This window comes from Pseudonocardia sp. Ae505_Ps2 (assembly GCF_001932425.1).
Classification (GTDB): domain Bacteria; phylum Actinomycetota; class Actinomycetes; order Mycobacteriales; family Pseudonocardiaceae; genus Pseudonocardia.
Genome location: NZ_MCIP01000001.1, coordinates 5,884,208 through 5,938,739 on the forward strand (window position 1 = coordinate 5,884,208; position 54,532 = coordinate 5,938,739).

The following is a 54,532-nucleotide window of genomic DNA, read 5'->3' on the forward strand; positions in this document are numbered from 1 at the left end:
CGTGGTCGGACTGCTGATCTTCGCCGTCGCCGCGGTGCCGCTGTTCGACGCGGGCAACCTCGTCGACATCCCGCCGACCGACGCCGCCGGCGCCTCGGCGTTCCTGCCGTTCGGCTGGCTGGGGATCTGGTCGGCGGTGCCGTTCGCGATCTGGTTCTTCCTCGCCCTGGAGGGCGTCCCGCTCGCGGCGGAGGAGGCCCGCGACCCGGAGCGCAACGTCCCCCGCGGGATCGTCGCGGCGATGCTCGTCCTGCTCGTCACCGGCGCGCTGGTGCTGGTGCTGGCGACCGGGGCGCTCGGCGCGCAGGCGCTCTCGGAGTCGGGCAACCCGCTGGTGGAGGCGCTCGGCGGGTCCACGGCGGGCGTCGTCGTCAACTACGTCGGTCTCGCCGGGCTCGTCGCCAGCTTCTTCTCGATCATCTACGCCTACTCCCGGCAGACCTTCGCGCTGTCGCGGGCCGGGTACCTGCCCCGGGCCCTGTCGGTGACCAACGGTCGCAAGGCCCCCACGCTCGCGCTCGTCGTGCCCGGCGTGATCGGGTTCCTGCTGTCGCTGACAGGGCAGGGCGCGGTGCTGCTCAACATGGCGGTGTTCGGGGCGGCACTGTCGTACGTGCTGATGATGGTCAGCCACATCGTGCTGCGCCGGAGCGCGCCGGAGATGCCCCGCCCGTACCGCACCCCGGGCGGGGTCGCGACGACCGGGTTCGCCCTGGTCGTCGCGGTGCTGGCGGTCGTCGCGACCTTCCTGGTCGACCCGGTCGCCGCCGGCGCGACCCTCGGCGCCTTCGCCCTGTTCATGCTGTACTTCGCGCTCTACTCACGACACCACCTGGTCGCCGCGGCACCCGACGAGGAGTTCGCCGCGCTGGCCCGCGCGGAGGAGGAGCTCACGTGACGGTCCGCCGGACCACGCTCGGGGGCCACACCCACGAGTTCGCCGACCTGCGCGCACTGCTGGCCGCGGCCACGCCACAACGGTCCGGGGACGTGCTTGCCGGGGTCGCTGCCCGCTCGGAACAGGAACGGGTCGCCGCCCAGACGGTGCTGGCCGACCTGCCGCTCGCCACCTTCCTCGACGAGCAGGTCGTCCCCTACGAGGACGACGAGGTGACCCGCCTGATCGTCGACTCGCACGACGCCGACGCGTTCGCCCCGGTCGCGTCGATGACCGTCGGCGAGTTCCGCGAGCACCTGCTCGACCCGGCCACCGACACCACCGCGCTCGCCCCCGGACTGACCCCGGAGATGGTCGCGGCGACCTCCAAGCTCATGCGACTGCAGGACCTGATCGCCGTCGGGCGGCGCACCCCGGTCGTCACCGCGTTCCGCTCGACGGTCGGGCTGCCCGGCACGATGGCGACCCGGCTGCAGCCCAACCACCCCACCGACGACCCCGCCGGGGTGACCGCCTCGATCGTCGACGGGCTGCTGCTCGGCTGCGGCGACGCCGTCATCGGCATCAACCCGGCGACGGACTCGCCGCAGCGCACCACCGACCTGCTGCACCTGATCGACGAGGTCCGCACCCGCTACGACATCCCCACCCAGTCCTGCGTGCTCGCCCACGTCACGACCTCGATCGAGATCATGGAACGCGGCGCCCCGGTCGACCTGGTGTTCCAGTCGATCGCCGGGACCGAGGCCGCGAACACCGGGTTCGGGGTGACCCTGGCGATGCTGCGGGAGGCGCACTCCGCCGCGCTGTCGCTGGACCGCGGCACCGTCGGCACGCAGTGCATGTACTTCGAGACCGGCCAGGGGTCCGCGCTGTCCGCCGACGCCCACCACGGCGTCGACCAGCAGACGCTGGAGGTCCGCGCCTACGCCGTGGCGCGGGCGTTCGACCCGCTGCTGGTCAACACCGTCGTCGGGTTCATCGGGCCGGAGTACCTGCTCGACGGCAAGCAGATCACCCGCGCCGGGCTGGAGGACCACATGTGCGGGAAGCTGCTCGGCGTCCCGATGGGTGTCGACGTCTGCTACACCAACCACGCCGAGGCCGACGCCGACGACACCGACGCGCTGCTCACCCTGCTCGGCGCGGCGGGCTGCTCGTTCGTCATCTGCGTGCCCGGCGGCGACGACGTGATGCTGCACTACCAGTCGCTGTCCTTCCACGACGCGCTCTACGCCCGCCAGGTGCTCGGGCTGCGTCCCGCGCCGGAGTTCGAGGCGTGGCTGACCACGATGGACATGCTCGACGGCGACGGGCGGCTGCGGGACCTGCCCGCGGGCGCCGTCCGGACCCTGACCGCGGGTGTCCGGTGAGCGACCCGCTCGACGTGCTGCGCGCCTCCACCCGGGCCCGGGTGGCGCTCGGCCGCGCCGGGGACGCCCTGCCGACCGCGCGGCTGCTGGAGCTGCGCGCCGCGCACGCCGCCGCCCGCGACGCCGTGCACACCCCGCTCGACGTCGACGCGCTCGCCGAGCGGATCACCGGGCTGGGGGTGTCCACGCTGCACGCCGCGGGCGCGCCCGCCGACCGCACCGAGTACCTGACCCGGCCCGACCTGGGCCGCCGCCTCGCCGCGGGCACCGAGCTGCCCCGCGGCGACCACGACGTGGCGCTCGTCGTCGCCGACGGGCTCTCGCCGCGGGCGGTCGCCGAGCACGCCCCGGGGATGCTCGCCGAGATCCTGGAACGGCTCGACGGCTGGCGGGTGGCCCCGGTCGTGATCGCCACCCAGGCCCGGGTCGCGCTCGGCGACGAGATCGCTTCCGCCCTCGGCGCCCGGCACGTCGTCGTGCTCGTCGGGGAGCGGCCGGGGATGAGCTCGGTGGACTCGCTGGGGCTGTACTTCACCTACGACGCCCACCGCGGGCGCCGCGACTCCGAGCGCAACTGCATCTCCAACGTCCGCCCGCCGCACGGCACCGGCTACGCCGCCGCGGCGACCACCCTGGCGCTGCTGATGAGCGAGGCGCGGCGGCTGAAGCTGTCCGGGGTCGCGCTCAAGGCCGATCCGGCGCTGCCGCCGGGCTGAGCGGCCCGCAGCGGGCGCCCCCGCGGCCGGCCGGGGTGGCCCCGGTCGTACCCGGTCCGGCCGCGACCGGCGGTGCGCCGGCCAGCTCCGCCAGCCCGCGCAGGACCGGACGCAGCTCGGCCAGGGTCAGCCGGGCGGGCTGGACGTGGCAGAGCAGGTCGGTGGCGTAGGGCAGGCAGGGATCCGCCTCCAGTGCGGCGCGCACCTCGGGGCCGGTGCCGGCGTGGACGTTCCCGGCAGCGAACCAGGCCGCCGGATCGTGTCCGCGCCGGGCGACGTGCGGCGCGAGCAGCGCGTGCACGGCCGCGCGCGAGGAGCCGGGAAGCACCGGCCGGGACAGCCCGACCCGGGCACCCCCGGCGGCGCGGAACCGGGCCAGCAGCCCGGCGGAGCGTCGGTCGTCGGGTCCGGCCGGGCCGGAGCGACGCCCCGACAGCAGCCCCAGGCCGTGGCGCGCGGCGGTGTCGACGCCCTCGGGGGACGAGGTCGCCAGCCACAGCCGCTCCCGCAGACCCGGTGCCCGCGGGGTGACGGCCGGCCCGGTGCCGGTGAGCGCGTCCAGGGCGGCGCCCAGACGGGCGTACCGCTGCGCCGGGGCGGCGCCGAACGCCTCGGCGACGCCCGGGTCGGACCCGGCGCCCAGTCCCAGCTCGAGCCGGCCACCGCTGAGCACGTCGACGGTGGCCGCGTCCTCGGCGAGGCGCAGCGGGTGCTCCAGCGACGCCACGACGACGGCGGTGCCCAGCCGGATCCGCGAGGTGGCTGCGGCGACCGCGGCCAGGACCACCAGCGGTGAGGACGCGTGCCCCTGCTGGGCGCCGAGATGGTGCTGGGCCAGCCAGAACGACGCGAACCCCAGCTCCTCGGCGAGCACCGCGAGGCCGACGGTGTCGGCCAGCTCGGACGCCGCGTCGCGCGGGCCGGCCGCGTGGGTGAGCACGCCCCATCTCACACCGGACACTATGGACATCTGACGAGGTTTTCATACATTGAGGTGTTCTCAGTAGCGGGTTGATCATGTCGTGCGGTCGTACTCGGTGTGGAGTAGTACGAGCGCAGCTGCGGTGATCGCGCCGGTGCGCCAGGGACATAGCGTGACTCGCCGCAACGCGGCGAAGGTGGTCTTGAGCAGGGCGTTTCCGCGTTCGGCCAGAGCACGAAGGGCTGAGTGCAGGGTGTTGACGGTGCGCTGGTTGACCGTCTGCCCGCGGCCGGGGGCGAGTTTGATGGGCACGGTGAGCCGGTCGGCTTCGCCTTCGTAGCCCAGATCGCCCAGCGCGGCGTGGGTGTCGTCGGTGAACGCGGCCAGGCCCTCGAGCAGCCCGGGGTGGGTACGGGCGCAGCGGGTGTCGTGCTCGCGGCCCGGCCGCACGTCGCTGGTCCATAGCGGCCATCCATCAGGTGCGGTGAGGACCTGGATGTTCCCGCCGTGGCGGCGGTGCTTGCCCGACCACCACAGGTCGACCCCGGGGGTGAGGCCGAGCGCGCGGCACCGGTCGGTGGCGATCAGGGTGCCGTCGAGATTCACGTGGGTGTGCCCGGCTGTGCGGGCGGCGAGCAGGGCTCCGTGCAGGCCGGGTGCGGCCGCGGCGAGGACGTCGATGCCTTCGTGCAGGTAACGGCAGGCCGTTGCAGTGCTGATCGCGTTGTCACCGGCCGAACATCGGACCCGGGTAGCATCACAGAACCAGCGGATCACCAGCACTGCCTGGGCGAACGGGGTCAACGCCCGCCGCCGGGTGCCACGTCGACGGCGTTGAAGGACCAGGAGCCGCGCCAGATAGGCCACGGTGCGCTCCCCGATCGGGAGGACAGCGGTGTAGGTGACAGGATCAGACATGCAGGACCTCGGTGACGGTGTCGATCTGTGCTCGACCGAACCGATCTACCGGGGTCCTGCCCCGTTCCCGCTCATCTCACCACCCTCGGCGTGTCGCCACGACCTGCCACCCCGCTACTGAGAACACCTCATTGGGTCGGTGCCCCCACCCCGTCTGCGCGTCGTCGGCGCCGCCCTGTCCCTGCTGCTGCTCGCCGGGTGCGGCGCCGCCGTCACCGACGCCCCGGCCGGTGGGGCGCCGGCCGCGGGGTTCCCGGTCGTCGACGACAACTGCGGCGTGACCACGACCTACACCGCGCCGCCCACCCGGGCGGTCACCCTGACCTCGAACGCCACCGAGCTGCTGCTGGAGCTCGGGGTGGAGCGGTCGATGGTCGGGACGGCGTACCTGAGGAACCGGCAGATCGGCGAGCGCTACGCCGCGGCGTACGCGACGGTGCCGGTGCTCGCGCCGGGCCAGCCGTCGCTGGAGCAGCTGCTCGCCGCCGAGCCCGACTTCGTCTACTCCGGCTACCCCGACGGATTCTCCGAGTCCAGCGGACACACCCGTGCGCGGCTCGCCGAGCTGGGCATCGACAGCCACCTCAACCCCGAGTCGTGCCGGGAGGGGCGTTCGGGCTTCGAGGACCTGTTCGGCGAGACGACCCGGATCGGCGCGATCTTCGGGGTGCCGGAGCGGGCCGAGCGCAGCGTCGAGGGCATGCGGGCCCGGCTCGACGCCGTCGCGGCGCAGCTCGGGACCGTCGATCCGGTGCCGGTGTTCGTCTACAACAGCGGCACCGACGCGCCCCGCACCGCGGGCGGCCGGGCGCTGCTCACCGACATGATCGAGCGTGCCGGGGGGCGCAACGTGTTCGCCGACCTCGACCAGCGCTGGGGCGAGGTGTCCTGGGAGCAGGTCGTACGCCGCGCCCCCGCCGTCGTCCTCATCTACGACTACCTCGACCCGAGCGTCGAGTCGAAGATCGCGACGCTGCGCGCGACGCCGGCACTCGCCGGACTGCCCGCTCTGGCCGGTCCGTTCCCGACGGTCCCGCTGTCGGAGGCCCAGCCCGGGCCGCGCTCGGTCGACGCCGTCGAGCGGCTGGCCCGCGAGCTGCACCCCGACCGGTTCCGGTGACCGGGCGCGCGCGGCTCCTCGCGGTGCTGCGCCCGGACGGGCCGCTCCCCGATCCCGCGCCGGCCCGCGGCGCCGGTCGTGGCGCGGGCCGCGACGGCGGGCGCGGCCGGGTGCCGACGGCGACGGCGGTCGCCGTCCTGGCGGTGCTGCTGGTGCTCGCCGCCGGTCTCGCGCTCACCACGGGCTCGGTGCACGTGCCCTGGTCGGTGACCTGGCGGATCCTCGCCCACCGGGTCGGCGGCACCGCCTGGGTGCCCGACCCGGACTGGTCGCGGGCCGACGACCTGATCATCGCCGACACCCGGTTGCCCCGGGTGCTGCTCGCCGGGCTGGTCGGCGCGGCGCTGACGGTGGCCGGGATGGTGCTGCAGGCCGTGGTGCGCAACCCGCTGGCCGGGCCGGGCGTCATCGGCGTCTCCGCGGGCGCGGCGACGGGCGCGGTGGTCGTGATGCGGTTCGGGCTGCTCGGCGCGGGCGCGCTCACCCTCAACGTGGCCGCGTTCGCCGGGGCGCTGCTGACCCTCGCCGTGGTGCTGGTGATCGCCCGCTCCGGCGGGCGGATCACCGTCCTGCGGCTGATCCTCGGCGGTGTCGCGGTCGGGTCGGTGCTGTCGGCGCTGACCGGCCTGCTGGTGCTGACCGCGCCCAGCCCCACGCTGGCGTCGCAGGTGCTGTTCTGGACCCTCGGCGGGTTCGGCGCCGCCCGCTGGGACGTGCTGGTGGTGCCGGCGGTCGTCCTCGGCGCCGGGGTCGTGGTGCTCGTGTCGCGGGCGCGTGACCTGGACCTGCTGCTGGCCGGCGACGAGAGCGCGGGCGCCCTCGGACTGGACGTGCACCGGTTCCGGCAGGCGATGTTCGTCGTCGTCGCCGTGCTGGTCGCGGTGACGGTCGCGGTGAGCGGGGTGATCGGCTTCGTGGGGCTGATGCTGCCGCACGTCGTCCGGTTCCTCGTCGGGTCCGGTCACCGGCGGGGCCTGCCGGTCGCGGTGCTGGTCGGCGCACTGTTCACGGTGCTGGCGGACCTGGTCGCGCGGACCGTCGTCATCCCCGAGGAGCTGCCGGTCGGGATCGTCACGGCGCTGGTCGGCGGCCCGTTCTTCGTGTGGTTGCTGCGCCGCGACGGGCGCCGGGAGGGTGCGCGGTGACCCCGCTGGAGATCGACGACGTGCACGTCGTCGCCGGGGCGGCCACGCTGGTCGCCGGGGTCTCGCTGACCGTCGGCGCGGGCGAGGTCGTCGGGCTGCTCGGCCCGAACGGCAGCGGCAAGTCCTCGCTGCTGCGCACCGTCTACCGCGTCGGGGTGCCGTCGTCGGGGACGGTCCTGGTCGAGGGGACCGACGTGCGGCGGGCCCCGGCGCGGTGGGTGGCCCAGCGGGTCGGCGTGGTCCTGCAGGACATGCCCTCGGACTTCCCGCTGACCGTGCGCGAGGTCGTCGCGATGGGGCGCTCGCCGCACAAGCGCCCGCTCGCCGCCGACGACCCGGTCGACGACGCCCTGGTCACCGCCGCCCTGGAGCTGCTGGAGCTCTCCCGCCTCGCCGGACGCCGCTTCGCCACGTTGTCCGGCGGTGAGCGGCAGCGCGCACTGGTCGCGCGGGCACTGGTCGGGCGCCCGGCGCTGCTGGTGATGGACGAGCCGACCAACCACCTCGACGTCCGCCACCAGCTGGAGCTGCTGGCGCTGGTGCGCGAGCTGGGCCTGCCCACGCTGGTGGCCCTGCACGACCTGAACCTGGCCGCGCGCTACTGCGACCGGCTGTGCCTGCTCGACGCCGGCCGGGCCGTGGCCACGGGGACACCCGCGCAGGTGCTGACCCCGGAGCGGATCGCCGCGGTCTACGGCGTCACCGCGACGGTGCTGGCGCACCCGTCGGCGGACTGTCCGCTGATCGTGCTGTCCCCCTGAGTACGGTCCGCCCGCGTCGGGTGGGTCCCACCCGGCGCGGGCGCCACGACGTCGGGCCGGGAACGGCCCGCCTCAGCCCCGCACCCGCGGCTGCACGTCGGTGGGCCAGTCGTCGCCGCCCGCTCCCGCCCGCGCCTCCTGCCGGGTGCTGCCGTCCCGCGACGGCCCGGCGAGCTGCGCGGTCGCGTCGACATCGGCGTACTGCTCCCGGATCGCCTCCTGCGCCGACGGCGGCAGCTCGTGCAACATCTCCATCACCCGCTCCCGGCGACGGTGCACCGCCTTCCGGTCCGGCATCCCCGTCGAGGCCACCAACTGCGGCTTCATCGGCGGACGACCCTCCAGCTCACCCGCCTCCTCCATCTCCCGGGCAGCCTGCGCAGCGTCCTTCTCCTCCGACATCCCGATCGGACCCTCACGACGACCGTTCAGGAACTGCGCCACCACCGGCTCGTCCGAGGTCAACAACACCTCCCGCGGACCGAACATCGCCAGATGCTTGCGATACAGCAGACCGATGTTGTCCGGCACCGTCGGCGCCGAGTTGATGTCATGGGTCACGATCAGGAACGTCGAATCCGTCATCGCGTTCAGATCGATGATCAACTGGTTCAGATACGCCGTACGCACCGGATCCAGACCCGAGTCCGGCTCATCGAACAAAATGATCTTCGGATCCAGCACCAACGCCCGCGCCAACCCCGCACGCTTGCGCATACCACCCGAGATCTCCCCCGGCAACTTCCCCTCCGCACCCACCAGACCGACCATGTCGATCTTCTCCATGACGATGTCCCGGATCGCCGACTCCGACTTACGCGTGTGCTCCCGCAACGGGAACGCGATGTTGTCGAACAAGTTCATCGACCCGAACAACGCACCGTCCTGGAACAACACCCCGAACAGCTTCCGGATCTCGTACAGCTCCGACTCCGAGCACTTGCACAGATCCACACCCTCGATGACGATCGATCCCCGCTCAGGCTTCAGCAGCCCGATCAGCGACTTCAGGAACACCGACTTGCCGGTACCCGACGGCCCGAGCAACACCGACACCTCGCCCGCGGGCAGGGTCAGGCTCACGTCCGACCAGATGTTGACCCGACCGAAGGACTTCGTCAGCCCCTCGACCTTCACTTCGACGCCCGTCATCTCGTGGCCTCTCGACTCGCAGTTCGCGTACTAGAAGTTTCGCAGGTCCGACACCAACCAGCGCCCGTCGACGAACTCGACGATCACCTCGGCACGGCCGACGGTGGTCCGCTTGTCGTCGGACCCGCGGCTGGCGTCCTGGGTCAGGTAGAGCAGGGTGGTGACCCGGTCGGGCCGGGCGTCGACGACACCGGCCCGGGTCACCGTCGTACGGGTACCGACCCCGCGGTCCAGCGCCGGGCCCACGACCGAGTCGAGGACGGTGCCGAACTGGCGGCCGAAGTCGCCGGTGACGAGCCCGCGGGCCCGTGCGAGGTCGGCGTCCCGGGACGCGGGCTGGTAGCTGAGGACCTGCTCGGTGAGGGTCCGGGCGGCGGCGAGCCCGTCGGTCCTGGCCTGCTCGATCTGCTGGGCCGGGCGGACGACGACCAGGTGGACCACGACCGCCGCCACGGCGACCACCACGGCGAGCACGCCTGCCGTCGTCGTCACGGCGCGCCGGCCGGGGAGCGGGACCCTCACGGTGCGACCTCCACGGTCGAGACCTTCCACGAGCCCTCCTGGTGGGCGAGCGTCAGCAGCATCCGGAAGTCCCGCTTGGCACCGTCGGGGACCTCGGAGTTGCGGACGGTGGTGCTCGCGCTGACCAGCACGACGGCGGTGTCGTCGTCGGCCCGCTCGATCCCGACGGCGTCGATGCGTCCCTCGGTCGACACCTTCCCCTCCACCAGGATCTTCCCGAACACCTCGGAGAAGCGGCCGAGCTCGGTGCGGAACGGCTCCGCGGCGACGGCGAGCAGGTCCTCGCTGCGCTGGCGGGCGTTGTCGCCGCCGATGCTGATGAAGTCGTTCACGACGCGGGTCGACACGTCGGTGATCTCCCGCCGGTCGGCCTCGGCGCGGCTGGTGGACACCCAGCCCAGTCCGACGAGGACCGCACCGGTGAGGGCCAGCAGGAGCAGCAGGACGGCTGCCGCCGGGAGCAGGAGGCCCCGCCGCCCCGTGTCGGACGCCGTGGAGGCGGCGTCGGCGGGTGCGGCCTCACCGGGCGGTGCCGGTACAGGCTCATCGTCGGTCGGTTCCGCGGCGGATCCCGGCGCGACGTCGGGTCCCGTCTCCGTCGTCGTCTCCGGGCCACCCTCGGTGGCGGGGTCCGTGTCGGGCCCCCCGGCGGACCCGGTGGCCGCCTCGGTGCGATCCGTCCGCTCGCCCGCCGTCACGCCTGGTCCAGACCGGCGATCAGCCATCGGCCGTCGACCTCGCGCATCGTCACGGTCGCCGCCACGGTGTCCACCCGCTCCCCCTGGTCGGTCGTCGTGCTCTGGTTGACGAAGGCGAGCACCTTCGCGTCGCCGCTCTCGGAACCGATCCACGCGGCCCCGACCACGCGGGCCAGCGTGCGTGCCTTCAGCCGCTCCGCGTTCGGACGGACCGACTCGTCGAAGAGCCGCTCGTAGTCGTCGTGGAAGCTACCGGTCGTAGCCTCGTCGACGACCCTGACGGCCGCGTCGAGCTTGGTGCCGTCGTAGGACAGCAGGGTCTGCAGCTGCGTCGTGGTCGCGGCCAGCACGTCGGCCCGGGTCCGCTCCTCGGCGCCGCCCGAGGCGAGCATCGCCCCGAGCACCCCCGCGGCGACGGCCAGCACCGCCGCCACGGCGGTCGACCCGATGACCAGCATGCGCCGCCGGGATCGAGCCGGGCGGGCGGCGCCGGTCGTGCCCCGGTCCTCGGTGTCCCCGGTGCCCACGCCGGTCCGGTCGTCGATCCGGTGGGGCCCGCCGTCGTCGCCGACCGGCCTCACGGCACGAACTCCAGTCGGGAGACCAGCCATCGTCCGTCCTCCTCCTGCACGGTCAGTCGCATCCGGTACTGGCGGGGTTCACCCTGGGGGACCTGGGTGTTGCGCACCGTCGAGTTCGCGGACACGAGCACCACCGCCCGCCCCGGCCCGTGCTCGGCGACACCGGCCGCGACGACCGATCCGGTCGAGGTGACCTCGGCGTCCCGGATCGCGCCGACGAAGCCGGCGGACCGGCCCGCGAGCTGGCTCGCGAACTCCCCCGTCGACCCGGCGGTGAGTCGCGCGAGGGTGTCCTGCGCGGTCGCCGGGTCGATGGTGAGCAGGTCGGTCACCGTCTGGCGGGCGGCCACCAGGGCCGGCTCGTCGTCCCCCGCCGCCGGTGCCAGCCGGACGGCCAGCACGGTGACCAGCACCGCCAGCAGCGCCACGACCACGACCAGTCCGGCCGGCAGCAGCGCTCCCGCGGGCAGGCGTCGCCGCCGGGACGCAGTCGAGTCCTCCTCGACCACGCCGACCGTGTCGACCGCGGCGTCCTCGGCCGGGGCGCTCATCCGCCCGCTCCGGCCGGAGCGGTGGCGCCGAGCGGGTCCAGCACGATGCCCTGCCACCCGGTGTTCGACGACGGGACCTGGTTCCCGTCGACGATCGGGGTGGTGCTGCCCGGCGGCAGGAAGATCCCGTCCAGCGCGACGGCGTCGGAGGGCAGGTAGCCCTGCTCCCCCGGGGCGTAGGGCTGGTTCTCCTCCGGGTCGGTGTTCGGCCCGCTGCTGGGCAGCCTGTCCGAGCGCAGCAGGTTGTCCGCGGTGCTCGTGGTCTGCGTGCCGGCCACCTCCATCTGGGTGTCGATCGCCGCCCGGCGGGCGGCCTCGGCCTCCTCCGGGCTCTGGAAGTTCAGGCCGCAGGACCGGGCGTCCGGGCCCCGACCGCCGGGGACCGGGGCTCCGGGCGGGCAGGCGTAGGCCTTGCCGCCGCGGGCCGCCTTGAGCGGGTCGGCGTCCTTGCAGCGCACGTCGCTCGGCGGCCGGGCCGGCGAGCTGTCGTTCGGCGGACGCCGGTCGACGACGAAGCCCTCGGTGCACGGCGCGGGATCGTTGACCTGCGTCTGCAGGTTGATCTTGATCGTGCCCGGGACCGGCGAGCTGCTCAGCGTCCCGATCGACGCCTGCAGCATCGACGGCAGGATCGTCAGCGTCTGCTGCAGGTGCGGGACGTAGACCCGGGTCACCTCACCGACCGAGGTCAGGTTCCCGAGCAGCTGCGGGAGCGGGTCCCCGACCTGCTTCACGAAGCTCGCGACCTCGTCGAGGGCCGGCGGGAACACGCCGAGGGTCGACCGGAGCGAGCCGTCGGCCTCCGCGAGCCGGCCGGTGAACGACGCCAGGTTCGCCAGGTAGGTCCGGATGTCACCGGAGGTGGCGTTCTGGGTGTCCAGCACCGGTGCGGCGTCCTCGATCAGCCGGACCGTCGGGTCCAGGTTGGCCTGGGCCTCGGTGGTGAGCAGGTCGAGCGAGTCGATCAGCCGCTGCAGGTCGTCGCCACTGCCGGCGAACGCCTTCCCGAGGTCGTCGACGGTGGCGTTGAGCTTCTGCCCCGGCACCGACGCGGCGAGTGCGTTGGCCTTCTCCAGCAGCTCGCCGGTCGTCGTCGGCAGCACCACCCGGTCGGCGGGGACGACCGCGCCGTCCTCGATGAAGGGGCCGGCGGTCGTGCGCGGCTCGAAGTTGACGTACTGCTCACCGACCGCGGAGACGCTGCGGACCTCCACCGCGGAGTCGACCGGGATCGGGTGGTCGTCGAGCACCTGGATGTCGGCCTCGACCCCGGTCGGAGTGAGCCGGACCTCGTCGACCTGGCCGATGGTGACGCCGCGCAGGGTCACCACGCCGTTGGTGTAGAGACCGGCGCCGGCCGGGAGCTCCAGGGTGACGGCGTTGCGCCCGATCCCGAGCATGCGGGGCACGTTCAGGTAGGTCACCGCTCCCCACCCGACGGCGATCGCGGCGATCACCGCGAACGCGACGAGCTTGCGGCCCGTGGTGGCGTTGATGCGTAGCGACGAGAGCCTCATCGGCCACCTCCGAACAGTCCGCCGAGGAGCCCGCCCTGGCCGTCCTCGGTCCCGTCGCCGGCCGGTGCCGGAGCCGGAGCCGCGCCCGGCAGGGGCAGTGCCCCCAGCGGCTGCTGCAGGGCCTCCCCGAACGGCTCCAGCGGTGCGGTCAGCGCGGGCGGAGCACCCAGCGGCGGCACCGCCAGCACGCCGGGGCTGCCCGGCGCGGGGAGCTGGAACCCGTCGACGAGGTTGTGGCGCAGGGTCTCCGGTGTGAGGTCCAGTACCAGGAACAGGTTGCCGTAGTCACCCCGGAAGATCCCGGGGAACGCCGTCGACGCTGGGAACGGGTAGGTCGCCAGCAGCTCCACGCCGCGGGTCAGGTCGCTGCCCGCGTCGGCGAGGCGCTTCACGGCGGGGCGCACCTGGCGCAGGTTCGCCAGGAGGTCCTCCTGGGAGCGGTCGACCAGGGTGCCGGTGGCACGGTCGAGCCGCTGGACGTCCTCGAGCGTGCGCACCAGCTGGGCACGGTCGTCGTTGAGCACCTTCAGCGCGCCCGGCAGGGTGTCCAGCGCCGCGGCGATGGTCTGGTTGTCCGCGTTCAGCGTCGCGCTGAGCCGGTCGAGCGACTCCAGCGCGCGGACGATGTCGTCGCGCTGCGCGTCGAGCCCGCCGACGAACCTCTCCAGGTTCCCCACCAGGCCGCGCAGGTCCTGCTGGCGGCCGTCGAAGACCTTGTTCAGCTCGGTGGTGATCGTCCGGACCTGCTGCAGCCCGCTGCCGTTCAGCACCACCGACAGCGCGCCGAGCAGCTCCTCGGTCTCCGGGTAGCGGCCGGTGTTCGCCAGCGGGATGACCGCCCCGTCGCCGAGGCTCCCCTCCGGAGCCGCGTTCGCGGGCGGGGCCAGCTCCAGGTACTCCGCGCCGAGCAGGGACTTCTGGGCGACCCGGGCCGTCGCGTTCGCCGGGAGCCGCACGTCGCGGTCCAGGCTCACGGTCAACCGGGCCTTCCAGTCGTCGACCTCGGTCCGGACGACGGAGCCGACCGGCACGTCGGCGACCATCACCTCGGCGTTGGGCACCAGGTTCGCGACCTGGGCCAGCTCCACCTGGACCTGGTAGGAACCGTCGCCGGTCCCGGGGCGCAGCGGCACCGGGAGCTCGCCGATGCTGGAGATCCCGCAGCCCGCCGCGCCCAGGGCGGCGACGAGCAGGACCGCGCTCAGCCGGGCGGTACGCGGCGTCCGGCCGGTCATCGGTTCCCTCCGATCGGGAGCGGGGGCGTGGGCAGCACGGGCGCCGAGGGATCGCCGTACTGGATCGGGTTGACCGCGACCGGCGGCGCGTCGATCCGCGCCAGGTCCAGCAGGGGGCCGAGGCCCGCGCGGCAGGCGTAGGCGGCGGCCGGGTCGTCGGCACCGGCCGGGGCGACGGCGGCGGCGCTGTCACACACCACCGCGGCCGGGCTGCGCAGGTTGGTCACCGCGACGTTCGCGGTCACCGCTCCGGTCTTCTCGTCGATGAAGTTCGCGAAGTTCGACACCGCGAACGGCGCCTTCTGCAGCAGGTCGCCGAGCGCCTGCCGGTTCTGCGAGATGTTCGCGACGACGTCGTCGAGTTTGCGCAGGTCGGTGGTGAAGGCGTCCCGGTGGTCGGAGACGAACCGCTGCACCAGTGGCGCCGTGCGTTCGAGCCCTTGCAGCACCTGGGCCAGCGCCTCCCGGTTGTCGGCGAGGATCCCCGAGGTGTCGGCGAGCTGGCTCTGAAACCGCGCGACCTGGGCGTCGGCGTCCTTCAGCGCGGTGACGAAGGTCTGCAGGTTGCGCACCGTCGCGAACAGGTCGCCGCGGCTGTCGGACAGCGTGCTCGACGCCTCGGACAACGTGCGGATCGTGTCGCGGATCAGCGGGCCCTGCCCCTGCAGGTTCGCCGAGGTCGTGTCGAGGAGCCGGTTGAGGGCGCCCTCGGTCTCGGCGGACTTCGGGGCGAGCGCCTGCGCGAGGCCGGCGACCTCGGTCTTGACCCGGTCGAACTCGACCGGGGAGACGGTGCGCTCACGCGGGATCTCGGCCCCGTCGGCGAGCTCGGGACCGCTCTCGTAGGGCGGGCCGACCTGCACGTAGCGGACACCGACCAGGGTGGGCGAGATGATCGCGGCGGTCGCGTCGGCGGGGAGTGTCACGTCGTCGTCGTAGCTCATGACGACCTTCACCGAGTCCGGGCCGGGCTCGACCGACTCGATCGAACCGACCTTGACCCCCAGCACGCGGACCTCGTCGCGCGGGTAGAGGTTCACGGTCTGGTCGAAGTACGCCGTGACGGTGCGGGTGCCGGAGCCGACCAGCGCCCACGTCGCGGCGGCCGCGACGACGAGCACCAGCACGACGACCAGCACCCGGGAGCGGGAGAGGACCGTCATCGGTCGCCACCGCCTTCCGGGGCGGCCGGGGTGCCACCGGGCAGGGCCGGGGACACCGGGGAGGCCTGGTCGAGCACCGACGGAAGGGTCTGGCGCGCCAGGTTGGTGGGGGGCAGGTTGGGCACCAGCGCGAAGAACCAGGGACCGCTGGAGATGGCTTCACCGAGGCTGCCCGCGTAGGTGTCGAGACCGGTGATCGCGGCCGCGAGGTTGCGGTCGTTGCGACGCAGCAGGTCGAGCACCTTCTCCAGCTCGGCCAGCGCAGGTCCGAGCTGGCGCTCGTTGTCGTGCACCAGCCCGTCGAGCTGGTGCAGCACGCCGGTGATGTTCAGCAGCAGCGACCGGATCACCTCGCGCCGGGCGCGCAGCTCCTCCAGCAGCATGTTCCCGTCGGTCACGAGCGTGGTGATGTTGCCGCTGCGCTCGGCGAGGACCGCCGACACCGACGCGGTGTGGTCGAGCAGCTGGCGCAGCTCGGCGTCGCGGGAGGAGATCGTCTGCGACAGCCGGCCGAGCCCCTCCATCGCCGAGCGGAGCTCGGGGGGTGTGTCGGCGAAGGTGTCGGCCACCGTGGTGAGCGACTCCGCGACCCGGTTCACGTCGAGGTCGGCCGTCTTGCGGGTGACGGTGTCCAGCAGCTCCTGGACGTCGTACGGCGACGACGTCCGGTCCAGCGGGATCACCGAGCCCTCGGCCAGCCGGCCGGTGCCGGCCGGGCGGACCTCCAGGAACTTGGCGCCGAGCACGGTCGCGGTCTTGATCGACGCACCGGTGGCGTCACCGAGGGTGCTGCCGTCGAACACGGTGAAGTCGGCCCGGACGGCACGGCCGGCCAGCTCGACGTCGTCGACCTTGCCGACGACGACGCCCGCGAGTCGGACCTCGTCGCCGGACTTCAGACCGGCGGCCTCGCTGAACAGCGCCGAGTAGGACCCGGACGTCAGCTGGCGGGACAGGTAGCCGGAGTTCAGTGCCGTCACGGTCGCGAGCAGCGCGACCACCACGGCGACTGCTCCGACCTTCAGGAGGTTCAGCTCCTGGAAGCGGCGGTTCAGAACTGGCATCGAGCCTCCTGGCTCGCGATGGTGTCGGTCATGATCGGCGGGCCGACTCCGGGGTCGAGCCGGATCTGCACGCCGCAGAGGTAGAACTGGAAGCCCTGCTGGTAGATGCCGGCGCGACCGAGGATCTGATAGTAGCCGGGGATCTGGGAGAACAGGTAGTTGAGGCGCTCGCCGTCGGAGTTGACCACCCGGGAGAGCCGGTCGACCTCGTGCACCACCCCGGCGACGTCCGGACGGGCCTCGCGGAGCAGGCCCTCGACGTCCCCGGCGAGGTTGCTCGCCCGCTCCAGCGACTGCCCGATCGAGGTCCGGTCCTGCGACAGCCCGCTGATCAGCTGCTGGAGCTGGACCACGGTGTCGGAGAGGCGGTCACGGCGCTGGTCGACGGTGCCGAGGACCCCGTTGAGGTTGGTGACGACCTGACCGATGACCTGGTCGCGGTCGGCCAGCGCACCGGTGAGGCTGCCGATCTGGCCCAGCAAGGCGTCGATCGAGCCCCCCTGCCCCTGCAGGACGGTGATGAGCGACTCGGCGAGCTGGTTGACCTGGGCCGGCTCCAGCCCCTGGAACAGCGGGGTGAAGCCGTTGTAGAGCTCGTCGAGGTCGAGCGCGGGATGGGTCTGGGTGACCGGGAGCGTCCCGCCGTCGGCGAGGACGCCGGTCGGCTGCGGGCCGCGCACGATCTCCAGGTAGCGCTGCCCGAGCAGGTTCTTGTAGCGGACGATGCCCTCGGAGCCGGTCTGCACCGGCACGTCGGAGCGCATGCTGAACGAGATCCGGGCCAGGTTGTCGGCACCGACCTCGACGGACTCGACGCGGCCGACGGTGATGCCGGCGACGCGCACGTCGTCCTTCTCCTTGAGCCCCGACGCGTCGGCGAACTCCGCGGAGTAGCGGGCCGACTCGCCGAAGCGGACCGAGCCGTAGGCGACGACGACCGTCGCCGCGCAGACCGCGGCCACGACGACGAACACCAGGACCCTCAGGAACTCGGCGCGGTGCCTCATCGGCCGCCCTCCTCTCCCGGCGCGGGGGCGGGCGCCCCGACGGCCTGACCGGACTGCCGCGGCGCGGACGGCGCCTGACCGAGACGCTCGGCGATCGTCGGTCCGAGATCGACGCCGCCGACCAGCGTGGCCAGCGGGTCACGGACCTCGATGCCGGCGTCGCGGGTGTCCAGGCGCGGCGAGCCGTCGTCGAAGTAGGTGTGCCGGGGGATCTCGCCGGGGCGCGGGATGCCCGGCCCGCAGTTCGGCTGGTCGACGCCGAGCTTCGGCGCGTTCTGCGAGGTGTAGCCGTCCTCACCGGGCTGGAACGTGGTGAGCGAGCGCAGGCCCGGCTGGGCGCCGCCGAAGCTGGGCTCCAGCAGGGCCCGCAGGTGGTTCAGGCTGGCCGCGGTGCAGGGCAGCACCGGGGCGTAGCGCTCGAGCACCGCGGTGGTCGGGCGCAGGGTCTTCAGCGTGCGGTCGAGGCTGTCGGTGTTGGCCTCCAGCACCCCGGACACGTCGGTGGAGAACATCGACAGCGACGCCAGCGTCGCGTCGATGCCGGCCTGCTCGTCGACGACGGTGCCCGCGGTCGTGGTCGCGTTGCGCAGCAGCGCGAGCAGGTCGGGGCCGGCGTCGGCGTAGGTGTCGAGCACCGGCGCCGCGGCCTGCAGGTCGCGCTGCAGCGCCGGCAGGCTCGGGTTGATGCGCTCCAGGTAGTCGTTGAACCGCACCAGGCTGGCGCCGAGCTCGTCACCCCGGCCGTTGAGGGAGGTCGACAGCGCGCCCAGCGCCGTGTTGACCTTCGCCGGGTCCACGGTGGTGAGCAGCCGGTTCAGGTTGTCGAAGACGATGTTCGCCTCGGTCTGCACCGACGACGCCGGGACGACGGCGCCGGCCTCGATCGTGCGGGGCTCCGGGGCGGGCGGCGGGACGAGGTCGACGAACTTCGGCCCGAACACCGTCGGCGAGATGATCCGGGCGGTGACGTTCGCCGGGATCATGTCGATCGTCGCGGGGTCCAGGGCCACCTGCACCAGCGCACCGCCGTTGCCGTCCGGCCGCACGTCCGACACCCGGCCGACGCGCACGTCGCGCATCGACACGTCGGCGTCGGGGAGCATGAGCAGCCCGGCCCGGTCGGTCTGCACGGTGGCGGACACGCCGGGGTCGAACACGTGCAGGTAGCTCGCCACGACGAGCACCGCACCGAGCAGCAGCACGCCGACGGCGGCGAGCCCGGTCATCTCGTGTCGCACGGGTCCCCCGCTCATCGCGACAGGTGGAGGGTCTCGGGGTCCGCGTAGAGCAGGACGGCGGTGACCAGGGCGGTGACCATCACGGCGATCAGCGACAGGCGCACGGCGCGACCGACCGCGGCGCCGACGCCGGCCGGACCGCCGCTCGCGGTGAAGCCGTAGAAGGCGTGGATGGACATCACGACGAAGGCGATCAGGGTGACCTGCAGCATCGAGGTGAGCACGTCGGTCGGGATCAGGAAGGTCGCGAAGTAGTGGTTGTAGGTGCCGACCGACTGCCCGTAGCCGAGCACGACGATGAGCTGCGTCGTCGCGAAGCAGGCGATCAGGGCCAGTGCGTACAGCGGGACGATGGCGATCGTCCCGGCCAGGATCCGGGTGGTGACCAGGAACGGCACCGACGGGACCGCCATGACCTCGATGGCGTCGATCTCCTCGCTGATGCGCTGGGCGCCGATCTCGGCGGTGAACGCCGCCCCGATCGTCGACACCAGCGCGACCCCGCCGATCAGCGGGGCGGCGAGCCGGATGTTGATGTAGCTCGCCAGGAAGCCGGTGAGGGCGTCGGTGCCGACCGCGTTGAGGGCCTCGTAGCCCTGCAGGCCGACGACGGCGCCCGCACTGGCGGTCAGGATCGCGACGACCACGACGCTGCCGCCGATCAGGACCAGCGCGCCGGTGCCGAAGCTGATGCTGGTGAGCTGCCGCAGCACCTCACCGAGGTAGCGGCGCAGCACGATCGGGATGCCGGCGTAGGCCTTGACGTAGAAGTCGACCTGTACCCCGACGGCCCGCAGCCCCGACCGGGGTCGCTCGACCATCCGCCCGAGGGCGGAGTGCTCGGATGTGTCCACGACGTCGTCCTCAGATCCGTGCCAGCTTGAGCTGGATGTCGATGGCGGTGAGCAGGGCGTTGATGATGAAGAGCAGGACGAAGGAGATGACGACGGTCTCGGTGACCGCCTGTCCGACGCCCTTCGACCCGCCCTCGGCGTTGAGGCCGCGGTAGGCGGCGACGAGCCCGGCGAGGGTCCCGAACAGGACTGCTTTGAAGGAGCTCACGGCGAAGTCGCCCTCGTCGGTGAGCAGGGTCAGCGTCGCGAGGAACTGGCCGGCCGAGGCGCCCTGCAGGCCGACCGACACGAGGTAGGCGACGACCTCACCGACCACGGTGATGATCGCGCTGAGGCAGACCGCGACCAGCGCGGAGGCGAGCACCCGGGGCAGCACCAGGCGGTGCAGCGGGTCGATGCCCATGACCTTCATCGCGTCGATCTCGTCGCGGATCTTGCGGGCGCCGAGGTCTGCGGCGATGGCCGTCGCACCCGCGCCCGCGGTGACCAGCACCGCGGCGATGGGGCCGATCTGGCGCAGCACGGCGAGGCCGGTCACGGCGCCCGCGACGTCCAGCGCGCCGATCTCGGCGAGCAGCTGGTTGATCAGCAGGATCACGACGCCGACGAACGGGATCGTCACCATGATCGCGGGCGCGAGCGAGACCGATGTGATGAAGCGGGTCTGGGCGAGGAACTCGCCGAACGGGAACGGACGCTTCACCACGGTCCGCGCCACGTCCAGGACGAAGGCGGTGAAGCTGCCGACGGTGCGCACCGCCCCGTCGAGGGTCGGCACCCGGGAGCCGCTCACCGGTCGACACCGGCCTCGGTGCTCCCGGCCGTGGCGACCGGGACCGCGGTGAGTGGACTCTTCATCGAGTGGCCTCCGTCATCGGTCCTGCCTAGCATCCATTTTCTAAACGAGGATCAGAAACGGAGGTTACGGGGGCGGAGGCCTTTTTCCGCTCCGTCCGTCGCCCCACCCGACCGGGTGACACGGGAGAACACGGCACGCTCGACGGTGAGCGGCGTCACTCCGACGACGAGCGGTCGCATCCGGCCCGATTCCGCATCTGACGTGCAGGAACGGGCCGACTTGCCGGCCGGAACCCGGCTGCGGGCCGGGCCCGGCCGGCGCCGTGACACGGCAGCGGCGCCGGACCGGGACGGCGCCGGCCCCGCCCCGCGCGGTCACCGACGACGGGAGCATCCGCCGGGTCGACGAGCTCTTCCGCCTAGCAGCGATTTACTTGAGGTGCCCCGAAACTGCGTCGAGCTCGCCCTCAGGCCAGGGCGACGATGCCCGCGAGCACCGCGCACGCGGCGACGCAGTAGAGCTCGAACAGCAGCCGCAGCACGACCGGGGCGTCACGCAGCTCCATGAAGTACAGACCGACCAGGCGCACCTTGAACAACGCCAGGACCAGCACCACGACCGAGGCCACGGTGCCCGAGGCCGGGCCGGTCCCGAGGATCCAGGACACGGTCGTGACGGCCACCAGCACCAGCCACACCACGGCGACCCGGTCCCGCCAGGCCGGCGTGCTCGACACGATCGAGGACACGGGTCACCTCACCAGGTAGAGCAGCGGGAACAGCACGATCCAGAGCAGGTCGACCATGTGCCAGAAGCACGCGGCGCCCTCGATCAGCGGCAGCCGGCCGGGGAGCCGGTCCGGGCGCCGGCAGGCCGCTGTCATCAGCGCCAGCGCCACCAGCCCGGCGAGCACGTGCAGCCAGTGCAGCCCGGTCAGCACGAAGAAGTACATGAAGAACTCGTGGGTGTTCGGGGTGATCCCCGCGCCGAACTTCGCACCCCACTCGAACGCCTTGATCACCGAGAAGGTCACCCCGCAGGCGATCGCCCCGCCCAGCAGCACCGTGGCCCGGTGGGCGACACCCGTCCGCGCCGCATGCACCGCCCGCACCACGAGCAGCGAACTGAGCAGCAGCACCAGTGTGTTCACCACGCCCGGCACCGGGTCCAGCCGGGCCTGGGCCGCGTCGAACCCGGCCGGGTCGCCCCCGCGGACCACGAGGTAGGTGGCGAAGAAGACGGCGAACACGGTCATGTCGCCCAGTACCAGGACCCACAGTCCCGGCTCGCCGGGCACGTGCCGCCCTCGGTCCGCGATCGGCGCCGTCGCCGGGGACGGCGACGCGCTGGTCTCGGTCATGCCCACTCCTTCGTGGCCGGTCCGGACCGGGTCGGACCACGGCCGTTGACAGCAGGGGGCGCGCGTGGTCTCTTCCGGTTAACCTACATTAGATTATGCCCGGACGGCGGTCCGGGCCATCCCACGGAAGGGGGCCGGATCGTCATGGACGACGACCGCGGTCTACGGATCCTCGGCTGGGCCGGACCACTCTCGATCCTGCTGGTGCTCGTCGGCTGGCTGAGCGCCGGGTTCTTCCCGCCGCCACCGCCGTCGCTGGCCGGCGAGGAGCTGCTGCGGTTCTGGGGCACCGACACCACGCTCAAGCAGCTGTCGATGGTGATCTGCGTCTGGGGCGGGGTGCTCTACGCCCCCGCGTCGCTCGCGGTCTTCGTGGCGCTGCGGCGCAGCGGCGACCTCGCGCTGAACCTCGGGCAGGCCTGCATCGGTGTGCTCGGCACGGTGTTCTTCTCGCTGAACTTCGTGCTGCTCTCGCTGGTGCCCTACCGGCTCGAGAACGGCGACAGCGGCTACTCCCAGCTGCTCCACGACGTCGGGTTCACGATGACGTTCATGCCGGTCGCGCCGTTCACGGTCCAGTACCTGCTGATCGCCGCGATCATCCTGCGGGACCGTTCGGGGCGGCTACCCTACCCGCGCTGGGTGGCCTACGTGAACATCTGGGTGGCACTGCTGCTGGTCCCGGCCACCTTCATCCCGCTGTTCCACTCCGGCCCGCTCGCCTGGAACGGCATGTTCAGCTTCTGGGTCCCGGTCGCGGTGTTCGTGGGCTGGTTCGTGGTGATGTTCCCGCCGCTGGTGGCCGGGCGCAGGTCGACCGCCCCCGCACCGAGCGCCACCCCACCGAGCGCCACCGCCCCGTCCTGAGGCGTCCCGACCGGATCGAGGAGAGACGATGCGACGCGAGCTCTACACCGACGACCACGAGCAGTACCGCGCCACCGTGCGCGAGTTCCTCGCCCGCGAGGTCGAGCCGCACTACCTGGACTGGGAGCGCGCGGGCGGGATCGACCCGGCGGTGTTCCGCACCGCGGCCGAGGCCGGCGTCTACGCGCTCGCCGTGCCCGAGGAGTTCGGCGGCGCCGGTGAGACCGACTACCGCTACCGGATGGTGGTGAACGAGGAGGTCGCCCGGGTCGGCGCGACCTCGTTCGGCATGACGCTGGGCCTGCAGGACGACCTGGTGCTGTCCTACCTGCTCGACCTCACCACCGACGAGCAGAAGAAGCGCTGGCTGGAGCCGTTCAGCCGCGGCGAGCTGCTCGGCGCGCTCGCGATGACCGAGCCGGGGACCGGGAGCGACCTGCAGGGCATCCGCACCTCGGCCCGCCGCGACGGCGACGACTGGGTGCTCGACGGCTCGAAGACCTTCATCTCCAGCGCGCTGTCGGCGGACCTCGTGATCGTCGCCGCCCGCACCGACCCCGAGGCGGGCTCGCGCGGGTTCAGCCTGTTCGTCGTCGAGCGGGACATGCTCGGTTTCCAGCGCGGGCGCCGGCTGGAGAAGGTCGGTCTGCACGGCCAGGACACCGGCGAGCTGTTCTTCGACGCCGTGCGCCTGCCCGCGGACAACCTCATCGGCACCGAGGGCCACGGCCTCATGCACCTGATGAGCCACCTGCCGCACGAGCGGCTGGGCCTGATCGCCTCGGCCGTCACCGCCGCGCGCGCGGTCTACGAGCACACCGCGCGCTACTGCTTCGAGCGCCACGCCTTCGGCACGGCCATCGGCGACTTCCAGAACTCGCGGTTCGTCCTCGCCGAGATGGAGACCGAGCTCGAGGTCGCCGAGGCGTGGGTGGACCGTGCCGTGCTCGCGTTCAACCGGGGCGAGCTGACCCCGGTCGAGGCGGCGAAGGGCAAGTGGTACCTGACCGAGCTGCAGAAGCGCATCACCGACCGCTGCGTCCAGCTGCACGGCGGCTACGGATTCATGCTCGAGTACCCGGTCGCGCGGGCCTATGCCGACGGTCGCATCCAGACGATCTACGGCGGCACGACCGAGATCATGAAGGAGATCATCGGGCGGGACATCGCCTCCCGGTACCGCTCCTGAGCAGGGGTCGCCGGCACGCGGACGCCCGCGTGCCGGCGACACGGCCGGGCAGGTGTCCGGCTGGTGACCCCCGGTCCGCCTATCCTGGTCCGGTGGCCCGCAGGACGAACGCGGTGGCCCCAGCCGCCACCGACGACACCGACGCGACCGACACCAAGTCGGCTCGCACCCGTGCCCGCCTGCTCGACGCCGCGGCGCGGGTCCTGAGCGAGAAGGGCTTCGCGGGGACCCGGCTGTCCGACATCGCCAAGGCCGCGCAGATCCAGGCGCCGGCGATCTACTACTACTACCCGTCCCGTGAGGACCTGATCGAGGACGTCGTCGCGACGGGCGCGATCTCGCTGCGCGACCACCTGTCCCAGGTCCTCGAGGCACTGCCGCCGGACACCCCGCCCGCCGAGCGGATCGCCGCGGCGGTGGAGGCGCAGCTCCGGCACGAGCTGCAGCTGTCCGACTACGCCCGGGCGGTCGTCCGCAACGCCAACCAGCTGCCCGAGCACCTGTCGGCCCGTGCCCGCGTGCACATCGGGGAGTTCCACGACATCTGGCGCGGACTGGTCGAGGACCTGCGCGCCGCCGGGCAGCTGCGGCACGACGTGGAACCGTCGATCGGCCGCATGCTCGTCATCGGCTCGCTGAACTGGACGGTCGAGTGGTGGGACCCGCAGCGGGGCGACATCGACCGGACGATCACGGTCGCCCAGTCGATGGTGCTGCACGCGCTGCGGCCGTGACCTCCCTCCCGGTGCCACGACGCGGGACGCCACGGCACCGGGGGGCACGCGGTCAGGCGTAGCGCTTCTTCAGCTCGCCCTTGACCAGCTTGCCGGTCTCGGTGCGGGGCAGGTCGTCGACGAAGCGGACCTCGCGCGGAGCCTTGTAGCCCGCGATGCGCGACTTCACGAAGTCGATGATCTCCTGCCCCAGCTCGGGCCCGGTCGCGACGCCGGCCCGCGGCTGGACGAACGCGGTGACCCGCTCCCCCATCTCCGGGTCCGGCAGGCCGATGACGGCGACGTCGTGCACGGCGGGGTGCAGCGCCAGGACGTTCTCGGTCTCCTGCGGGTAGATGTTGACCCCGCCGGAGATGATCATGAAGGACTTGCGGTCGGTGAGGTACAGGAAGCCGTCCTCGTCGAGGTGGCCGATGTCGCCCAGCGTCGTCCACGTCTCGTGCTCGGGGTGCTGCGCGGCCCGGGTCTTCTCCGGGTCGTTGTGGTACTCGAACGGCACGATGTCGCGCTCGATGTAGACCGCGCCGGTCTCCCCGACCGGCAGCTCGGTGCCGTCGTCGTCGCAGATGTGCAGCACCCCCAGGATCGGGCGGCCGACGGTGCCGGGCTTGGTCTGCCAGGTGGCGCTGTCGGTCATGGTGAGACCGTTGCCCTCGGTCGCGCCGTAGTACTCGACCAGGATCGGGCCCCACCAGTCGATCATCGCCTGCTTGACCTCGACCGGGCACGGGGCGGCGGCGTGCACCGCGACCCGCAGCGACGAGATGTCGGCCGCGTCGCGCTGCTCCTGCGGGAGCTGCAGCATCCGGACGAACATCGTCGGCACGAACTGGGCGTGGGTCACCCGGTGGGTGCCGATCGCCTCCAGTGACCCGACGGCGTCGAAGCGGCGCATCATGACCACGGTGCCGCCGTGCGCCTGCACGGCGCCGCACCAGCGCAGCGGCGCGGCGTGGTAGATCGGGGCCGGGGTGAGGTAGACCGTCTCCGGGCCGACGCCGAAGGCCTTGCTGATCAGTCCGACCAGCGGGTCGCCCAGCTCGGTGAACTGGACGGGCGGCAGCGGCGGCCGCACCCCCTTCGGCCGGCCGGTCGTGCCCGAGGAGTACAGCATCGGGGCGCCGTGCGGCTGGTCGTCGGGCGCGACGTCGGAGGCGGCGGCCAGGGCGTCCTCGTAGGAGGAGAAGCCGTCCACGACGCCGTCGTAGGACAGCCGCAGGCCGGGCGAGACACCGGTGGCGAGCACCGCCTTCGCGACGTCGGCCTTGCCCGCGGAGACGATGAGCGCCGACGCCCCGGAGTCCTCGACGATGTAGCCGACCTCCTCGGCGACGAGGTTGTGGTTGATCGCGGTGATGTAGAGCCCGGAGCGCATCGCGGCCCAGTAGACCTCGAAGACACGCAGGTTGTTCTCGCTCAGGAGCGCGACGACGTCACCGCGACGCAGGCCGGCCTCGCGCAGCACGTTCGCGAGCCGGACCGAGCGCTCCTCCAGCTCGGCGTAGGTCACCTGCTCCCCCGTCTCCGCGAGGAGCGCGGCGATCTTGTCCGGGTGCTGGGCGGCATGGGCGCCGGGGTGGGTCACGGGTCCTCCACGTCGGTGTGGTCGTCGGCGACGACGGAATTTAATGTCGATAAAGTAGGGCGGAAAGCTCCCCACCGGCAACGGTCGGGCGGCCGCGGGTCTTCTACAGTCGACCCGACCGGAGAAGGGGTGGGACGTGGCCGCACCGCAGTCGCAGCCGGGACCGCGGCGACGGATGAGGGCCGCCGAGCGGCGCGACCAGCTGGCACGCACCGCCGCGGCACGGTTCCACCTGGTCGGCTACCACCAGGTCTCCCTCGGCGACGTCGCCGCCGACGTGGGGTTGACCGGGCCTGCGGTCTACCGGCACTTCCCCAACAAGCAGGCCCTGCTCGCCGCCGGGATCGCGGCCGGGCTCGACGAGGTCGCCGAGGCCCTGGACCGGCACCTCGACGGCCCGCTGGAGGAGCTGGTCACCGCGCTGACCCGCGTCGCACTGGACCGTCCCGACCTGTGGACGCTGCTGCAACGGGAGGTCCGCTTCCTCTCCCCACAGGCCCGCGAGGAGATCCGCGAACGACTGCGCGGACGGCTCGAGCTGCTGTCGCGCCGGCTGCGGCGCGAGCGTCCCGAGCTCACCGAGCGCGCGGCGGGTGTGCTCGTGACCGGCGCGCTCGGCGTGCTGGCCACCCCGTCGGTCACCCACATCGGCCTGGACGACGAGCGGGTCCGCACCGTCCTGGCCGCAGCGGCGCTGGCCTGCCTGCGGTCCGACCCACCGGCCGGACCCGCGGCCGGACCGGACGGCCCGGTCTCGTCGGAGGACGGGCCGTCGTCGCGGCCGCGGGAGATCGTGGACCGCGCGGTCGCGCTGTTCCACGAGCGCGGCTACGTCGGGGTGAGCCTGGACGAGATCGGCGCGGCCGTCGGCATGGCAGGGCCCAGCCTGCTGCACCACTTCGCCAGCAAGGCCGACATCCTCACCGCGGCGTTCGACCTCGGCTCGGAACGGCTGCGGGCCGAGCAGGCCGCGCGTCGGGCCCGGCCGGGGTCGGTCGACCTGCCAGGGCTGATCGACCGCTACGTCGGCTTCTGCCTGGCCAACCGGGCGTTGCTCGGGGTCTACGTCAGCGAGTTCAACCACCTCACCGACGACGCGCGGCGCCGGACCGCGGACGCCATCCGGACCGAGCTGCGCGACTGGACGCGGTCGCTGCTCGCGTACTTCCTCGACCTCGACGAGCCGACCGCGCGGCTGCGCGTGCGGGCCGCGCTGTCGCTGATCAGCGACCTGACCCGGCTCACCTCCACGCGGGACCGGCCGGCGGAGCGGGCGGAGGTCACGGCGGCCGCGCTGGCCGTGCTCCGCTCCGGCGCCTGACCGGCCCCGCGTGCCGGTCAGGCGGGGGTGAACGCGCACCGCTGCCGACGCACGCCGTTGATGAAGGTGCTGACCAGGCGCTCCGGCTCACCGACCGCCCGGATGTCGGGCAGCTGGGTGTACAGCTCGTGGAAGATCCACCGCAGCTGCATCTTCGCCAGGTGCGAACCGAGGCAGAAGTGCGGCCCCCCCGCCCCCGAAGGCGACGTGCGGGTTCGGCGTGCGGGACAGGTCGAACTCGTCGGGCCGGTCGAGGACCGCCTCGTCGCGGTTGCCGGAACTGTAGAACATCGTGACCTTGTCGCCGGGCTCGATCACGACGCCGTTCAGCTCGAACCGCTCCAGCGCGGTCCGCCGGAAGCTCATGACCGGGCTCGCCCACCGGACGAACTCCTCCACGGCGGTGCCGATGCGGGCCTCGTAGTCGGCGAACAGCCACTCGCGCTGCTCCGGGTGGTCGGTCAGCGCGCGCAGCGTGTGGGTGGTGGTCTGCTTGGTCGTGTCGTTCCCGGCCACGCAGAGCAGCACGAAGAACGACCTGATCTCGTCGTCGGTGAGCCGCTCCCCGTCGACCTCGGCGGCGGCCAGCGCGGAGATCAGGTCGTTCTCCGGCTGCTCGCGACGCGCGTCGATCACGTCCTGGCAGGCGCCGTGCAGGACGACGATGGCGTTGAGCATCTTCGTCGCCGCGTCGTCGCCGCCGCCGTCCCCGTCGTCGCCCCAGGCGACCATCGACTCGGCCGCGTCGGCGACCTCCTCACGACGCTCGGGCGGGATCCCGATCATCTCCGAGATCGTCCACATCGGGAGCCGGGCGGACACCGAGGAGACGAACTCGGCCTCACCGCGGTCGCGGATCGCGCCGACGATCTCCCGGGCCTGCCGGGCGATCTGCTGCTCGATCAGCTTCACCCGCTTCGGTGTGAACACCGAGCTGACCAGCTTGCGGACGTCGCGGTGCCGCGGGTCGTCCATGGTCAGGATGGAGGAGGCCATCTCCAGCACCTCCTCCGGGAAGTCCTCGGCGAGGACCCCGCCCGCGGAGGAGGAGAAGACCTCGGCGCGACGGCTGACGGTGGCGATGTCCTCGGCCCGCACGACGGCCCAGTAGCCGGGCGAGCCGTCGTCACCGTCCATCAGCGGGCTGTACAGGGGGCGCTGCCAGGACACCGGCTCCTCGGCGCGCAGCCGGCCGAAGGTCTTCTCCCGCTCGACGGGGTCCAGGCGCCAGAACTCCCGGGAGGAGACGTCGAGCGCGGAGAACGGGCGCGATGCGGTGAGGGATCCGGTCATCGCGATCAGCTCACGACGAGGTCGGAACGACCGCGGTCGGCCAGCATCGCGGTGTAGCGCGGGTAGAGGGCCTTCGCGATCGGCGAGAGCTTGAGCAGCTGCGCCGCCGAACCACCGACCGTGATCTTCCCGCGGGCCATCGCCAGCGGCAGGCTGACCTTGCCCTGCCAGTACTGGTTGGCGGTGTCGGCGGCCATCGACAGGGTCGCGTCGGAGTCCGCCGCGGCGGCCTCGGCCCCGGTGGTGATCTTCTTGGTCGCGAACTCGACCCGCACCGTGGTGTCGGGGTCGGTGTAGTCCATGCGCAGGCTCATGCCGGTCGCGGCGAGCTTCGGCCCGATCGTCTCGTCCTCCATCGCCTCGGCGAAGATCCCGCCGAGGAACTCGTGGACCTCGTCCGCGGAACGGAAACCACCCATGACGTCTCCTTTGACATGTCGGCGCCGATCGACGGCCAGGGTTCCCGCCTCGGCCACGGCCTAGCGCAAGTTAACATAGAGGCCTCTATGCGGGAAGACGTCGACGGCTGCGATGATGCAGTGGTGCCGTCCCGGCACCGATCCGACCAGCCCCGACCCGACCCGGAAGGACCGACCGTGCCGCAGTACGTCGGACGCGAGGACTACTACGCGGCCGCGATCGCGATCCTGTCCGGATCGGGGGCCCACGAGCTGACGATGACCGCCCTGCACCGCGGGCTCGGCGTCTCCAGCGGATCGTTCTACAACTGGTTCCGCAACTGGCCCGACTTCGTCGAGCGGTTCCTGGAGCACTGGCGCGGGTCGACCGAGGCGATCGCCCGTGAGGCGGCCGGACCCCACGACCCGCACGAGCGGCTGGAGCTGCTGCGCCGGCTCTCGCGCACCGTCCCGCACGACGCGGAGGCGGCGATCCGGGTGTGGGCCACGACCGACCCGGCCGTCGCGGAGGCACAGCGCGCGGTCGACGCACGACGGCTCGAGGTGATCCGGCGGGCGGTCGCCGCCGCGGGTGCACCCGACGCCGCCGACGAGCTCGCCGAGCTGTGCCTGTCCGCGGTGGTCGGCGCCCAGCTACGGCACCGCCCCGTGGACGTCGAGGGTCTGGACCGGGTGCTCGCCCGCTTCATCGCGCTGGTGGAGGCGCATTCCGGCCGGCCGGACTGAGCGTCGCGACCGCCCCGGGAGCGGCGTGGTCGGCACGCGAGCCGACCATCGCGTGCACGCAGACCCGGCCCGTCGCGTCGCGTCCCCTGACCTCCACCAGCCCGGAGGTCCGGCCCCGGTGCAGGGCCGTGGCCGTCAGGCGCACCCGGCCCCGGCCGGGCCGCAGGAACGCGAGCTGCAGGCGGTTCACCGCGTGCGGGGCCGATCCGGTCAGGCGGGTCGCGGCCAGCTCCGCCGCGCAGGCCCAGACCCCGCCGTGAACGGTGCCGTTCTGGTTGGTCCACCCCGTCGCGTCGAGCTCCAGCACCGCCTCGTCCGGGCCGGACCCCACCTCGGTGAGGTCGGTGAGCAGCTCGCCGATCCCGCCCTGCCCCGGCCGGGCGCCGACCGCGGGCCCCGCGGCGAGCGGGGTCGTGCCGGGTGCGGGGACGTCCGCGGTCCAGGCCGACGCCACCGCGACGAGCCGGCCGTCCGGGTCGCGCACGGAGGCGGTGACGTGGTCGCGGAGCACCTCGCCCGCGGTGCGCGCGGCCCGGGCGTGCAGCCGGTCCCCCGGCCACGGCGGCGGGACGAGCACGTCGAGCGACAGCGCCGTGGTCACCGGCTGGAACCCCGGCGCCTGCGGCCGGTTGGCGACCTCGCCCAGGACATGGTCCGCCAGCACCGCCAGCGGCCCCGTCCACGTCCGCCCCGCGCCGTCCGACCAGCCCCCGGTGAGCGCGGAGAACCGCCTCTCACCAGGTACGACGGTGCACCCGAGCACGCCGAGGCGCTGCTCGGGCGTGCCCGCCGTGTCGAGACTGCAGGACTGCTCGCCGGTCATCGTGACCTCTCCCTCGTTGCCCTCTAAGTTAATCATGGCTAGGCTACGGCGGCGAGGTCCGCGCCGGAGCGGGCCGTCATCGAGGAGGAGCCGCCGTGCCCGCGCCCCTGACCGAGACGTTCCTGCGCGACTTCAGCACGCGCTGGCTGGCGGCCTGGAACTCCCACGACACCGAGCAGGTGCTCGCGCTGCTGCACCCCGACGTCCGATGGGAGGACACGGTCTTCTGGACCGGGGTGATCGAGGGCCGCGAGGGCGTGCGCACCTACGTGGAGCGGATCTGGGAGGTCATGCCCGACGTCGCGTTCGACGACGTGCAGACCTTCACCTCCCCCGGCGACGGCCGCGCGCTGTGCCTGTTCCGCCAGTACGGCCACGGCCCGGCGAAGCTCGCCCCCGACGCCACCTTCAGCACCTACGGCTGCGACATCTTCCTGGAGTTCGCCGACGGACTGCTGTCGTCCTACCTGGCGCAGTACGAGATCACCGAGATGATGCGCCAGCTCGGCGTGCTGCCCGCCCGCGAGGGCCGGATCGGCGGCGCCTACCTGCTGTCGCTGCTGCACCGCAGCCCGGCGAACGCCGGCTGACCCGCCCGTCCCCCGCACCACCCCAGACCGAGGAGTCACCATGGCCGATGACGAGGCCGTCCGCATCACCGTCGCCGACGGCGTCGGCACGATCACCTTCAACCGGATGCACCGGCGCAACGCGCTCAGCCTGGAGCTGTTCGAAGCGCTCGGCGACCAGCTCGACGCCTGGCGGAGCGACGACGAGGTCGCCGCGGTCGTGCTCACCGGTGGCGAGGAGGCGTTCTCCGCGGGCCTGGACCTCGACCTGCAGTCGGCGTTCACCGAGGACTCCCGCGAGGTGTACTCGGACATGTGCCTGCGGGTCTACGGCGCCCTGCTCGACTACGGCAAGCCCACCATCGCCGCGTGCGCCGGACCGACCCTGGGCGGCGGCTGCGACATCGCGGTGTTCTGCGACATCCGGATCGGCGCGGAGAACGCCGTGTTCGGGTTCCCGCAGATCAAGTTCGGGCTCACCCCGTACTTCTCGCCGCTGTGGAAGATCGTGGGACTCAGCCAGGCCAAGCTCCTGACCTTCTCCGGCGACCGGATCGACGCCGCGGAGGCGCTGCGCATCGGCCTGCTCGACCGGCTCGTGCCGACCGGCGGTGTCGTCGAGGCCGCGACCGCGCTGGGCCGGTCGATCGCGGAGACCACCACGAAGTCGGCGAAGATCAACAAGGAGCTGGCGCTGCGCTCCCCGGCGATGGACCCGATCAGCGCGCTGTCCTTCGAGACCTCCGCCTACCGCGAGGTCATCCGCCACCCCGACGTGCTGGAGCGGATCAACGAGGCGTTCAGCCGGATCCGCACGCGCTGAGCGTCCGTTCGGCGCAGTGGATAGTGACGGTTCACTAGATAGGGTGGGCCGCCGTGGCCCGATCGAGTCCGAGGAGCACGTCGATGACGACTGCCGCCCCGTCCGTGACCGCACCGTCGACCGCACAGTCCGTGACCGCCGGGGGGACCGACCCGGCGCGCGCGTACCGGTACGCCGGCTACCGCGCGTCGGGCCTGTGGACGCCGACGTCGCTGGCCGATCTCGTGCCGGAGGCCGCGGCCCGCCACCCCGAGCGCGAGCTGTTCTCCTTCGAGGGCACCCGGGTCACCTACGGCGCCTTCGAGCGCTGGACCCGGGCGGTGGCCCAGGACCTGGTGCGCCGCGGGGTCCGCCCCGGCGACCGGGTCCTGGTCCAGCTGCCGAACCGGCTGGAGGCGCTGGCCGTGCAGGTCGCGGCGTTCCGGGCGGGCGCGGTGGACGTCCCGGTGATCCCGATCTACCGGGAGCACGAGATGCGTCAGATCGTCGCGGACTGCCGGCCCGCGGCGGTCTGCACGGTCGACGCCCTCGGCGACCGCGACCCGTCCGCCGAGCTCGACGCGCTGTTCGACGAGGCCGGTGTGACCCCGGCGGTGCGCTACCTCGTCGGGGGCGAGCGCCCCGGCTGGACCGCCGTCCCGGGGCCGGAGGCCGCGGACGACGCCGCGCTGCCGGCGTCCGCCGACCCCGCGGAGCCCGCGCTGCTGCTCTACACCTCCGGGACGACCGCCGCGCCGAAGGGCGCGCTGCTGTCGCACCGGGCGGTCGTCGCGCACCTGGTCAACTTCCGCGACGCGCTCGGCGCCGGGGAGGACACCGTCACCCTGGCCGCGACACCGCTGTCGCACCTGGGCGGGTTCGTCGCCGCCGTCGTGTTCCCCGCGTTCCTGGGCGGGCGCTCGGTGGTGATGGCCGGCTGGCGGCCCGACGACGCCGTCGAGCTGATCGAGGCCGAGCGGGTCACCCTCATGATGGGGGCCACGGTGTTCGTGACCGACCTCGTCGAGCGCTACCGGGACCGTCCGGAGGGCCACCGCCTCGACACCTACGCCTGTGCCGGCGCGGCCATCGCGCCCGAGGTCGTCGACCGTGCCGCGGAGGTGGGTGTGCGGGTGGTGCGCGCCTACGGCATGACCGAGACCGCCGGGGTGCTCGCGATCGCGGCGGCCTCGGACTCCCTGGAGCGCCGGCGCGCCTGGGACGGCAGGCTGCTGCGCGGCATGGAGATGACCGTCGTCGACGACGACGGCGCGCTCGTCCCGCCCGGCACCGTGGGCCGGCTGCGGATCCGCGGGCCGCAGCTGCTCGACCGCTACACCGACCCGGTCGTCACCGCCGAGCAGATCGACGCCGACGGCTGGTTCCTCCCCGGCGACGTCGGCCGCGTCGACGACGAGGGCTGGGTCCAGATCGCCGGCCGCACCAAGGACATCGTCAACCGCGGCGGCGAGAAGTTCTCCACGATGGACATCGAGCTCGCGGTCGCCTCCGCCCCGGGTGTGCGGCGGGTCGCGGTCACCGCGGTGCCCGACGAGCGCCTCGGGGAGGCCGTCGGTGCCTGGGTGGTCCTCGACGACGACGCCCGCGCCGCCGGCGTCGGCCCGTTGCTGGAGCACCTGGCCGCCCAGAAGCTCGCCCGCGCGAAGACGCCCGTCGAGTGGCACGTCGACGCCGAGATCCCGGCCACCGCCAGCGGGAAGATCCAGAAGCACGCGCTCGCCGGGCTCACCGACCTCGAGCTGTGGCACGCCCACCGACCGGCCCGGGCGTGACCGCGGTGTTCGAGGCCGGGACCGTCGCACTGGTCACCGGCGCCGGACGCGGGCTGGGCGCGGAGTACGCGACCGCACTGGCCGCGGCCGGGGCGACGGTCGCCGTGCACGCGCGCACCGCGCGGGCCGCGGGTGCCGTCGCCGACCGGATCCGGGACGCGGGCGGGCGCGCGCACCCGGTCGTCGGGGACGCGCGCGACGGCCGCGCCCTGGTCGGGGACTGCGTCGCGGCGCTCGGCCGGCTCGACGTGCTCGTGGTCAACGCGGGCGGGCTGCGCGACCGCGGGGTGTCCCGGCTGACCGACGACGACTTCGACGAGGTCGTCGACGTGCACCTGCGCGGCAGCTGGACCGCCTGCTCGGCGGCCTGGCCGCACCTGCGCGAGCGCGGCGGCGCCATCGTGCTCACCACTTCCGGCGCGGGGCTGCACGGCAACCCCGGCCAGGCCGCCTACGCGGCGGCGAAGGCCGGCGTGGTCGGGCTCGCCCGCACCCTGGCCGCGGAGGGCTCGCGGCACGGGATCCGGGTCAACGCCGTCGCGCCGATGGCGCTGACCTCCATGACCGCCGAGGTGTTCCGCGACCGACCGGCGCAGGCACTGCGGGCGGCCGACGTGGCCCCGGTCGTCGTCGCGCTCGCCCTGCCCTCCTGCCCGCTGACCGGCGAGGTCGTCGAGACCGGCGGCGGCTGGGCCTCGGTGCTGCGCTGGGAGCGCTCCGAGGGGGTGCGCTTCACCCGCCCCGACGGGCCGCCACCGGCCGTCGCCGACGTCGCCGCGCACTGGGGCGGGATCACCGACCTGGTGGGCCGCCCGTCCGACCGTCCGACCACGACCGCGGACTCGCTCGCCGCCGCGTGCGACCCGTTCCGCGGGACGACCGCGCTGCGCGCCGGCTCCGAGTCCTGCCACTGATCCCACACCCCCACCCCGAGAGGAACCCCCGTGACCGAGTACCGCTACCTGCTGACCTCCGTCGAGGACGGCGTCGGCATCCTGCAGCTGAACCATCCCGAGAAGCGCAACGCGCTGGGCTGGGAGCTGCACGAGGAGATCGTGGCGGCGCTCGCCGAGTGGGCCGAGGACGACGAGGTCGCCTGCGTCCTGATGATCGGCGACGAGGACATCTTCTGTGCCGGCTGGGCCCTGGACGTGCTGCAGGACACCAGCGGGGACGCCCGCACCCGGTTCACCGACCTCGCCTACAAGCTCATGGTCGCGATCTACGACTACCGCAAGCCGACCGTGGCCGCCGTCGCCGGTGTCGCCCCCGGCTACGGCATGGACCTGGCCAACATGTGCGACATCACGATCGCCTCGGAGAACGCCGCGTTCGGCTCGACCCAGGTCAAGTACGCGATGAACGGCTTCTACCACGCGATCCTGCGCAAGACGAACACCCAGCGGGCCCGCCGGATGTTCTTCACCGGCGACCCGATCGACGCCCACGAGGCCCTGTGCTGCGGGCTCGTCGACGAGGTCGTCCCGGTCGGGACGCTGCGCTCCTCGGCGCTGACGCTGGCGAAGCAGATCGCCGAGAACGGTGCCGAGCTGACCACGGTGCTCAAGGAGGTCGCGCTGCGCGCCGGGCACATGGACCACGTCGCGGCGACCGCCTACGAGCTGCGCGTCACCCACGACCTGCTGCAGCGCGGGCTGTTCACCCGCCGCATCGCCGAGGGCCTGGACCGGCTGCGGTCCGGGGCCAGCAGGGCCACCGAGCGACTGTCCCGCCGCAGCTGAGACCGAGCGGCAGCCGAGACCGAGCCCCGGAGCCGAGATGACGTCCTCGCCGACCTCCCCCACCCCGTCCCGCACGACACCGCACCCCACCGACCCCGGGTTCGCCCTGGCCTACGGGATCGCCTGGAGCAACGACCCCGACGCGCTGCTGGAGTTCTTCGCCCCGGACGGCGTGTACCGCGACATCGCGCTCGACGGCACCTACCGCGGCCGCGGGGAGGTCGGCCGCTTCCACCGGTTCATGCTCTCCTTCGCCCCCGACTCGCACATCGAGTTCGGCGAGACATGGGCGGCCGGCGGCGGGCTCACCTCGCGCTGGGTGTGGTCGGGGACCGTCCGCGGCCCGCTGAAGCTGCGCACCGGTGAGCTCGTCGACGTGGCCGGTGCCCGGTTCTCGGTGCCGGGCGTCGCCGTCTGCACCTACGACGACGACGGCCTGCTCACCGGTCACGACGACTACTGGGACCTCGCGACGGTGCTGTACCAGGTCGGCGCCCGCATCACCTCGCCGACCCGCTGAGGCACGCGGTCGGGCCGAGGCCCGGACAGCCCGGCGACGAGGGCCCTGTCCGGGCCTCAGCCGACCGTGACGAGCTCCGCCAGCCGGCCCGCGACGATCTGCTCGGCCTCGGTGACGATGCGCTCGATCAGCTCCGCGCAGGTCGGGACGTCGCGGATGATCCCCTGCACCATCCCGACCGACCAGATGCCGGCGTCGAGGTCTCCGGTCTCGTAGACCGTCGCCCCGCGGCTGCCCGCGACGAGGTGGCGGATGTCCTCGAACCGGGCACCGGCGGCGAGCTTCTCCACCACCTCCCGGGAGACCGCGTTGGCCGCGACCCGAGCGGTGTTGCGCAGCTCGCGGAAGATGAGGGTGGTGTCGCGCTCGCCGGCCTCGACGATGCGGGCCTTCACCGCGTCGTGCACCCCCGACTCCTGCGTGCACAGGAAGCGGGTGCCCATGTTGACCCCGTCCGCACCGAGCGCCAGCGCCGCGACCAGACCGCGGGCGTCGGCGATGCCGCCCGAAGCGATGAACGGGATCTCCAGGACGTCGGCCGCGGCGGGCAGCAGGACGAGCCCGGGAACGTCGTCCTCGCCGGGGTGGCCGGCACACTCGAAGCCGTCGATGGACAGCGCGTCCACCCCCAGGTCCTGCGCCTTCACCGCGTGCCGGACCGAGGTGCACTTGTGGACGACGACGATCCCCGCGTCGTGCAGCGGCCCGAGGTGGTCCACCGGGTTCGCCCCGGCGGTCTCCACGACCGGGACACCCTCCTCGATGATCACCTGCCGGTACGCGGCGTAGGGCGGGGCGTCGATCGTCGGCAGGATCGTCAGGTTGACGCCGAACGGGGCGTCGGTCAGCTCCCGGCAGCGCCGGATCTCCGCACGCAGGTCCTCCGGGGTCGGCTGGGTCAGCGCGGTCAGGAACCCGAGCCCACCCGCCTCGGCGACGGCGGCGACGAGCGGCGCCCGGCCCACCCACTGCATGCCTCCCTGCACGACGGGGTGACGCACCCCGACGAGTTCGGTGAACCGTGTCCGCATCGACGTCTCCTTCGACTCGCCACCCGGGGCCCGTTGCCCCCCGTAGGTAGTTAATCTAGGTTAGAAACATAAGGCGTCACAGGCGACACCGGAGGGATCACATGGACGTTCAGGGACTGCGCTGCCTGGTCACGGGCACCGCGTCGGGCATCGGTGACGCTGTCACGCGCCAGCTGGTCGAGGGCGGCGCCTCCGTCGTCAGCCTCGACCGCAACAAGCCCTCCGCGGAGGTGGAGCAGCACGTCGAGGTCGACCTCGCCGACGCCGCGAGCATCGACTCGGCGCTGGCGCAGATCGAGGGCACCTTCGACGTCCTCGCCAACGTCGCGGGCATCCCCGGCACCGCGCCCGCCGACCTGGTCTTCCGGGTCAACTTCCTCGGCATGCGGCACCTGACCGAGGCCGTGTTCGAGCGGATGAACCCGGGCGGCTCGATCGTCGTGGTCTCCTCGACGGCCGGGTTCGGCTGGCCGGCCCGCCTGGAGACCCTGCGCGAGGTGCTCGCCACCGAGTCGATGGACGAGGGCGCGGCCTGGTTCGCCGAGCACCCGCAGCAGGGCAACGCCTACAACTTCTCCAAGGAGGCCGCGACCGTCTACTGCCTGGCCATGGGCGGCGCGGTACGGGAGATGAACGAGCTGCGGATCAACGCCGTGCTCCCGGGCCCGGTGGAGACCCCGATCCTCGCCGACTTCGAGGAGAGCATGGGCAAGGACACCCTCGACGGGGTCAAGGCCTTCCTGGGGCGGCACGCGACCGTCGACGACATCGCACCCGCCGTGGTGTTCCTGGCCTCGCGCGGCTCGCGCTGGCTCAACGGCTCGACGATCACCGCCGACGGCGGCATCACCGGCGCCGTGGCCGCCGGGCTGGTCCCGGCCCCCGAGATCTGAGCCCGGGCCGGCCGGTGGGCGCCTCGGTGGCGGTGCCCACCGGCCGGTGTCGTTCAGGGTCGTCGGGGGTCGTCAGTGCTCGGCGGGGACCGCGTCGCGGTCGACCCGCGCCGTGAACCGGGTGATCAGCGACGAGACCAGGGCCGGGGCGTCGGCCATCGGCACGTGTCCCACCCCCGGCACCCGGACCAGCTGCGCGCCGCGGACGGCCTCGACCATCGGGCGGCCGTAGCGCGGGAAGGGCAGGATCCGGTCCCGCTCCCCCCAGGCGATCATCACCGGGCCCTCCGGCGTGAACGGGGCGAGCCCACCCGAGTCCGGGGCCCCGGCGAGCAGGTCGGCCAGCACCGCGCAGCCCGCCAGGTCCTCGACCAGCTCCCCGACGTCGGCCTGCGACAGCACCTCCGGGTGCTCGGAGACCGCCCGCAGCAGCAGGCGGCGCACCGCACGCGGCCGCAGCACCGCACCCGTGCCCGGCAGCCGCCCGATCCGCCCGCCGATGCGGAACAGCCGCAGCAGCCGGTCGAGGTCCGCCGGTGTCGCCCACGCCCCGGCCGGGGACAGCGCGACGACCGACCGCGACCGGCCGCGGCGGGCCAGCTCCAGCGCGACCCACCCGCCGAGCGAGTTGCCCACCAGGTGGGCCCGGTCGATGCCGGCCTCGTCCAGCGCGACCTCGACGGCGTCGACGATCGCGGGCACCACCTTCTCGGGGGCCACCGACAGCACCGGGCCGCCGCGGTGCCCCGCCAGCGTGGGCGCGACGACGTGGTGGTGGCGCTCCAGCGCCGGCAGGACCGGCCGCCAGGCCCGCCACGACGACGTCGCGCCGTGCAGCAGGACCATCGGCGTGCCGGCCCCGCCGACGTGCACGGGCTCCACGGGGATCCGGGTCAGAAGAACCTCCGCAGCAGGGCCATCTTCCGGTCGGTGTAGGGCGGGTACATCAGCGACGGGTCCGGCTTGGCCGGCTTGTCCAGCACCGCCTTGCGGTGGCTGAACGCGTGGAAGCCCCACTCGCCGTGGTAGGCGCCCATCCCGCTGTTGCCCACACCGCCGAAGGGCAGCTGCGGGACGAGGCAGTGCATGGCCAGGTGGTTGACCACCACGCCGCCCGAGCTCGTCCCGGTGAGCACCCGCTCCTTGACCGCCTTGGACCCGGTGAACAGGTACAGGCCCAGCGGCTTCGGGCGGTCGTTGACGAAGCGCAGCGCCTCGTCGACGGAGCGCACGGTGAGCACCGGCAGGATCGGGCCGAAGATCTCGTCGGCCATCACCGCCGAGTCCGGCGACGGGTCGACCAGCACGGTCGGCTCGATCGCGTGTGAGGCCGCGTCGGTGCCACCGCCGAGCGCGACGGTCCCGCCGTGGTCGTCGAGCAGGCCCGCGATCCGGGCGAACTGCCTGTCGTCGACGATCGGCTGGGTGGCGGGCTCCCCGGCGCGGAACTCCCGCACGGTCGCGACGATCCCCGCGACCAGGCGGTCCCGCACCGACTCCTCGACCAGCACGTAGTCCGGTGCGATGCAGGTCTGGCCGGAGTTCAGCAGCTTCACCCAGGCGATCCGGCGAGCCGCGACGTCGATGTCGGCATCGGCGGTCACGATCACCGGGCTCTTGCCGCCCAGCTCCAGCACCACCGGCGTCAGGTGCTCGGCCGCGGCGGCCATCACCTTCTTGCCGATCCCCGGGCCGCCGGTGAAGAACGCCAGGTCCAGGCCTTGGGCGAGCAGGGCCTGGGTGACGGCGGCGTCACCCTCCAGCACGGCGACCGCGTCCGGGTCCAGGTACTCCGGGATCAGCCGGGCCATCAGTGCGGAGGTGGCCGGGGCGTGCTCGGACGGCTTGACCACCGCGGTGTTGCCGGCCGCGACCGCGGCCACCAGCGGGCCGAGCGTCAGGTAGACCGGGTAGTTCCACGGCCCGATGACCAGCACCGTGCCCAGCGGCTCGTACTGGTAGAAGCCGCGGCCGGGCAGCATGGACAGCGGCAGCGACGTGCGTCGCCGGCGCATCCAGCGCTTGAGGTGCTTGCGGGCGTAGGCGGCCTCGGCCGCGGTGGAGGCGATGTCGCCGAGCCAGGCGTAGGGCGCGGGGCGGCCCAGGTCCTGCGCGAGCGCGGCGGCGATGTCCGACTCGCGCTCGGAGACCAGGCGCTCGATGCCGTGCAGCTGGCGGCGCCGCCAGGCGAGCGGCCGGGTCCGGCCGGACTCGAAGGTCCGGCGCAGGCGGGCGACGGTGGCCGCGGCGTCCGAGGCCTCCGTGGCGTCCGTGGCCTCGGGGGACGTGCTGTCGGTGACGGTCACGGCCGCCTCACCCGACCGGGTTCGTGCCGACGACGGCACCGTCGAGGTCGACGATCTCGGCGAACCGGTCACCGACCTGGTCGATGGTCGGGACCTCCGCGAAGGTCACGCCCTTGCTGCGGAACTGCGCGACGCGGTGCACCTCGCCGCCACCGACGACCAGGACGCTGCCGGTCTCGGTGCACTCGTCGGTCAGCAGGTAGCCGACGACCGGGGCGACGTGCGCCGGGTCGAGCTTCGCGAGCACCTCCGGCGGCGCGATGTCGGAGGTCATCCGGGTCGCCGCCATCGGCGCGATCGCGTTCGCGGTGATGCCGCGCTTGCGGCCCTCGATGGCCAGGGTGTTGATGAGCCCGATCAGCCCGCCCTTGGCGGCGCCGTAGTTGGCCTGCCCGAAGTTGCCGTAGATCCCCGAGGTCGAGGTGGCGACGACGACCCGGCCGTGGCCCTGCTCGCGCAGGTGCGGCCAGGCCGCGTGGATCACGTGGTAGGCGCCGTAGAGGTGCACGCGCTGCACGGCGTCCCAGTCGTCGTCGGTCATCGAGTGGAACGACCTGTCCCGCAGGATGCCGGCGTTCGCCACGACGCCGTCGATGCGGCCGTAGGCCTCCAGCGCGGTCGTGACGACCGCGGCGCCGCCCTCGGACGTGGCCACGCTGTCGTGGTTCGCCGTGGCATCGCCACCCTCGGCCCGGATCTCGGCGACGACGGCGTCCGCGGCGCTCGATCCGCTGCCGCTGCCGTCCCGCGACCCACCGAGGTCGTTGACGACGACCTTCGCGCCCGCCCGCGCCAGCACCAGCGCGTACTCGCGGCCCAGGCCGTTGCCCGCCCCGGTGATCGCGACGACGCGTCCCTCGACTCCTGCCATGCCTGCCGAACTCCTTCGTAGTGGGGGTGGACGGCCGCGTCAGCGGCCGGTGAACCGGGGCCGGCGCCGTTCGAGCACGGCGGCGAGCCCCTCGCGGGCGTCCGCGGTGCCGGACAGCTCGGAGACCGTGCGGGCCTCCTCCGGCAGCTGGGCCTCGACCCGGGCGCCGAGCCCGGACCAGACCAGCCGCTTGACGGCACCGAGCGCACGCGGCGCGCCGGCGGCCAGGGTGCGGGCGACGGCCAGCGCCTCGTCGTGCAGCGCGTCGTCGGCGACCACCCGGGTGATCAGCCCGATCTCGACGGCCTCGGCGGCGGTCAGCGTGGGGTTGAGCAGCAGGATCTCCATCGCCTTGCGCAGCCCGACGAGCTGGGGCAGCGTCACCGACGAGCCCGCGTCGGGTGCCATGGCGACCCGCGCGGCGCCCGACATGAACTTCGCCGACTCCCCGGCGAGCACGATGTCGGAGGCACACACCAGGCCCAGTCCCCCGCCGCCCGCGGCGAACCCGTGCACCGCCGTGACGACCGGGACGGGCAGCGCCAGCAGGGCCTGCGCGACGTTCTGCAGCCAGGCGGTGGCCTCGCGCAGGTAGTCCGGGAGCGCCTCGCCCTTGGCGGTGAAGGTCTTCACGTCACCGCCGGCGCAGAAGTGCGGGCCCTCGCCGGTCAGCAGGAGCACCCGCAGGTCGGCCTGCCCGGTGGCGGTCATGACGGCGTCGTAGAGCGCGCGCAGGAACGGCACGTTCATGCCGTTGGCGGCCTCGGGGCGGTTGAGTCGCAGCCGGCCGACGCCGTCCTCGTCGAGGTCGAACAGGACCAGCTGGTCGGTGACGGTCACGTGCGTGTCCTTCCGGTGAAGCGGCCGATGCCCGCACCGGCCCGTTCCCCGTCCAGGTGGGCGAGGGTGGCGGCGGTCTCGGCGGACAGGCCGTCGCTCAGCGGGCCGTCCAGCCCGCCGCGTACGAGCTGCTTGATCCGGGCCAGCGCGCCGGGGTCCTTGCCGAGCAGGTTGGCGACGGTGTTCTCGACGAGGGCCTCGAACCCGTCGGCCGGGGCGCAGGCGTAGGCGATCCCCCAGTCGACGGCGTCACGGCCCGAGAGCCGGTCGCCGAGCAGGATGTGCCCGAGCGCGCGTGGGGTCCCCACGATGCGGGGCAGCCGCTGCGACCCGCCACCGCCGGGGATCATGCCGAAGTTGGCGTGGTTGTCGGCGAGTACCGCGTCCTCGCGGACGAGCGCGATGTCGACGGACTGGACCAGCTCGAAGCCGCCGGCCATCGCGTAGCCCTCCACCGCGGCGACGACCGGGACCGGCAGGTCCGCGATCAGCTGGCACGCACCGACGAAGGTCTCGAACAGCGGCCGCAGCGCCTCCGGGCCGTCCTCGCGCAGCCGGGAGACCTCGTGGAAGTCCCCGCCCGCGCAGAAGTGCCCGCCCGCCCCGCGCACCACGACGACGTCGGCCTCGGCCGCGGCGGCCACCAGCGCCGCGTGCAGGGCGCCGGCCAGCGCGACGGTGATCGCGTTGCGGGCCCGCGGTCGGTTCAGCGTCAGGTGGGCGACGCGCCCGTCGGCGCGCTCCTCGATCCGGGACAGGACCGGTGCGGTGTCCGGGCCGGTGCCGGGGTCGGTGCCGAGGTCGGGGCTCACGCGTCCTCCCGCCACCGGTCGGCCGACGGGTCGAGGAGCTTGTGCAGGTGTCCCTCGGGCAGCCACACCAGCGTCTCCAGCTCCAGCGCGTCGAGGTAGCGGACCCGGCCGGTGCGCAGGTCCTCGATGCGCAGCCGCCGGCTGTTCGCCTCGTCGTCGATGCGGACGGCGACCTCGGCGAACTCGTTGCCGACGATATCGGGACGGATCTCCATCAGACCAGGAACGCCAGCGTCGCGATCGCGCGGGCGTTGTCCACCAGCGCGACCTTCTTGTAGGACATCGCGAGCTCCCCGTCGACCACGCGCAGCCGGTAGGTGTAGCGCCCGGCCCACAGCTGGGTGCCGCGCTCGCGGGACTCGACGAGCACGAAGTTGGCGCCGACCTCGGTGTCCCCGGTCCCGGGCACGGTACCGAGGATCTCCACGTTGGACACGACCCGGCGCAGCCGCGACGCAGGCACCTGGGAGTGCCGGCGCCCGGTGCGGTACTGGCGGATCCGGGTGGCGATCCGGTTGCGGTTGTCGTGGATGATCGACATCTGGGTCATGCGGTCGGCGTCGTCGTCGTTCGCGGGCACCCAGTAGAGGGCGTCCGGGGTCCAGAGCGCCTCCCAGTCCTCATAGCGGTGCTCGTCGGCGTAGCGCGCCTCGCGGTAGAGGAACTGCTCGACGGTGCGCAGATCGAGCCCGGTGGCCGGCTCGGTGGTGGTCATCGGCCCTCCGTCATCAACCGCCGGTAGTGCGTCCAGAACCCGCGCATACCGGTCTCGTCGGTGGCCCCGCCGACGGTGAGGCCACGCTCGTCGGTGTACTCGCGCTCCGCGCCGCGCCGGATGTCGAGCCACTCCGGGCGCAGCTCGGCGACGCCTGCCTGGTTGCGCTCGTACATCTCGGTGTCGTCGGCGAGCAGCATCCCGGCCGGCCCGACCGACCCGATGCACTGCTGCAGCATCCGCTTGTTCATCTCCGGCGCGCCCTTGAGCTGCACCGCGGTGACGTGCTGGACGGTGAGGTCCGCGGCCAGCGGCTGGATGGTGAACAGCTGGATCTCGGCGATGAACAGGTTCGGGAAGATCATGACGTGGGGTCCGCCTTCGACCAGGATGTCGTGGGCGTCGGACCCGTAGGTCTCCCGCATCCGGGCCGCGTAGCGCGGCACCTTCTCCTCGGTCGTGCCGAACCAGCCCAGCGGGACGCCGAGCCGGCGGAACTCCGGGCGCAGGTCGTTCTCGCTGTGCCCGCCACCGAGGTCGCGGGTCACCGCGGTCGACTTCTCGCCGTAGAGCGCCCCGATCCCGCTCTCCGCGACGCTGAAGATCGAGGCGTGCACGAACTGCGGGTGGTAGCCGTCGGTCTCGTTCTCCGCGAGGAGCTTCCAGTTCGCCTTCGCGCGGTGCTGCAGGAAGCCGGCGGACAGCTCGACCTCCCCGTCCGGGGACAGCCGGACGAGCCGGTCGATCTCGCCCCTGGCCTCGCCGAGGTGCTCGTCGAGGGTGGGGCCGTCGGGGGCGAAGCTGCCGAAGACGAACCCCCGGTAGACCCCGACCCGCGGGACCCGGCCGAGGCCGAGGTCCAGCTTCCCGCGGCCGCCGTACCCCTGCGGGAACGGGTAGCCGAGCATCCGGCCGTCGTTGCGGTAGGTCCAGCCGTGGTACGGGCAGCGGAACGAGCTGGAGTTGCCCGACCGCGCCTCGCAGACCAGGTTGCCGCGGTGCGCGCACCGGTTGAGCAGCAGGTGCACCTCGCCGTCGGCGGTGCGGGTCATGATGACGTCCTGCGGTCCGATGGACTTGCGGACGTAGTCGTTCGGCTCGGCGATCTCGCTGACGTGGCCGACGTAGACCCAGGTGCGGTACCAGATGCGCTCCAGCTCGTCGGCGAAGATCTCCGGCGAGGTGTAGAGCGACCCGTGCACCTGCCGGGGCCGGATCAGCTCGTCGTACGGCGCCGCCGGTGGGCGCGGGGCGCGCGCGGCACCGGTGGGGGCGCTCGGCATCACGGTCGTTCCTCTCGTGTCTGGCGGATCAGGGGTAGAGCCGGCCGACGCTCTCGATCACGCAGGCGGGCTTCGGCGAGCCCTCGACCTCGATCGTCGAGCGGGTGGTGACCTCCACGAAGCCGTCGCCACGGCGCACCGAGGCGATCTCGGCGGCGAGCCGGACCTTCGAGCCCACCGGGACCGGCGAGGGGAAACGGACCTTGTTCAGGCCGTAGTTGATCCCCATCCGCACGTCGTCGACGCGGTAGAGCTCGTTCAGCAGCCGGGGCAGCAGCGACAGGGTCAGGAACCCGTGCGCGATGGTCCGGCCGAACGGGCCGGACGCCGCCCGCTCGGGGTCGGTGTGGATCCACTGGTGGTCGCCGGTCGCCTCGGCGAACAGGTCGACCTGACGCTGGTCGATCTCGACCCAGTCGGTCGGGCCGAACGACTCGCCCTCGGCGGCGGCCAGGGCGTCGACGCCCGCGAAGACCTTCGTCACCGCTCAGCCCTCGATCCGCAGGGCCTCGGTGGGGCAGGCCCGGCAGGCCTCCTCCAGCTCACCCCGCTGCGAGTCGTCGGCCTGCTCCTGGAGCAGGTTGAGCGAACCGTCGTCGGCGACCTCGAAGAAGTCGGGGGCCAGGGACTCGCAGAGCCCCAGCCCGGTGCACTTGTCGTAGTCGACCACCACGCGCACGAGTGGTACCTCCTTCACGGGTTGAGCGTGCACGGCATCGACTTGACGCCGTCCACGAAGTTGCCGACGAGCTGGACGGGCTCACCGGTACGCAGGTCGGGCACCCGGCGCAGCAGCTCCCCGAACAGCGAGCGCAGCTGGGTGCGGGCGAGCATGTTGCCCATGCAGAAGTGCGGTCCTCCGCCGCCGAAGCCGACGTGCGGGTTCGGGGAACGGGTGACGTCGAAGGTGTAGGGCTCGGTGAAGACCCGCTCGTCGCGGTTGCCCGAGGCGTAGAACATCACGACCCAGTCGCCGGCCCGGATCCGTTGGCCGTGCAGCTCGACGTCCCGGGTGGCGACCCGGCGGAAGGTCATCACCGGGCTGGCCCACCGGACGAACTCGTCGACGGCGGTGTTCAGCGTGCCGTCGGGGTCGGCCTGCAGGATCTTGCGCTGGTCCGGGAAGCGGGTGAGCGCCTCCATCGTGCGGCTGATGGTGTTGCGGGTGGTGTCGTTGCCGGCGACCGACAGCAGGACGAAGAAGGCCGCGATCTCCTCCTCCGACAGCCGCTCGCCGTCGACCTCGGCCTGCACCAGCGAGGTCATGAGGTCGTCGCGGGGGTTCTCCCGGCGGTCGTCGGCCAGCTCCAGGCCGATCGTGATGAGGGTGACCAGCGACTGGTTGAGCAGGTCCGCGGGCTCCAGCCCGGCGCGCACGTCGGCGTCGGCCCACGACACCATGCCGTCGGCGGCGTGCGCGGCGTCGTCGCGGCGCTCGACGGGCAGGCCGCACATCTCGTAGATCGTCCACATCGGCAGCCGCCGCGAGACCTGGTCCACGAAGTCGCAGTCCCCGGTGGCGATCAGGTCGTCGACGATGCGGCGGGCCTGGTCGGCGATCTGCGCCTCGATCTGCTTCACCCGGCGCGGGGTGAACGCCGCGCTGACCAGGCGGCGCAGCTGGGTGTGCCGGGGGGCGTCGGTCGCGAGGAACGAGCTGGCCGCCTCCAGGATGTCCGACGGCACGTCCTCGATCATCACGCCCTGGCCGGAGCAGAAGGTCTCCGGGTCCTTGCTGACGGCCGCGATGTCGGCGTGCCGGGTGATCGCCCAGAACCCGGCGTCGTCCTCCTGGGGCAGCATCGAGCCCTCGGCCGGGCGCTGCCAGCTGACCGGCCGCTCGTCGCGCAGCACACGCAGGCGTTCCTCGCGGCCCTCCGGCGTGAGCGACCAGAACTCCAGCGATCCCACCGACACCGGGTCGTAGTCGGGTCGGGTCTGCACCATTGCTCCCCCAGGGACGGTCTCGATTCTAACCTCGATTAATCTAGCGGGAAGGACATCACGAGCGCCGACCCGGTGTCAAGACGGCGACGTCGGAGGCGGTCGGGTGTTTAATCCCGCGTCGAAAGACCGGGTGGGACGAGGAGGAGCGGCGATGGATCTGGGACTGCGCGACGCACGGGTGGTCGTCACCGGGGCCGGGGCCAACATCGGGCGCGGCATCGCCCAGGTCCTGGCCCGCGAGGGCGCCAGGGTGCTGGTCGTCGACATCGACGGCGAGCAGGCCGGGCGCGTCGCCGGGGAGCTGCCCGGGCTCGGCGCGCCGGAGGCGCTCGCCCTGGCCACCGACCTGACCGCCGAGGGCGCGGGCGCCGCGGTGGCCGCCGCCGCCCTGGACGCCTGGGGCGGGGTGGACGTGCTGGTCAACAACGCGGGCTGGAGCAGGCCCGGCTGGTTCGCCGAGCAGACCGACCGCGACCTGTGGCGGCGCACCGTCGAGGTGAACCTGTTCGCCGCGATCGACCGCACCCAGGCCGTCCTGGGACCGATGCGCGAGGCCGGGCGGGGCGCGGTCGTGTTCCTGTCCAGCGACGCCGCCTACGGGGCGGTCCGCCAGGGCATCTACGGCGGCACCAAGGCGGCGCTGATCTCGCTCGCCCGCACCGTGGCCCGGGAGAACGGCCGGTTCGGGATCCGCAGCAACGTCGTCGCGCCGGGCCTGGTCCTGCCACCGGAGGACGAGCAGGTCGGCCCGAGCTCGGTGTGGGCGGGCGGCGCGGACTCGCTGTTCGCCCCCGAGGCCGTCGACGCCATCGTGGCGACCCAGGCGCTGCGCCGGCGCACGACGCCGACCGACGTCGGGAACGCGGTCGCCTGGCTGGCCTCGGAGACGGCCGCGTTCCAGGTCACCGGGCAGGTGGTCGCCGTCGGCGGCGGGTCGTCCATGCCGTGACGTGGGGCCCACGTTGACGACGCCGACCCACTTTACCTATTCTCAATTAGAAAATACTCCGGGTCACGAGGAGACACGATGCCCAGCTCGCTGATCGTCGCCGACACCGAGGAGCGTGCGGCGCTGCGCGACGCGGTCGCGACCCTGGTCGGCCGCTACGGCCACGACTACTTCATGCGCAAGGCCGCCGACCACGAGGAGCCGACCGAGCTCTGGAAGGAGCTCGGCGCGGCCGGCTTCCTGGGCGTGCACCTGTCCGAGGCCTACGGCGGGGGCGGCGGCACCATGGCCGACCTGGCCGTCGTCGTCGAGGAGTCCTCGACCCAGGGCGTCCCGCTGCTGATGATGGTCATCTCCCCCGCGATCTGCGGCACCATCATCGACACGCACGGCTCGCACGAGCTCAAGTCGCGCTGGCTGCCCGGCATCGCCGACGGCTCGCTGAAGATGGCCTTCGCCATCACCGAGCCCGACGCCGGGTCCAACAGCCACGAGATCACCACCACCGCCCACCCCGACGGCGACGACTGGCGGCTCCGCGGCCAGAAGTACTGGACCTCGGGCATCGACGAGGCCGACGCGGTCCTCGTGGTGACCCGCGCGCCCGAGGCGGGACCGAACGGCCGCCACCCGCTGTCGCTGTTCGTGGTGCCGACCGACACCGAGGGGCTGACCTGGCAGACGATCCCGGCCGCACTGCAGCAGCCCGAGCACCAGTTCACCGTGTTCTTCGACGACGTCCGGGTGGGCCCCGAGGCGCTGATCGGCGAGGAGGGCAACGGCCTGCGCCAGGTGTTCGCCGGACTCAACCCGGAGCGGATCACCGCGGCCTGCATCTCCAACGGCATCGCCCGCTACGCCCTGGAGAAGGCGTGCGGCTACGCCCGCGACCGGCAGGTGTGGGGCGTGCCGATCGGGTCGCACCAGGGCGTCGCGCACCCGCTGGCCGAGGCCTACATCGGGACCCAGCTCTCGCGGCTGATGGCCTACCGCGCCGCCGAGCTCTACGACGCCGGCGTCGACGCGGCCGAGGCGTCGAACATCGCCAAGTTCGCCGCCGCCGACTCCTCGCTGCGCACCCTGGACCAGGCGATGCAGGCCCACGGAGGAAACGGCATGTCCCTGGAGTACGGCCTGGCCGACCTGTGGTTCGTGGCCCGGATGCTCAAGACCGCACCGGTCAGCCGGGAGATGGTGCTCAACTTCGTCGCCCAGCGCAGCCTGGGCCTGCCGGCGTCCTACTGACCCGATGACCCGTACCCAGAGCGCCCGCTCCCCCGGGTCCCGCGCCGAGGGCGCGCGGGGTTCGGGGGAGAAGGCGGCGCGGACCCGGCGCCGCATCCTGGACGCGACGGCGTCGCTGCTGGCGACCCGCGGGTACGCGGGGACCCGGCTGTCCGACGTCGCGCGGCTGGCCGGGGTCCGGCCTCCGGCGATCTACTACTACGTCGACTCCCGCGAGGACCCGGTCGAGCAGGTCGTCGTCGCGGGGATGGTGCGCAACCTGGAGCACGTGCGGGCCCGGGTGCAGGAACTGCCCGCCACGGCGAGCGCGATGGACCGGATCTGCTGCGCCGTCGAGGCCCACCTGCAGGCCGTGCTGCGGATCTCCGACTACACCGTCGCGGCGGTGCGCACCACCGCGCAGCTGCCCCCGCAGGTGCGGGACCGCCAGCTCGCGGAACAGCAGCGCTACGTGAACTTCTGGCGCGAGCTCGTCGAGGCCGCCCGGGTCTCGGGTGAGCTGCGGCCCGAGCTCGACCCCCGCGCGGCACGGATGCTCGTACTGGGGGCGCTCAACTGGGCGTGCGAGTGGTGGAGCCCCGGGCGTGGCTCCCTGCGGTCGCTGGTCCGAACGGCGCAGACCATCGTCCGGCGGGGCCTGACGGCTCCGACCGGCGGTTGACGTCCGAAGTTTCTTATCTAGATTCGGTTCATCTCGTGACCTGCATCGTCGGAGGCCGTATGAGCACGTCCGTCAGCCCGCAGCCCACCGCGCTCCGGCGCGCCGAATGGCTGGAGGGCCCCGGCCCCGGGTTGCTCGAGAGCACCGTCGGCGGACTGCTGCGCGAGCAGGCCGCCGCCCGCCCGGACACCGTCGCCCTGGTCGCGACCCGGCACGACGGGACACCGGGCCGGTGGACCTACGCCGAGCTGCTCGACGAGGCGAGCCGCGTCGCCGGCACCCTGCACGAGCTCGCCGGACCCGGCGGCCACGTCGCGATCTGGGCGCCGAACATCGCCGAGTGGACGATCGTGCAGTACGCGGCGGGCCTGGCCGGCGTCGTGCTGGTGGCGCTCAACCCGGCCCTGCGCCCCGGGGAGCTCGAGTACGCCCTCACCCTGTCCCGTTCCACCGTGCTGCTGCACGCCGACCGGGTACGCGACCACGACCTGACCGGCGTCGTCGCCGAGGTCGCCCCCCGAGTGCCGGGACTCGCCCACGTCGTCAGCCTGTCCGACACCGACCGGCTGCACGGGGCCCCGCTCGACGGCGGGTCCCCCGACGCCGCGGACCGCAGCAGCCCGGACGCCCCGGCCATGATGCAGTTCACCTCCGGCACGACCGGCCGCCCCAAGGGGGTGCTGCTGGCGCACCGCTCGCTGCTGAACAACGCGCGGCTGACCATGCACACCGCGCAGGCCCGCGAGGGGGCCGTCGCGGTCGCCCCGCTGCCGACCTTCCACACCGCGGGCTGTGTGATCTCCACCCTCGGCCCGGCGGTGCTCGGCGGCACGATGGTGCTGATCGAGAAGTTCACCCCCGCCGCGGTGCTCGACGCGATCCGCGCGGAGGGCGCCTCGGTCCTGATGAGCGTGCCGACGGTGCTCGGGGCGGTGCTGCACGAGGCCCGCGGCCGCGACGAGGCCGCCCCGCCGCTGGACACCGTCCTGGTCGGTGCCGCGACCGCGCCCGGGACGCTGATCACCGGGGTCCGGGAGACGTTCGGGGCGTTCGTGCACAACCTGTACGGCCAGACCGAGCTCTCCCCCGTGCTGAGCCTGACCCGGCGGTCGGACGGCGAGGACGACCTCGTCCGCTCCGTCGGCCGCCCGCTGCCGCACACCGGGGCCCGGATCGTCGACCCGGCGACCGGCGAGGTGGCCGGCCTCGGCGTCGTCGGCGAGGTCTGCGCCCGCGGCTACAACCAGATGCTCTGCTACTACGACGACCCGGAGGCCACGGCCGCGACCGTCGACGACGAGGGCTGGGTGCACACCGGCGACCTCGGGTCGATGGACGAGCGCGGGATGATCACGCTGACCGGTCGGCTCAAGGAGCTCATCATCCGCGGTGGGGAGAACATCGCCCCGGCCGAGATCGAGGTCGCGCTCGCCGAGCACCCGGCGGTCGCGGCGTCGGCGGTCGTCGGACTGCCCGACCCGACCTGGGGCGAGATCGTCGCCGCGGCCGTGGTGACCCACGAGCCGCAGCCGGCCGGGTTCACCGACGAGCTGGCCACACACTGCCTCGCCCGGCTCACCCCGTACAAGGTGCCGGTGCGCTGGTTCCTGGTCGACGAGCTGCCGATGACCCCGTCGGGCAAGGTGCAGAAGTTCGTGCTCCGCGACGAGCTGGGCGGCTGAGCCCCGCACCGGACGAGCGGCCGGGTCCCGGGCGGTGCGCCCGGGACCCGGCACTCATCCGCCCAGCACCTCGGCGGCGCGCCGGGCGAGCCGGAACTTCTGGATCTTGCCGGTGGGCGTGGTCGGGAGCTCCCCGGAGGTGGTCACCAGGACGTGCCGGGGCACCTTGAACCGCGCGAGCTTCTCCCGGCACAGGGCGAGCACCGCGTCCGGGTCGACGGTCGCGCCCGGCTCCGGGACGATCCAGACGCAGCCGACCTCGCCCCAGCGGTCGTCCGGGACGCCGACGGCGAACGCCTGACTGATCCCCGGCTCACGGGTCAGCAGCTCCTCGATCTCCTTCGGCATCACCAGCTCGCCGCCGCTCTTGTAGAGCTCCTTGCTGCGGCCGGTGATCTCCAGGTAGCCGTCGTCGCGGACCCGGCCCAGGTCACCGGAGAACACCCGGCCTCCGCGCAGCGCGGCCGCGGTCTCCTCGGGCTTGTCCCAGAACCCGAGCATGTGGGTGGGTCCGGACGAGACGAGCTCGCCCTCCGCCCCGGCGGGCAGCTCCTCACCGGTGAGCGGGTCGCAGGTCGTGTACGCGCACAGGTCGCCGTCGCGGTCGGGCAGCCCGGCGACGCCGGCCCGCTTGACCCGGCCGACCGTCGTCGCGTGCCGCTCCAGCGGGTCCTCGGGCAGCGTCATCGTCATCGCGCCGCCGCACTCGGTCATCCCGTAGCCGGTGGTGACCTCGGCGATGCCCAGCTCGGCCCGCACCTTCTCCCACAGCCACACCGGCGCCGGCGCGGCGCCGGAGAGCAGCGCGAACACCGAGGACAGGTCGCGCCCGGCCCGGGCGGGGGACTCGAGCAGGGCGACGGTCATCGTGGGCACGCAGAGGATCTCGGTGGCCCGGTGCCGCTCGATGCCCTCGACGTAGTCGGCCGCGGAGAACGCCAGGCGCGGCACGATCGCCCCGCCGACGAACATGGCCGCGACCAGGCCCTCCACGTAGCCGAACATGTGGTAGCAGGGCAGTGAGAACAGGATCCGCCGTCCGTCCTCGAACGCGCGGGTCAGCGCGGAGGCGTACCCCGTCCGCAGCACCCCGTCGTGGGTGACCATGACGCCCTTGGGCGCGCCGGTGGTGCCCGAGGTGTAGAGGATGTCGCCCAGATCGCCGGGTGTGGTGCCTGCCGTGCCGGCCGCGACCGGGGATCCGAGCGCGCCCAGCTCCTCGACGGTCGTGACCCCCGGCCGCGCCGGGTGCACGGTGGGCAGCGCGACGACCGCGCGCAGGTCCGGCAGCTCCGCGGTGGGGCCCTGCTCCCAGCCGGGCGCGACGTCGTCGAGCAGGGCCAGGTGGTCCAGGTCGCCGTAGCCGGTCATGGTGACGAGCACCGTGCACCGCGACTGACGCAGCACGTAGGCCAGCTCGTCGCGCCGGTAGAGGAAGTTGAACGGGATCGCCACCGCCCCGGCCCGCGCGACCGCGAACTTCAGCGGCACGAACTCCAGGTGGTTCGCCATGAGCAGGCCGACCCGGTCCCCGGGCCGCACGCCGAGCGCGGCCAGGCCGCCCGCGAGCCGGTCGGACCAGGCGACGGCCTCGGCGTAGGTCAGTGTGCGGTCGTCGGTGACGACCAGCGGGCGGTCGCCGAACTCGGCGGCGCAGTCGTCCAGGAAACCGTCGAGGGTCCGGGGGCGCCAGACCGGGTGGCGGGCCTCCAGGGCCGCTCGACGGTCCGTGATCGGGGCGGGCATCGTCGACCTCCACGTCAGTGTTTAATCTGTCGTAGATTAGAGAAGCCGGGCGCGGCGGACAATGGACCGTCCGGCGCACCGGGTCAGGCCTGCCGGGCCGCCTCCGAGGCGAGCAGGGCGTCGACGTCCAGCCCGGCTGCGGCGAGCACCTCGCGGGTGTGACCGCCCCGCACCGGCGCGGGGCCGGGCGCGGCGACGGGATGCCCGGACAGGCGCGGCGCGGGTCCGGGCTGCAGCACCCCGTCGACCTCGACCACGCTCCCCCGGGCCACGAGGTGCGGGTGGGCCGCCGCCTCGCGCAGGCCCAGGACCGGCGCGACGCAGGCGTCGGTGCCGTCGAACACCGCCGTCCACTCCGCGCGGGTCCGGGTGGCGAACCGTCCGGCGAGCGTGGCGCGCAGGGCCGGCCAGCGGCTGCGGTCGTGCTGGTCCCGCGGGTCCGCGACCTCGCACGGGATCTCCAGCAGGCGCAGCAGCTCGGCGTAGAACTGCGGTTCGAGCGCACCGACCGCCATGTGACCGCCGTCGGAGGTGGCGTAGACGGCGTAGAACGGCGTGCCGCCGTCGAGCAGATTGACCCCGCGCCGGTCCTCCCAGCGACCGGAGCCGAGCAGGGTGTGGATCACGGCGAGCAGGTGCGAGGTGCCGTCGACGATCGCCGCGTCGACGACCTGCCCGCGCCCGGTGCGTTCGGCCTCCAGCAGCGCCGCGAGCACACCGATCACGAGGTAGGTCGCCCCGCCGCCGAAGTCGCCGAGCAGGTTGAGCGGGATCTGCGGGGGTCCGTCGGCCGGGCCGATGGCACCCAGCGCCCCGGTCAGGGCGATGTAGCCGACGTCGTGCCCGGCGGTGTGCGCCAGCGGCCCGTCCTGCCCCCAGCCGGTCATCCGCCCGTAGACCAGCCGCGGGTTGCGCTCCCACACCGCCTCCGGTCCGACCCCCAGACGTTCGGCGACCCCGGGCCGGTTGCCCTCGATCAGCACGTCCGCACCGGTGGCGAGGGCGAGCACCGCCTCGACCGCCTCGGGCCGCTTGAGGTCGAGCACCACCGAACGCTTGCCGCGCCCCAGCACGTCGGCGGCCGGCGGCGCGGTCGGCAGTGGCCCGGCCGACGGCCGGTCGACCCGGATCACGTCGGCCCCGAGGTCGGCCAGTGAGGTGTTCTCAGTAGCGGGTTGATCATGTCGTGCGGTCGTACTCGGTGTGGAGTAGTACGAGCGCAGCTGCGGTGATCGCGCCGGTGCGCCAGGGACATAGCGTGACTCGCCGCAACGCGGCGAAGGTGGTCTTGAGCAGGGCGTTTCCGCGTTCGGCCAGAGCACGAAGGGCTGAGTGCAGGGTGTTGACGGTGCGCTGGTTGACCGTCTGCCCGCGGCCGGGGGCGAGTTTGATGGGCACGGTGAGCCGGTCGGCTTCGCCTTCGTAGCCCAGATCGCCCAGCGCGGCGTGGGTGTCGTCGGTGAACGCGGCCAGGCCCTCGAGCAGCCCGGGGTGGGTACGGGCGCAGCGGGTGTCGTGCTCGCGGCCCGGCCGCACGTCGCTGGTCCATAGCGGCCATCCATCAGGTGCGGTGA

57 protein-coding genes and 1 pseudogene (1 of these 58 only partly in view) are annotated in these 54,532 nt (G+C 73.1%); 22 read left to right on the top strand and 36 right to left on the bottom strand.

Going from position 1 to position 54,532, the window contains the following annotated elements; translation table 11 throughout:
• The 3 genes in view from eat to eutC are tightly spaced (each overlapping or abutting the next) and all read left to right on the top strand, a layout consistent with a single transcriptional unit that may run on beyond the window.
• On the top strand, positions 1 to 898 hold the 3' portion of the coding sequence (gene eat / locus Ae505Ps2_RS27440; RefSeq protein WP_075311001.1) for an ethanolamine permease. The gene continues 497 nt to the left of window position 1, outside the view; only the last 898 of its 1,395 coding nucleotides appear in the window; the start codon falls outside the window, past its left edge; its stop codon occupies positions 896 to 898.
• Positions 895 to 2,271: an ethanolamine ammonia-lyase subunit EutB gene (locus Ae505Ps2_RS27445; protein ID WP_075310999.1), complete on the top strand. Its 1,377-nt coding sequence runs from the start codon at positions 895 to 897 to the stop codon at positions 2,269 to 2,271. The genes eat and Ae505Ps2_RS27445 overlap by 4 nt, the downstream gene beginning before the upstream one ends.
• Positions 2,268 to 2,987 (top strand): ethanolamine ammonia-lyase subunit EutC, encoded by a 720-nt coding sequence (eutC, locus tag Ae505Ps2_RS27450; RefSeq protein WP_075310997.1) that lies wholly within the window; start codon positions 2,268 to 2,270, stop codon positions 2,985 to 2,987. The genes Ae505Ps2_RS27445 and eutC overlap by 4 nt, the downstream gene beginning before the upstream one ends.
• Here eutC and Ae505Ps2_RS27455 read toward each other — a convergent pair.
• Together Ae505Ps2_RS27455 and Ae505Ps2_RS27460 are read right to left on the bottom strand one after the other, a co-directional pair.
• Positions 2,956 to 3,939: an LLM class flavin-dependent oxidoreductase gene (locus Ae505Ps2_RS27455; RefSeq protein ID WP_170917093.1), complete on the bottom strand. Its 984-nt coding sequence runs from the start codon at positions 3,937 to 3,939 to the stop codon at positions 2,956 to 2,958. The genes eutC and Ae505Ps2_RS27455 overlap by 32 nt on opposite strands.
• A 63-nt stretch (positions 3,940 to 4,002) precedes the next feature.
• Positions 4,003 to 4,827 (bottom strand): transposase family protein, encoded by an 825-nt coding sequence (locus tag Ae505Ps2_RS27460; RefSeq protein ID WP_075553479.1) that lies wholly within the window; start codon positions 4,825 to 4,827, stop codon positions 4,003 to 4,005.
• 139 nt (positions 4,828 to 4,966) lie between these two features.
• On the opposite strand from Ae505Ps2_RS27460, the gene Ae505Ps2_RS27465 reads away from it, so the two are divergent.
• From Ae505Ps2_RS27465 to Ae505Ps2_RS27475, 3 genes are read left to right on the top strand one after another with little or no spacing between them, the layout of a single operon-like run.
• Complete coding sequence (locus Ae505Ps2_RS27465; protein ID WP_233147626.1) at positions 4,967 to 5,947, top strand: ABC transporter substrate-binding protein; 981 nt, start codon at positions 4,967 to 4,969, stop codon at positions 5,945 to 5,947.
• On the top strand, positions 5,944 to 7,092 hold the full coding sequence (locus tag Ae505Ps2_RS27470) for an iron ABC transporter permease (protein WP_075554124.1): 1,149 nt from the start codon (positions 5,944 to 5,946) through the stop codon (positions 7,090 to 7,092). Before Ae505Ps2_RS27465 ends, Ae505Ps2_RS27470 begins: the two co-directional genes overlap by 4 nt.
• Positions 7,089 to 7,853, top strand: coding sequence for an ABC transporter ATP-binding protein (locus Ae505Ps2_RS27475; RefSeq protein ID WP_075310991.1), 765 nt, complete (start codon positions 7,089 to 7,091; stop codon positions 7,851 to 7,853). Before Ae505Ps2_RS27470 ends, Ae505Ps2_RS27475 begins: the two co-directional genes overlap by 4 nt.
• 72 nt (positions 7,854 to 7,925) lie before the next feature.
• Here Ae505Ps2_RS27475 and Ae505Ps2_RS27480 read toward each other — a convergent pair whose 3' ends face one another.
• From Ae505Ps2_RS27480 to Ae505Ps2_RS27550, 15 genes are all read right to left on the bottom strand, one after another.
• Positions 7,926 to 9,005 (bottom strand): ATP-binding cassette domain-containing protein, encoded by a 1,080-nt coding sequence (locus Ae505Ps2_RS27480; RefSeq protein WP_075554125.1) that lies wholly within the window; start codon positions 9,003 to 9,005, stop codon positions 7,926 to 7,928.
• Between the two features lie 30 nt (positions 9,006 to 9,035).
• The gene (locus tag Ae505Ps2_RS27485; protein WP_139318962.1) at positions 9,036 to 9,527 is read right to left on the bottom strand and encodes a hypothetical protein; all 492 of its coding nucleotides are present in this window, start codon (positions 9,525 to 9,527) and stop codon (positions 9,036 to 9,038) included.
• A complete protein-coding gene (locus Ae505Ps2_RS27490) occupies positions 9,524 to 10,225 on the bottom strand; it encodes a hypothetical protein (RefSeq protein WP_075333677.1) in 702 nt (233 codons plus the stop codon). Before Ae505Ps2_RS27490 ends, Ae505Ps2_RS27485 begins: the two co-directional genes overlap by 4 nt.
• A complete protein-coding gene (locus Ae505Ps2_RS27495) occupies positions 10,222 to 10,806 on the bottom strand; it encodes a hypothetical protein (RefSeq protein ID WP_075554126.1) in 585 nt (194 codons plus the stop codon). Before Ae505Ps2_RS27495 ends, Ae505Ps2_RS27490 begins: the two co-directional genes overlap by 4 nt.
• Positions 10,803 to 11,357 (bottom strand): hypothetical protein, encoded by a 555-nt coding sequence (locus Ae505Ps2_RS27500; protein ID WP_075310983.1) that lies wholly within the window; start codon positions 11,355 to 11,357, stop codon positions 10,803 to 10,805. Before Ae505Ps2_RS27500 ends, Ae505Ps2_RS27495 begins: the two co-directional genes overlap by 4 nt.
• Positions 11,354 to 12,874 carry an MCE family protein gene (locus tag Ae505Ps2_RS27505; protein ID WP_075310981.1) on the bottom strand — a complete coding sequence of 507 codons (1,521 nt, stop codon included), beginning with the start codon at positions 12,872 to 12,874 and terminating at the stop codon, positions 11,354 to 11,356. The genes Ae505Ps2_RS27500 and Ae505Ps2_RS27505 overlap by 4 nt, the downstream gene beginning before the upstream one ends.
• Complete coding sequence (locus Ae505Ps2_RS27510; RefSeq protein WP_075310979.1) at positions 12,871 to 14,109, bottom strand: MCE family protein; 1,239 nt, start codon at positions 14,107 to 14,109, stop codon at positions 12,871 to 12,873. The genes Ae505Ps2_RS27505 and Ae505Ps2_RS27510 overlap by 4 nt, the downstream gene beginning before the upstream one ends.
• Positions 14,106 to 15,272, bottom strand: a complete 1,167-nt coding sequence (locus Ae505Ps2_RS27515; protein ID WP_020628037.1) for an MCE family protein — start codon at positions 15,270 to 15,272, stop codon at positions 14,106 to 14,108. Before Ae505Ps2_RS27515 ends, Ae505Ps2_RS27510 begins: the two co-directional genes overlap by 4 nt.
• A complete protein-coding gene (locus Ae505Ps2_RS27520) occupies positions 15,269 to 16,336 on the bottom strand; it encodes an MCE family protein (RefSeq protein ID WP_075310977.1) in 1,068 nt (355 codons plus the stop codon). The genes Ae505Ps2_RS27515 and Ae505Ps2_RS27520 overlap by 4 nt, the downstream gene beginning before the upstream one ends.
• On the bottom strand, positions 16,324 to 17,343 hold the full coding sequence (locus Ae505Ps2_RS27525) for an MCE family protein (protein ID WP_020628035.1): 1,020 nt from the start codon (positions 17,341 to 17,343) through the stop codon (positions 16,324 to 16,326). Before Ae505Ps2_RS27525 ends, Ae505Ps2_RS27520 begins: the two co-directional genes overlap by 13 nt.
• A complete protein-coding gene (locus Ae505Ps2_RS27530; RefSeq protein WP_158071513.1) occupies positions 17,340 to 18,581 on the bottom strand; it encodes an MCE family protein in 1,242 nt (413 codons plus the stop codon). The genes Ae505Ps2_RS27525 and Ae505Ps2_RS27530 overlap by 4 nt, the downstream gene beginning before the upstream one ends.
• 11 nt (positions 18,582 to 18,592) lie before the next feature.
• A complete protein-coding gene (locus Ae505Ps2_RS27535) occupies positions 18,593 to 19,435 on the bottom strand; it encodes an ABC transporter permease (RefSeq protein WP_198932212.1) in 843 nt (280 codons plus the stop codon).
• Between the two features lie 10 nt (positions 19,436 to 19,445).
• On the bottom strand, positions 19,446 to 20,228 hold the full coding sequence (locus tag Ae505Ps2_RS27540; protein WP_198932213.1) for an ABC transporter permease: 783 nt from the start codon (positions 20,226 to 20,228) through the stop codon (positions 19,446 to 19,448).
• A gap of 472 nt (positions 20,229 to 20,700) precedes the next feature.
• Entirely contained in the window at positions 20,701 to 20,982 is a 282-nt protein-coding gene (locus Ae505Ps2_RS27545) for a cytochrome C oxidase subunit IV family protein (RefSeq protein ID WP_233147629.1), read from the bottom strand.
• A 3-nt stretch (positions 20,983 to 20,985) separates the two neighbouring features.
• A complete protein-coding gene (locus Ae505Ps2_RS27550; RefSeq protein ID WP_075310973.1) occupies positions 20,986 to 21,594 on the bottom strand; it encodes a cytochrome c oxidase subunit 3 in 609 nt (202 codons plus the stop codon).
• Positions 21,595 to 21,738: 144 nt separating this feature from the next.
• Between Ae505Ps2_RS27550 and Ae505Ps2_RS27555 the strand changes: the two genes are divergently transcribed.
• The 3 genes from Ae505Ps2_RS27555 (at position 21,739) to Ae505Ps2_RS27565 (ending at position 24,384) form a co-directional block, all read left to right on the top strand.
• Positions 21,739 to 22,461 (top strand): hypothetical protein, encoded by a 723-nt coding sequence (locus Ae505Ps2_RS27555; protein WP_075310971.1) that lies wholly within the window; start codon positions 21,739 to 21,741, stop codon positions 22,459 to 22,461.
• Between the two features lie 28 nt (positions 22,462 to 22,489).
• Positions 22,490 to 23,650: an acyl-CoA dehydrogenase family protein gene (locus Ae505Ps2_RS27560; RefSeq protein ID WP_075554127.1), complete on the top strand. Its 1,161-nt coding sequence runs from the start codon at positions 22,490 to 22,492 to the stop codon at positions 23,648 to 23,650.
• 92 nt (positions 23,651 to 23,742) lie between these two features.
• Positions 23,743 to 24,384 carry a TetR/AcrR family transcriptional regulator gene (locus Ae505Ps2_RS27565; RefSeq protein WP_051050496.1) on the top strand — a complete coding sequence of 214 codons (642 nt, stop codon included), beginning with the start codon at positions 23,743 to 23,745 and terminating at the stop codon, positions 24,382 to 24,384.
• Positions 24,385 to 24,436: 52 nt separating this feature from the next.
• Here the strand turns inward: Ae505Ps2_RS27565 and Ae505Ps2_RS27570 are convergent, their stop codons facing one another.
• Positions 24,437 to 25,969 (bottom strand): acyl-CoA synthetase, encoded by a 1,533-nt coding sequence (locus Ae505Ps2_RS27570; RefSeq protein WP_075310967.1) that lies wholly within the window; start codon positions 25,967 to 25,969, stop codon positions 24,437 to 24,439.
• 136 nt (positions 25,970 to 26,105) lie between these two features.
• Between Ae505Ps2_RS27570 and Ae505Ps2_RS27575 the strand changes: the two genes are divergently transcribed.
• Positions 26,106 to 27,290: a TetR/AcrR family transcriptional regulator gene (locus Ae505Ps2_RS27575; protein WP_075310965.1), complete on the top strand. Its 1,185-nt coding sequence runs from the start codon at positions 26,106 to 26,108 to the stop codon at positions 27,288 to 27,290.
• An 87-nt stretch (positions 27,291 to 27,377) separates the two neighbouring features.
• Here Ae505Ps2_RS27575 and Ae505Ps2_RS27580 read toward each other — a convergent pair whose 3' ends face one another.
• Positions 27,378 to 28,583 carry a cytochrome P450 gene (locus Ae505Ps2_RS27580; RefSeq protein WP_249265362.1) on the bottom strand — a complete coding sequence of 402 codons (1,206 nt, stop codon included), beginning with the start codon at positions 28,581 to 28,583 and terminating at the stop codon, positions 27,378 to 27,380.
• 5 nt (positions 28,584 to 28,588) lie between these two features.
• Entirely contained in the window at positions 28,589 to 29,002 is a 414-nt protein-coding gene (locus Ae505Ps2_RS27585) for an SCP2 sterol-binding domain-containing protein (protein WP_075310961.1), read from the bottom strand.
• Between the two features lie 177 nt (positions 29,003 to 29,179).
• Here Ae505Ps2_RS27585 and Ae505Ps2_RS27590 point away from each other — a divergent pair, with 177 nt between their 5' ends.
• Positions 29,180 to 29,728, top strand: a complete 549-nt coding sequence (locus tag Ae505Ps2_RS27590) for a TetR/AcrR family transcriptional regulator (protein WP_075310959.1) — start codon at positions 29,180 to 29,182, stop codon at positions 29,726 to 29,728.
• On the opposite strand, the gene Ae505Ps2_RS27595 is transcribed toward Ae505Ps2_RS27590, so the two are convergent.
• A complete protein-coding gene (locus Ae505Ps2_RS27595) occupies positions 29,688 to 30,587 on the bottom strand; it encodes a hotdog domain-containing protein (protein WP_084786467.1) in 900 nt (299 codons plus the stop codon). The two genes, Ae505Ps2_RS27590 and Ae505Ps2_RS27595, sit on opposite strands and share 41 nt — an antisense overlap.
• A gap of 59 nt (positions 30,588 to 30,646) precedes the next feature.
• Here Ae505Ps2_RS27595 and Ae505Ps2_RS27600 point away from each other — a divergent pair, with 59 nt between their 5' ends.
• The 6 genes from Ae505Ps2_RS27600 to Ae505Ps2_RS27625 all read left to right on the top strand — a co-directional run bounded on the left by Ae505Ps2_RS27600 (position 30,647) and on the right by Ae505Ps2_RS27625 (position 35,977).
• Positions 30,647 to 31,141 carry a nuclear transport factor 2 family protein gene (locus Ae505Ps2_RS27600; protein WP_020628020.1) on the top strand — a complete coding sequence of 165 codons (495 nt, stop codon included), beginning with the start codon at positions 30,647 to 30,649 and terminating at the stop codon, positions 31,139 to 31,141.
• A gap of 40 nt (positions 31,142 to 31,181) precedes the next feature.
• Positions 31,182 to 31,943 carry an enoyl-CoA hydratase/isomerase family protein gene (locus Ae505Ps2_RS27605; protein WP_075310955.1) on the top strand — a complete coding sequence of 254 codons (762 nt, stop codon included), beginning with the start codon at positions 31,182 to 31,184 and terminating at the stop codon, positions 31,941 to 31,943.
• 83 nt (positions 31,944 to 32,026) lie between these two features.
• Positions 32,027 to 33,715: a class I adenylate-forming enzyme family protein gene (locus Ae505Ps2_RS27610; protein ID WP_084786468.1), complete on the top strand. Its 1,689-nt coding sequence runs from the start codon at positions 32,027 to 32,029 to the stop codon at positions 33,713 to 33,715.
• A complete protein-coding gene (locus tag Ae505Ps2_RS27615; protein WP_075334320.1) occupies positions 33,712 to 34,629 on the top strand; it encodes an SDR family NAD(P)-dependent oxidoreductase in 918 nt (305 codons plus the stop codon). The genes Ae505Ps2_RS27610 and Ae505Ps2_RS27615 overlap by 4 nt, the downstream gene beginning before the upstream one ends.
• A gap of 30 nt (positions 34,630 to 34,659) precedes the next feature.
• Positions 34,660 to 35,457 carry an enoyl-CoA hydratase/isomerase family protein gene (locus tag Ae505Ps2_RS27620; protein WP_075554129.1) on the top strand — a complete coding sequence of 266 codons (798 nt, stop codon included), beginning with the start codon at positions 34,660 to 34,662 and terminating at the stop codon, positions 35,455 to 35,457.
• Between the two features lie 37 nt (positions 35,458 to 35,494).
• On the top strand, positions 35,495 to 35,977 hold the full coding sequence (locus tag Ae505Ps2_RS27625) for a nuclear transport factor 2 family protein (RefSeq protein ID WP_020628015.1): 483 nt from the start codon (positions 35,495 to 35,497) through the stop codon (positions 35,975 to 35,977).
• A 56-nt stretch (positions 35,978 to 36,033) separates the two neighbouring features.
• On the opposite strand, the gene Ae505Ps2_RS27630 is transcribed toward Ae505Ps2_RS27625, so the two are convergent.
• Entirely contained in the window at positions 36,034 to 37,008 is a 975-nt protein-coding gene (locus Ae505Ps2_RS27630; protein ID WP_075554130.1) for a nitronate monooxygenase family protein, read from the bottom strand.
• 101 nt (positions 37,009 to 37,109) lie between these two features.
• On the opposite strand from Ae505Ps2_RS27630, the gene Ae505Ps2_RS27635 reads away from it, so the two are divergent.
• Complete coding sequence (locus tag Ae505Ps2_RS27635) at positions 37,110 to 37,901, top strand: coniferyl-alcohol dehydrogenase (RefSeq protein ID WP_075310953.1); 792 nt, start codon at positions 37,110 to 37,112, stop codon at positions 37,899 to 37,901.
• Positions 37,902 to 37,973: 72 nt separating this feature from the next.
• On the opposite strand, the gene Ae505Ps2_RS27640 is transcribed toward Ae505Ps2_RS27635, so the two are convergent.
• Genes Ae505Ps2_RS27640 through Ae505Ps2_RS27690 form a run of 11 tightly spaced genes read right to left on the bottom strand, consistent with a single transcriptional unit; the run spans position 37,974 to position 46,675 of the window.
• Positions 37,974 to 38,783, bottom strand: a complete 810-nt coding sequence (locus tag Ae505Ps2_RS27640) for an alpha/beta fold hydrolase (protein WP_233147630.1) — start codon at positions 38,781 to 38,783, stop codon at positions 37,974 to 37,976.
• 11 nt (positions 38,784 to 38,794) lie between these two features.
• Positions 38,795 to 40,207 carry an aldehyde dehydrogenase family protein gene (locus Ae505Ps2_RS27645; RefSeq protein ID WP_075312949.1) on the bottom strand — a complete coding sequence of 471 codons (1,413 nt, stop codon included), beginning with the start codon at positions 40,205 to 40,207 and terminating at the stop codon, positions 38,795 to 38,797.
• Between the two features lie 7 nt (positions 40,208 to 40,214).
• Entirely contained in the window at positions 40,215 to 41,078 is an 864-nt protein-coding gene (locus Ae505Ps2_RS27650) for an SDR family NAD(P)-dependent oxidoreductase (RefSeq protein WP_075310951.1), read from the bottom strand.
• Between the two features lie 39 nt (positions 41,079 to 41,117).
• Entirely contained in the window at positions 41,118 to 41,918 is an 801-nt protein-coding gene (locus Ae505Ps2_RS27655) for an enoyl-CoA hydratase-related protein (RefSeq protein ID WP_075310949.1), read from the bottom strand.
• Positions 41,915 to 42,730 carry an enoyl-CoA hydratase/isomerase family protein gene (locus tag Ae505Ps2_RS27660; protein ID WP_226360363.1) on the bottom strand — a complete coding sequence of 272 codons (816 nt, stop codon included), beginning with the start codon at positions 42,728 to 42,730 and terminating at the stop codon, positions 41,915 to 41,917. The genes Ae505Ps2_RS27655 and Ae505Ps2_RS27660 overlap by 4 nt, the downstream gene beginning before the upstream one ends.
• Positions 42,727 to 42,945, bottom strand: a complete 219-nt coding sequence (locus tag Ae505Ps2_RS27665) for a hypothetical protein (RefSeq protein WP_020622794.1) — start codon at positions 42,943 to 42,945, stop codon at positions 42,727 to 42,729. Before Ae505Ps2_RS27665 ends, Ae505Ps2_RS27660 begins: the two co-directional genes overlap by 4 nt.
• Positions 42,945 to 43,445: an aromatic-ring-hydroxylating dioxygenase subunit beta gene (locus tag Ae505Ps2_RS27670; protein ID WP_075310947.1), complete on the bottom strand. Its 501-nt coding sequence runs from the start codon at positions 43,443 to 43,445 to the stop codon at positions 42,945 to 42,947. Before Ae505Ps2_RS27670 ends, Ae505Ps2_RS27665 begins: the two co-directional genes overlap by 1 nt.
• Positions 43,442 to 44,728: an aromatic ring-hydroxylating dioxygenase subunit alpha gene (locus Ae505Ps2_RS27675; RefSeq protein WP_075310945.1), complete on the bottom strand. Its 1,287-nt coding sequence runs from the start codon at positions 44,726 to 44,728 to the stop codon at positions 43,442 to 43,444. The genes Ae505Ps2_RS27670 and Ae505Ps2_RS27675 overlap by 4 nt, the downstream gene beginning before the upstream one ends.
• A gap of 28 nt (positions 44,729 to 44,756) precedes the next feature.
• On the bottom strand, positions 44,757 to 45,212 hold the full coding sequence (locus tag Ae505Ps2_RS27680) for a MaoC family dehydratase (RefSeq protein WP_020622791.1): 456 nt from the start codon (positions 45,210 to 45,212) through the stop codon (positions 44,757 to 44,759).
• A gap of 3 nt (positions 45,213 to 45,215) precedes the next feature.
• Positions 45,216 to 45,425, bottom strand: coding sequence for a ferredoxin (locus Ae505Ps2_RS27685; protein WP_337819577.1), 210 nt, complete (start codon positions 45,423 to 45,425; stop codon positions 45,216 to 45,218).
• Positions 45,422 to 46,675, bottom strand: coding sequence for a cytochrome P450 (locus Ae505Ps2_RS27690; protein WP_075310943.1), 1,254 nt, complete (start codon positions 46,673 to 46,675; stop codon positions 45,422 to 45,424). The genes Ae505Ps2_RS27685 and Ae505Ps2_RS27690 overlap by 4 nt, the downstream gene beginning before the upstream one ends.
• A 151-nt stretch (positions 46,676 to 46,826) precedes the next feature.
• On the opposite strand from Ae505Ps2_RS27690, the gene Ae505Ps2_RS27695 reads away from it, so the two are divergent.
• The 4 genes from Ae505Ps2_RS27695 to Ae505Ps2_RS27710 all read left to right on the top strand — a co-directional run bounded on the left by Ae505Ps2_RS27695 (position 46,827) and on the right by Ae505Ps2_RS27710 (position 51,212).
• Complete coding sequence (locus Ae505Ps2_RS27695; protein ID WP_075554131.1) at positions 46,827 to 47,624, top strand: SDR family oxidoreductase; 798 nt, start codon at positions 46,827 to 46,829, stop codon at positions 47,622 to 47,624.
• 78 nt (positions 47,625 to 47,702) lie between these two features.
• Complete coding sequence (locus Ae505Ps2_RS27700; protein ID WP_075554132.1) at positions 47,703 to 48,869, top strand: acyl-CoA dehydrogenase family protein; 1,167 nt, start codon at positions 47,703 to 47,705, stop codon at positions 48,867 to 48,869.
• 4 nt (positions 48,870 to 48,873) lie between these two features.
• Entirely contained in the window at positions 48,874 to 49,530 is a 657-nt protein-coding gene (locus Ae505Ps2_RS27705) for a TetR/AcrR family transcriptional regulator (protein ID WP_075310937.1), read from the top strand.
• A gap of 59 nt (positions 49,531 to 49,589) precedes the next feature.
• Positions 49,590 to 51,212, top strand: coding sequence for an AMP-binding protein (locus Ae505Ps2_RS27710; RefSeq protein WP_083695156.1), 1,623 nt, complete (start codon positions 49,590 to 49,592; stop codon positions 51,210 to 51,212).
• 54 nt (positions 51,213 to 51,266) lie between these two features.
• Here Ae505Ps2_RS27710 and Ae505Ps2_RS27715 read toward each other — a convergent pair whose 3' ends face one another.
• The 3 genes and pseudogenes from Ae505Ps2_RS27715 to Ae505Ps2_RS27725 all read right to left on the bottom strand — a co-directional run.
• A complete protein-coding gene (locus tag Ae505Ps2_RS27715) occupies positions 51,267 to 52,958 on the bottom strand; it encodes an AMP-binding protein (protein ID WP_075310935.1) in 1,692 nt (563 codons plus the stop codon).
• An 83-nt stretch (positions 52,959 to 53,041) separates the two neighbouring features.
• Positions 53,042 to 54,112: pseudogene (locus Ae505Ps2_RS27720) on the bottom strand (CaiB/BaiF CoA-transferase family protein); the annotation flags it as partial.
• Between the two features lie 25 nt (positions 54,113 to 54,137).
• A partial coding sequence (locus Ae505Ps2_RS27725) for a transposase family protein (RefSeq protein ID WP_249265364.1) occupies positions 54,138 to 54,532 on the bottom strand: 395 nt, incomplete at its 5' end.

Coding starts and splice junctions, on each gene's coding strand:
- Ae505Ps2_RS27460 (WP_075553479.1), bottom strand. CDS start 4,827: ATGTCTGATCCTGTCACCTACACCGCTGTCCTCCCGATCGGGGAGCGC.
- Ae505Ps2_RS27480 (WP_075554125.1), bottom strand. CDS start 9,005: ATGACGGGCGTCGAAGTGAAGGTCGAGGGGCTGACGAAGTCCTTCGGT.
- Ae505Ps2_RS27500 (WP_075310983.1), bottom strand. CDS start 11,357: ATGAGCGCCCCGGCCGAGGACGCCGCGGTCGACACGGTCGGCGTGGTC.
- Ae505Ps2_RS27505 (WP_075310981.1), bottom strand. CDS start 12,874: ATGAGGCTCTCGTCGCTACGCATCAACGCCACCACGGGCCGCAAGCTC.
- Ae505Ps2_RS27510 (WP_075310979.1), bottom strand. CDS start 14,109: ATGACCGGCCGGACGCCGCGTACCGCCCGGCTGAGCGCGGTCCTGCTC.
- Ae505Ps2_RS27515 (WP_020628037.1), bottom strand. CDS start 15,272: ATGACGGTCCTCTCCCGCTCCCGGGTGCTGGTCGTCGTGCTGGTGCTC.
- Ae505Ps2_RS27520 (WP_075310977.1), bottom strand. CDS start 16,336: ATGCCAGTTCTGAACCGCCGCTTCCAGGAGCTGAACCTCCTGAAGGTC.
- Ae505Ps2_RS27525 (WP_020628035.1), bottom strand. CDS start 17,343: ATGAGGCACCGCGCCGAGTTCCTGAGGGTCCTGGTGTTCGTCGTCGTG.
- Ae505Ps2_RS27550 (WP_075310973.1), bottom strand. CDS start 21,594: ATGACCGAGACCAGCGCGTCGCCGTCCCCGGCGACGGCGCCGATCGCG.
- Ae505Ps2_RS27555 (WP_075310971.1), top strand. CDS start 21,739: ATGGACGACGACCGCGGTCTACGGATCCTCGGCTGGGCCGGACCACTC.
- Ae505Ps2_RS27560 (WP_075554127.1), top strand. CDS start 22,490: ATGCGACGCGAGCTCTACACCGACGACCACGAGCAGTACCGCGCCACC.
- Ae505Ps2_RS27580 (WP_249265362.1), bottom strand. CDS start 28,583: ATGACCGGATCCCTCACCGCATCGCGCCCGTTCTCCGCGCTCGACGTC.
- Ae505Ps2_RS27585 (WP_075310961.1), bottom strand. CDS start 29,002: ATGGGTGGTTTCCGTTCCGCGGACGAGGTCCACGAGTTCCTCGGCGGG.
- Ae505Ps2_RS27595 (WP_084786467.1), bottom strand. CDS start 30,587: ATGATTAACTTAGAGGGCAACGAGGGAGAGGTCACGATGACCGGCGAG.
- Ae505Ps2_RS27605 (WP_075310955.1), top strand. CDS start 31,182: ATGGCCGATGACGAGGCCGTCCGCATCACCGTCGCCGACGGCGTCGGC.
- Ae505Ps2_RS27610 (WP_084786468.1), top strand. CDS start 32,027: ATGACGACTGCCGCCCCGTCCGTGACCGCACCGTCGACCGCACAGTCC.
- Ae505Ps2_RS27625 (WP_020628015.1), top strand. CDS start 35,495: ATGACGTCCTCGCCGACCTCCCCCACCCCGTCCCGCACGACACCGCAC.
- Ae505Ps2_RS27630 (WP_075554130.1), bottom strand. CDS start 37,008: ATGCGGACACGGTTCACCGAACTCGTCGGGGTGCGTCACCCCGTCGTG.
- Ae505Ps2_RS27635 (WP_075310953.1), top strand. CDS start 37,110: ATGGACGTTCAGGGACTGCGCTGCCTGGTCACGGGCACCGCGTCGGGC.
- Ae505Ps2_RS27650 (WP_075310951.1), bottom strand. CDS start 41,078: ATGGCAGGAGTCGAGGGACGCGTCGTCGCGATCACCGGGGCGGGCAAC.
- Ae505Ps2_RS27665 (WP_020622794.1), bottom strand. CDS start 42,945: ATGGAGATCCGTCCCGATATCGTCGGCAACGAGTTCGCCGAGGTCGCC.
- Ae505Ps2_RS27670 (WP_075310947.1), bottom strand. CDS start 43,445: ATGACCACCACCGAGCCGGCCACCGGGCTCGATCTGCGCACCGTCGAG.
- Ae505Ps2_RS27675 (WP_075310945.1), bottom strand. CDS start 44,728: ATGCCGAGCGCCCCCACCGGTGCCGCGCGCGCCCCGCGCCCACCGGCG.
- Ae505Ps2_RS27690 (WP_075310943.1), bottom strand. CDS start 46,675: ATGGTGCAGACCCGACCCGACTACGACCCGGTGTCGGTGGGATCGCTG.
- Ae505Ps2_RS27695 (WP_075554131.1), top strand. CDS start 46,827: ATGGATCTGGGACTGCGCGACGCACGGGTGGTCGTCACCGGGGCCGGG.
- Ae505Ps2_RS27700 (WP_075554132.1), top strand. CDS start 47,703: ATGCCCAGCTCGCTGATCGTCGCCGACACCGAGGAGCGTGCGGCGCTG.
- Ae505Ps2_RS27705 (WP_075310937.1), top strand. CDS start 48,874: ATGACCCGTACCCAGAGCGCCCGCTCCCCCGGGTCCCGCGCCGAGGGC.
- Ae505Ps2_RS27710 (WP_083695156.1), top strand. CDS start 49,590: ATGAGCACGTCCGTCAGCCCGCAGCCCACCGCGCTCCGGCGCGCCGAA.
- Ae505Ps2_RS27715 (WP_075310935.1), bottom strand. CDS start 52,958: ATGCCCGCCCCGATCACGGACCGTCGAGCGGCCCTGGAGGCCCGCCAC.